The organism is Mycolicibacterium wolinskyi str. Jessa 2025 (assembly GCF_049241375.1).
In the GTDB taxonomy this organism is placed as follows: domain Bacteria; phylum Actinomycetota; class Actinomycetes; order Mycobacteriales; family Mycobacteriaceae; genus Mycobacterium; species Mycobacterium wolinskyi.
This window is the reverse complement of record NZ_CP185960.1, coordinates 788192-845862: the sequence shown is the minus strand read 5'-3', so window position 1 is coordinate 845862 and position 57671 is coordinate 788192. Positions and strand designations below refer to the sequence as shown.

Genomic DNA, 57671 nt, shown 5'->3' with positions numbered 1-57671 from the left:
CTTTCGCACATCGGCGGCCGCGCCGTTGGCTCCGTGCATCACCACGACGAGGGGTGCCCCGGGCCGGGCCGTCGTGGGGTGGTAGATGATGGCCGTGCGTTCGCCGTCGGCTCCGCGAACGGTTGCCGTACGTTCTGTCGGATCGGGGCCGCGGCAGCCGGCAGACGTGGCGGCGATGAGCAGGATGAGAAGCGCCACCAGCGCTCGGGATGTTCGTCGGCCCTGGCGGGTGGGCAGCGCCGATTGCGTCGTCTCCACTAGGCAGGAGCCTCCGTCCGGTTGAGCGGTGATGTTTGCTCGGAAGCTAGCTAGATTCTTACATACCCGACGCGTGCGCGTCGTCGTGAACGCCGCGAATGATGCCCGAGATCTCGTCGATGTCGGCGGCGCTCAGACCGGTGTGCACCGGTAGGCAAATTCCTTGCGAATACAACTTTTCAGCGTTCGGAAGCGGCCCGTCGGCGTACTGCTTGAGCGCCGGCTGCATGTGCAGCGGATAGAAGAAGCCACGGGTCTGGATCCCGGCCGCCTCGAGTGCGGTCACCACGGCGTCGCGATGTTCGCTGAGAAGCGCGAACCGGAACGGGAGGTGATCGGAACCGGGTTGAATCCGCATCTGCCTGATGCCCTCGACACCGCGCAGATTCTCCACATATCGGGCATGGTTGCGTCGTTTGGCGGCGGCGATGTCGGGCAACTTGCGAAGCTGGGACAGCCCGACGGCACACTGCAGATCGGTCACCCGGAAATTCATGCCGAGTGCGTCGTGCTTGAAGGTACCGCTGTTGAGCCGTCCCTGATTCCGGAGGAGGCGAAGACGTTCGTAGAGTTCGGAGTTGCCGGTCAGCACCACTCCGCCTTCCCCGGTGGTGATGGTCTTGTCCGCGAAGAACGAGATGGCTCCGACGTCACCCCAGGTGCCCGCCGCGCGCCCGTTGAAGTTCACCCCGTACGCCTGCGCCGCGTCTTCGATCACCTTGATCCCGTGCTGCTCAGCCACATCCTGTATGTCGTCCAGAGCCGCGGTGTGACCGTAGACGTGCACCGGCATCACCGCCACGGTTCGATCGGTGATCTGCTCCGCGAGTGCATCGACGGTGAGATTGAAGGTCTCGGGGTCGACGTCGGCGAAGACCGGGCGGAGCCCCGCGAACACCGCGGCCGACGCCGACGCGTAGAACGTGAACGCCGGAATGATGATCTCGCCGTCTCGCGGCAGATCGAGCGCCAGCAACGCGAGGAACAGCGCGAGGGTACCGTTGGGCGCGAGCACGGCGTGCGGCGCACCGGTTTCCTGTTTGATCGCCTCGAGAAACGAGGCAGCACACGGACCTTCGGTGAGCCAGTTACGTTTGATTACGTCTGTGACACCAGTCAACTCGTCATCGTCGATGAAGGGTTGCACCTGGGTGATTCGCCACTCCACTCGCTCCCCCTTACCAGGCAGAACGCCCGCACCGCTGCTACCCGGTTTTCTGGACGTTACCTGAAAAAACGCTGGGTGCCAGGGGAAGTGACCGTAAAGCGGTCAGAGACCGGCGAACCGCTCCTTCACCGCCTCGGCGGTCAAGCCGTAGTCGGCGAGTGAGTACGTGTGTTTCGGCGCGCGTGGGCCCTTCTTGCTGGCGGCGTTCACGGCTTCGACAGCTGCACGCGCCCCGTCGGTATAGGGCAACCCGAAGTGCCGGTACACGTTCTCGACGGTGCCCACCGGATCGGCGATGAACTCCGAGTAGTCGACATCGAGGAACTGCGCCGGATCACGCTTGGCACGTTCAGTATTGAACAGTTCCAATCCGCGCGACCAGGTGTCGAGCGCATCCGCACCGATCTGGGCGCCCACGAAGCTGTTCGACCAGCCGGCGGTGGTGTGCTGGGACAGTGAGCACATCGACGCCATGATCGTCTCGGCCGGTCGGTGGCATTGGATCACCAGGGCATCGGGATAGGTCGCGAACACCGCGTCGAGCGCGAACAGGTGGCTGGGGTTTTTCAGGATCCACCGTTTGCCGGGGTCGTTGAGCCCGATCAGCTGCAGGTTGCGACGGTGACGCTGATACGGCTTGGTCCAGTCCTGCTGGGCCAGCCAACGGGCGTAGGTGGGCAGATGCGCCAGAGTTTCATAGGAGACCGAGTGCAGGGATTGGCGTAGCAGCTGCCAGCATTCCTCGACCTCGTCGGCGGTCATGAAGTGCAGGCCGGTGTAGTCGGGGTTCTCGTCGTGGTGCCGCGAGAACTGGGCATCGAGCTGTTGATACACCGGATTCGAGGACCAGGTCTCCCGGGGTGGGCGCGGTTGCGGGAACTCGGCCAGCCACATCTCCAGGCCCTGGTGCTGCGGATCGGCGGTCAGCAGTCGATGCAGCACGGTCGTTCCGGTGCGGGGCAAACCCGTTACGAAGATCGGCTTTTCGATCGTGACGTCGGCATGCTGCGGATACTGCTTCCACGCCGCCTCGGACACCAACCGTGCCACCAGCGCGTTACGCACGAAGAACCGCTGCATCTTGCTGCCGAGTTCGGTGAGGTCGGCGTCGCGCTGATACGACTCGAGCAGCACGCCGAGCGCCTCACGGTAGTTGTCGTCGTCGGTACCGAAATCGTCGAGACCGCAGGCTTTCGTCGCCGAGGCGTGGAGGTCCTCGACGGTGCCCACATCAGTTCGCGCTGTACTCATGCTTTGTACTCCCCGCAGTTGACGTCGAGCGCCTGGCCGGTGATGCCACTCGCCAGATCGCTGGCCATGAACAGGATGGCCGATGCCACCTCGTCCTCGGTCGGGAGCCGCTTGAGGTCCGACGCGGCAGCGGTCGCCTTGTAGATCTCCTCGACCGTGGTGCCGTACTTGCCGGCCTGATGGTTGAAGTAGCTTTCCAACGTGCCGCCCCAGATATAGCCGGGGAGAACGGAATTAACCCGGATGCCCTGCTCACCCAACTCGGTCGCCAGCGACTGCGACATGGCCAGCAGAGCCGACTTCGCCATCTTGTACGCACCGTACTTGGCCTGCGAGTGTCGCACGACCATCGAATTCACGTTCACCACCGCGCCGTTGGCCTCGGCGAGCGCCGGGGTGAAACCCTGGATCAGGCGCAGCGCACCGAAGACCGTCAACTCGATCGCGTCACGCATGTGGTCGAACGTGGTGTTGGCCAACGGTTTCATGGACGGCACCCGAAAGGCGTTGTTGATCAACACATCCACCTTGCCGTACGCCTTGAGCGACTCCTCGACGAGGTTGCCGACCTGAGCCTCGTCGGTGATGTCGGTGCCCACCGTGATCGCGCGACGGCCGAGATCGGTCACCTGCTTCGCGACTTCTTCGAGGCGTTCGACAGTGCGTGCGGCCAGGACCAGATCCGCGCCCGCCTCGGCACACCGGCGCGCGAGCGTGGTGCCGAGGGCCGGCCCGACGCCGCTGATCACCACAACTTTGCCCTGGAGCATTCCGGTCATGTCTAGCCCACCATCCTGTCGGAGATCTGCTTCTGGCGCAGGGCGATTCGTGCGCGCCAGTCTTGTTCGGAGATCTTGTTGGATTCGTAGTACGGCAACTTCGCAGCGACCTGATCGATGCCGACGACCTCGACCGTCGGCCCGTCGGCCTCGGTCAGTTCCCGAGACAGCCGTTGCCACCGGAACTGCAGGTAGCCCTTGGAGTGGCCGAGGGTTTCACACCAGTTCGTCACGCCGGGATTCGCGTCGGATACCACGATGCGGATCTTGCCGTCCGGATCCGCTTGTGCCTGAGTACCGTTCAGCGACGTCTGGTGGTTGATGTAGTCCAGCGAGATGTACCAGAGGCTGCCGAGTTGGAAGCCGAGATATGGCGCGTCGGTGACCGGCAGCGTGATGATCATGGCCTGGCCGGGTTTGAGGTCGAAGTGGCCGACGGACGAGTACTGCGTGGCCAGGCCGCCCGGGGTCAGGCGCGGCGACACCATGGTGTTGACGGGCAGGTTGTTGTAGAACCACTGCGGGAACTGCAGCCAGGTCTTGACCCGCTGTACCAGTTGCTTTCCCGCGACGGCATACCGCTTTTCGATCAGTTCCCGGGTCAACGGCGCAGGGGCAGTACCCGCGGTGTCGGTCCGGGCGATCGCGAACGTGCCGCGGCGGGCGGACCAGTCGTTGTAGACCTCGCGGATGACGAGCTGCGACGGGACTTCCGGCGTGAACCGCCACTCGAAAGTGCCGTCGGCCGCGATGTCGAGCTTGCGGTCGTCGAACGCCGTCTCGCTGTCCGGCACCACCTCGTCGGTGTACTCGCCCCCGAGCAGTTGGAAGCTCACATCGGTGGTGGTGCCCCGTGTGCCGGTGACCACGTACTCGTGGCCCGGTTGCACCCGCGTGCCGAAGTACAGGGTGTCGGGGTTGTCCAGCGCCATCTTGGTGAACGGGCCGGTGCCGCTGTGCAAGAACGGATGGTCGCGGTCGTAGTCGAACGCCACATGCGTGCATGCCGCGATACAGCCGGCAAGGTACTGCAGCCCCTCCAGCAGGTCTGCCTCGGACTCGATGAACGGTGCCTCGGCCACCAGGCGCTCGGCTTCGGCGATGGCGTCGGTCAACGGCTGTGAATACATCGGCTTCCAATCCCGTTCGGTCCAATATTGGACCAACGTGGTAGAGTTTCCGAAAACTGACACTAGAACGGGTTCTAATTTGAGTCAATCCGATGCGATGGCGGCTGCCGAACCGGCCGGACGTGCGTCCCCACCCACCGCACGCGTCGTCGCGATCCTCGACTTCCTCGCGCGCCACCCGCACGACCGGTTCGGCCTGTCCGAACTCGCGCGCCGGGTGGGCCTGAGCAAGCCGACCTGCTTGGGCATTCTCACGACGCTGACCGATAGCGGATACCTGGTGCGCGAGGCCGGCGAGAATGGCAGAGACAAGTCGTATCGCCTTGGTCCGGCACTGATTTCGCTCGGCCATGTCGCTCAGGAGTCGATGCGGGTGAATCCCGCGGGCCGGGCCGAGCTGCGCAAGATATCCGCGGCGTTCGACACCACCGCTGCCATATCGGCGGTGGTCGACGACCGGATCACGGTGCTCGAGCTGGTCGGCCCGCCGGGCAGTGACGTCGGCGTGCGCATCGGGCAGAGTTACCCGTTCGCGCCGCCCGTCGGCCTGATGTTCGTGCTGTGGGACGAGGCGGCCCTGCGGTCCTGGCTGGCCAAAGCGCCGACGGTGCCGTTGCGCACCGAATCCGAACGTCTGGCCCAGGTGGTGGCCGAGTGCCGCACTGCCGGCTATCTGGTCGAGCGACTGACGCCGGCGGGTCAGCGCCTGTACGGCCTGATGGCAGGTATGTCGAGCACGCTGCCCGACGAGTTGCAGGTTCTGCTGCGGGAGTTGATCTCCGACATCGGTGAACGCGTCTACCTCCGAAGCGAGGCGCAGACCCGCGGGCGCCATGACGTAAGCGTCATCTCTGCACCGGTTTACGACCATCACCACCGCCAGGTGATGGTGGTGTCACTGCATATCGGCCGGGCTCTCACCGATACCGAGATCACCCAGCGCGCACGGGGTGTGGTGGCCTGCGCCGACTCCCTCACCGCCCAGTTGCGCGGGTCGAAGCCGAGTCCGGCTTGATGGCGTCCAAACGTGCCGTATCAGCCCGCAGACCGGCCGAAGAAATCGAGGATCGCCGAGTTCACCGCTTCCGGCCGCTCCAGGAAACCGAGATGTCCGGCGTCGGCGATTTCGCGGTACTGCCCGTTGGGTAGTGCCGCTGCCACCTCCGCGCCGAGATGTGGGGGCATGACGATGTCGTCGGCGAATCCGATGACCAGTACCGGGGTTTTGATCGACCGGTAGGCCGGCAGTCGGTCGCCCTGCGGGGCGACGTCGTACTGCGCGCGCATCCCCGGGGTCGACTTTGTCGGCCACATGGTGAACGTGTCGATCCAATCGCCGGACAGTCGGTCGTCATTCAGGGTCTTCGGTGAAAAGTTCTCCAGCAGACGGAGTTTCGCCTCATACGTGGGCGGGAGTCGCACCTCGGAACGAACCAGGTCCTCTTCGGCCCGGCGAAAGAACTCGCGGGTGCGATCGTGGCGCCCCCTCGTGGCCAGCAGCGCAGCCTGGGTCACCAGTTCGGGCCGGGCCAGCATCAACTCTTGTGCGATGAACGATCCCATCGAGACGGCAACGATCCGAACCGGCGCGCCCACCACGCGCTCGATGAGTTCAGCGGTGTCGGCCACCATGGTCTCGGTGGTGAAACCGTCGCAGTGCGCCGTCGCGCCGACCCCTCTGTTGTCGAAGGTGATGACTCGATAACCGACGGACCGAAATGCGGGTACCTGATGCAACGCCCACGTGCGGCCCACACCGCCTTGGCCGGCGATGAACAGTACCGGGTCTCCGCTGCCCTGATCTTCATAAGCCAACTCAAGAATTGCCGTATCCTCCACGCGCTCAGGGTATCTGGCGACAGACATCACACATCGGGAAACAGCCGATACTAAGCGTCCAAGCGGGCGAACTCACCTTCCCGGTACTTCTCGACGCACGCCGATCGCCTGACCTTGCCACTCGTGGTGATCGGAATCGAACCCTGCGACACCAGTACCAGATCCGCGACACTCAGACCGTGTGAGCTCGAAATCGCCGAGGTGACTTCGCGTTTCACTACGGTGAGCTTGTCCGCTATCTCCTGGTGGCTCTCGCCGCGTTTCCTGGCTTCCACGATGACCACCAGTTGTTCGGTGCCGCGGTCCGGAATCGCAATCGCCGCACAGCGTCCGTGGGTGATCTCTTGAATGGTCGCTTCGATGTCATCCGGTGAGTGGTTACGCCCGTAGACGATCAGCAGGTCCTTGATGCGGCCGATGATGAACAACTCGTCATCGAACAAGAAGCCGGAGTCCCCGGTCCGCAGCCACGGCCCTTCGGGCGTTCCGTCGGAGGGTTCGACAATCTTCGCGCCGAACGTCTTTTCGGTCTGATCCGGTTTGTTCCAGTAACCGGCAGCGACGTTCTCGCCGTAAACCCATATCTCGCCGACGGTTCCCGCCGGGCACTGGATGCCCGTGTCGGGATCGACGATACGGACCGTCGGCGCGGTGGGCACGCCGTAGCTCACCAGTGCCGTACCGGCCTTGCCCTCAGCCGGTTCCGCCGTACCCATGGTCAGCTTCGTGGAATCGAAGCGCACGATGGACGGTGGATGACCCACGGTGCTCGTCGCCACGTAGATCGTTGCTTCGGCGAGACCGTAGGACGGTCGGATCACCGACTCCCTCAGATTGAACGCGGAGAAGCGCTGGGTGAAGCGCTGCAGTGTTGCCGGATGCACCCGCTCGCTACCGGTGGCGACGACGAGGACATCGCCGAGGTCGAGCCCGGCCATGTCGTCGTCGGAAGTCTTGCGTACCGCGAGCTCGAACGCGAAGTTCGGTCCTGCCGTATACGCCTTGGGGTGACTGGCGGTCAATTGCATCCAGCGTGCCGGCCGCTGCAGGAACGCGACCGGGCTCATCAACACGGCGGGGATGCCCAACAGTATCGGCGCACATATCCCCAGGTAGAGGCCCATGTCGTGGTAGAACGGCAGCCACGACACCACCGTGGCACCCGGCGGTGGAACGTTTCCGTTGTCCGCGAAGAAGCCCGCCGCCCACTGCTCGAAATTGGTGATGATATTGCGGTGCGACATCATCACACCGGCGGGTGAACGGGTGGAACCGGACGTGTACTGCAGATAGGCGAGGTCCGGGATCTCGTCGGCTCCGCCGGACCCGAGCGGTCCATCGAGATCGAGCAGGTCGACCTCGACGACCGTGGGTGTCGACCCGTCCGGGTGCGGCCGCACGTACTCGGTGAGTGTTTGGGCGGCCGTCGAGGTGGTGAGAACAACCGAGGGCAGAGCGTCGCTCATCACCGACGCGACCCGCTCGTCGCTGACCCCGCCCAACGGTACCGACAGCGGCACCGCGAGCATGCCGGCCTGCATCGAACCCAGGAACGCGACGATGTACTCCAGTCCCTGGGGCGCCAGGATCACCGCCCGATCGCCCACCGAGCCGAGGCCTTCCAGGTGCCGTGCCAGGTTGACTGTGCGTCTGAACAGCTGCATCCACGTCAGGGATTCGACGGCGTCGCCGTTCCAATCTCTTTCGTAGTCAATAAAAGTGAAGGCCGTGTCATTGGGCTGCAGGCTGGCACGCTCGCGCAGAACGGACAGCACAGAGGTGTCGCTCACGAGCATCACGGTACCGTGCGGTCGCCGTTGCCCTCCGGGAAATCGTCAAGCTGCCGATCACCGACTTCCACACGTTCGTCACCAGCTTTGCTGTGCGCCTTACGAACTGAAGTTCTGGGCAGTCGGCGGCACCGGGGCGAGGTCACAGCGAGTTGCCCTGGACCGTCCGGACCAGACGATCCGCGATCAGGCCGGCGAATCGGGTGGGGTCTTCGGGTACATCACCTTCAGCGAGAAGTGCGGTCCCGTACAGCAACTCCGCAGTTTCGTCGAGGGACGAATCGTCGTCTGTACGGTTTTCCAGCGCTTGCTGCAGTCGCTGGATCAGTGGGTGTTTCGGGTTGAGCTCCAGGATCCGTTTCCCGATCGGGACGGTCTGCCCCGAGGCCCGATACATGCGTGCGAGAGCCGGAGTGATCCCGAAGTCGTCGGTGATGAGGCATGCCGGTGAATCGGTCAGGCGGGTGGACAATCGCACGTCCTTGACCTGTTCTGCCAACGCCTCCTTGAGCCAGGCCAACAGGTCCGCGAGATCGCGTTCCTGCTCCTCGCGTTCCTGTCCGCGCGCCGCCTTGTCGTCATCGGAGCCGAGATCCACCTCGCCTTTGGCGACCGATTGCAGCGGTTTGCCATCGAACTCGGGCACCGAGCCAACCCAGATCTCGTCAACCGGATCGGTCAGGAGCAGCACTTCGTATCCTTTGGCCTTGAACGCCTCGAGGTGCGGCGACTTCAGCAGGAGGTCACGCGACGGTCCGGTGGCGTAGAAGATCTGTTCCTGCCCTTCCTTCATTCGCCCGACGTACTCCGTCAGCGTCGTTGCTTCCTCGTCACCATGCGTCGAGGCGAACGATGCGATCTGCAGCAGGGTTTCCTGATTGTCGGGATCCGACAACAAGCCTTCCTTGAGCACCGCCCCGAACTGCGTCCACAACGTGCGGTAGTCGTCCGGCCGCTCGGATTGCAGGTGCTTGATCGTCGACAGCACCTTCTTGGTGAGGCGGCGCCGGATCGCGGCGACTTGCCGGTCTTGCTGCAGGATCTCGCGTGAGACGTTGAGCGACATGTCCTGCGCGTCGACGACACCCTTGACGAATCGCAGGTACCGCGGCAGGAGTTGGTCACATTCGGCCATGACGAAAACGCGCTTGACGTACAGCTGAACGCCCGCGCCGACGTCTCGACTGAACAGGTCGAACGGCGCGCGCTGCGGGATGAACAGCAGCGCCTGATATTCGATGGCGCCCTCGGCCTGCATCGCGATGACCTCGAGCGGGTCGTCCCACGCGTGCGCGACGTGCTTGTAGAACTCCCGGTATTCCTCTTCTGAGACTTCGGCTTTCGGTCGGGCCCACAGAGCCTTCATCGAGTTGAGCGTCTGTGTCTCGACCGTGACGCCTTCGACGTCACCGTCTTGGGCGGGCGGGGTCCGGCGCTCGACCTGCATGCGGATCGGCCAGGCGATGAAATCCGAGTACTTCTTGACCAGCTCCCGGATCTTCCACTCCGAGGTGTAGTCGTGGAGCTCATCCTCGGCGTCTTCTGGCTTGAGGTGCAACGTGATCGACGTTCCCTGCGGTGCATCGGCAACCGTTTCCACGGTGTAGGTGCCATCGCCGTTCGATGCCCAACGGGTGGCGGAGGTTTCACCCGCCTTGCGTGTCAGCAACTCGACGGTATCGGCCACCATGAAAGTCGAATAGAAACCGATGCCGAACTGGCCGATCAGTTCCTCCGAGGCCGCGGCGTTCTTGGCTTCGCGCAGTTGACGACGCACCTCGGCGGTGCCCGATTTGGCCAGAGTGCCGATCAAGTCGATGACCTCGTCCCGGGTCATGCCGATGCCGTTGTCACGAACGACCAGCGTGCGGGCGTCCGCGTCTGCCGCGATCTCGATGTGGAGGTCCGAGATGTCGGAATCCAGATCTTTGTTTCTCAACGCTTCGAGCCTGAGCTTGTCGAGTGCATCGGAGGCGTTCGAGATCAGCTCACGAAGAAAAGAGTCCTTGTTGGAGTACACCGAATGGACCATCAAATCCAGCAGTTGGCGTGCCTCCGCCTGAAACTCCAGTTGCTCGACGTGTGCAGTCATGTCGTCCCGTTCGATCCGAGGTTTCCAAAAGCAGACGGGCCGGAATAATACCCAACCGTTCGCGACGTCAGAGAGTTGCGATACATATTTACGCAGGTGTTGGCAACCGTCGCGATGACCAATCAAGATCGAAGTCTACGGACTCTACACGAACGGAATCGACGCCCGGACCAATGAAAAGTGGCAACATCTGCACTCAGTGTTCACCAGAGTGCGTGGCACGCGTCGACTCACCTTGGTAGGCGGTACCCGTAGGCGCCCTGTATATCTGGAGATGCAGTGGTAAAGCCCCGAGGACACCGGAAGTCAGCGACTCGAGCGGTAGGCAAACACGAATAAATTCACATCGCGCTGTTGCGCGAAGTGGATTACACGGAACTTGAGACAACTTACTCGTGCACAATTAACGTTTCCTGCAACGCCTCTTGCGCTGCTTGCCAATGATCTTGATGGGGGGTCACATGGCGCAGGATGTCCAGCATGCCTGCGGTTTCACGACCGCACCAATCGGGAGGGGAATATGACGACAATCGGGAGCACCAATCGTTTTCTGTCGGAGTCGGAATCGACCGTTTCCGCACCATTCGACGGTACGCAGGGGGTTACTCCGATTGCTGTGATTGGCATGGCGTGTCGACTTCCGGGCGATATCGACTCCCCAGAGCGCCTGTGGGAAGCGCTGGTTCGCGGCGACGACCTCGTCACGGAGATTCCGGCTGACCGCTGGGACGCAGGCGACTACTACGATCCCGAGCCGGGAGTGCCCGGCCGGTCGGTTTCGAAGTGGGGTGCGTTCCTCGACGATGTCGCGGGTTTCGACGCGGAGTTCTTCGGGATGGGCGAGCGTGAAGCCACCCTGAGCGACCCGCAGCACCGACTGCTCCTGGAGACCTCCTGGGAGGCGATGGAACATGCCGGTCTGACCCGCGAGGCGTTGGCCGGTTCGGCGACCGGCGTCTTCATGGGATTGACCCACAACGACTATCAGCTGCTCGCGGCCGACGCCGGTGCCGTGGAGAAGCCGTATGGATTCATTGCCAACAGCTTCAGCTTGGCGTCCGGGCGGATCGCTTACGCCCTGGGGCTGCACGGCCCCGCACTCACGGTGGACACCGCGTGTTCTTCGGGCTTGACCGCCGTGCACCTGGCGTGCCGCAGTCTGCACGAACGTGAATCCGATCGCGCCCTCGCCGGCGGCGTCACGGTCGCCCTGGATCCACGCAAGTGGGCAGCGGGGTCCGCCGAGGGCATGTTGTCACCGACCGGACGTTGCCATGCCTTCGACGCCTCGGCGGACGGGTTCGTCGCAGGCGAGGGTTGCGCGGTCGTGATGCTCAAACGGTTCGAAGACGCGCAACGAGACGGCGACCGGATACTCGCCGTCATCCGCGGGACCGCCTCGAACCAGGACGGCCGCACCGTGAACATTGCGACGCCGTCGCACCGCGCTCAGGTCGCCGCCTATCGCGACGCGCTGACTGCCGCCGGCGTCGACCCCGACAGCGTTGGCATGGTCGAGGCGCACGGAACCGGGACTCCGACCGGCGATCCCATCGAATATGCCAGCCTCGCCGAGGTTTACGGCCGTGGCGGTCCATGCGCGCTGGTGTCGTCGAAGACCAACTTCGGACACACCCAGTCGGCCTCAGGTGCCATCGGGCTGGTCAAGGCGGTACTGGCGCTTCAGGCCGGCGTCGTCCCGCAGAATCTGCACTTCGAGCGGCTGCCCGAGCAGATGGCCGAGATCGACACCAAACTGTTTGTGCCCCAAGAGAACATCGACTGGCCGACCAACGGCAATGCGCCCCGACGGGCCGCGGTGTCCTCGTACGGTGTGTCGGGAACCAACGTGCATGCCGTTCTGGAGCAGGCCCCGCGCCACACTGCGACCGCGGCGCAGGAAGACCGACCCGAATCCCCGGCGCCGTTGCTGTTTCCGCTGTCGTCCACGTCGGCCGACGAACTGCGCCGCACCGCAGGACGACTGGCGAACTGGTTGAGCACCCGCGAAGACGTAACCCTGCGAGATCTGGGATACACGCTGGCACGTCGGCGCGCCCACCGTCCGGTACGCACGGCCGTCATCGCGAGCAACATGTCAGAGCTGCTCGACGCACTGCGTGAGGTGGCCGAGGGCGACACGCCCTATCAGCCGGCAGTCGGCCGCGACGAGAGCGGCCCGGTGTGGGTGTTCTCCGGACAGGGCTCGCAGTGGGCGGGCATGGGCTCCCAACTGTTGGAGACCGAACCGGTGTTCGCCGCCACTGTCGCACAAGCCGAGTCGGTGATCGCCGAGGAGTCGGGCTTCTCGGTAACCGAGGCGATGACCGGGGCGCAGACGGTGACCGGACAAGAGCAGGTGCAACCGACGCTGTTCACCATGCAGGTCGCGATGGCCGCCACATTGCAGTCGTATGGTGTCCGACCGGCCGCCGTGATCGGCCACTCCCTCGGTGAAGCGGCAGCCGCTGTCGTCGCGGGTGCGCTGTCGCTGGAAGACGGCGCACGCGTGGTGTGCCGGCGTTCTCGGTTGATGTCCAAAGTCGCAGGCACCGGCGCCACCGCATCGGTGGAATTGCCTGCCCAACAGGTGCTTTCCGAGCTCATGGCGCGTGGGATCAAGGATGTCGTGGTAGCCGTCGTGGCCTCACCGGAGTCCACGGTCGTCGCGGGCGCCGCCGCGACGGTACGCGATCTGGTGGCCGCCTGGGAGGAACGGGGTGTGCTGGCTCGCGAGGTCCCGACCGACGTCGCGTTCCATTCGCCTCAAGTGGATCCGATCCTCCCCGAGCTGAAGGACTCGCTCAAAGACCTTCAGCCCATGACTCCGACGATTCCGTTCTACTCGGCCACCTCGTTCGACCCACATGAGCTGCCCGCCTTCGACGCGCGCTACTGGACGGACAACTGCCGACGCATGGTGCGGTTCGCCACGGCGGTCCAGGCCGCTCTGGAGGACGGTCACCGGGTCTTCGCCGAGCTCTCGCCGCACCCGCTGCTGGTGCGCGCGCTCGAGCAGACCGCCCGCAGCGTCGACGTGCCGCTGGCCGCTGTTGCCGGCATGCGCCGTGAGCAACCGCTACCGCACGGGCTGCGCAACTTCGTGGCCGACACACACAGCACCGGCGCTTCGGTCGACTTCTCCGTCCTCTACCCGCAGGGCGAGCTGATCGACGCTCCACTGCCCACGTGGACGCATTCGCCGCACTGGCTCAGCGGCAGCGGGCAGGATTCGTCGACCCGAGGCGCCTGCAGTGTGGTGGTCCATCCGTTGCTGGGCGAGCACGTCCGGTTGCATGAGGAGCCGGAACGCCATGTGTGGCAGGGGCAGGTCGGTACCGCCGTCCACCCGTGGCTGGGCGATCATCAGGTACGGAATGTGGCTGTGCTCCCCGGCGCGGCCTATTGCGAGATGGCGCTGGCTGCCGCGCACACCATGTTGGGTGAGGCCGTCGAAGTCCGAGACATTCGCTTCGAGAACGCGCTGCTGTTGGACGAGCAGACCACGATCGGCACTTCTGCCGAGCTGATGTCGGCCGGAGCCGCGGGCTTCACGGTGGAGTCCGCCCAGGAGGGTGAACCGGTGCGACATGCCGTGGCGACGCTGCATACCGCGCAGGCGGCGCGGCCGCCGGCCTATGACATCACCGCACTCCTGGCTGAGCATCCCGGCAGCGAGGAGGGCCACGACATCCGCGCGCGGATGGATCAGCGCGGCATGCAGTACGGTCCGGCCTTCTCCGGGCTCGGCGTCGTGCACACCGGTGACGCATGCGACACCGTGGTCGCCGAGGTTGCACTTCCCCGCCAGATCCGTTCACAGCAGGATGCCTACCGGGTTCATCCGGCACTTCTCGATGCCTGCTTCCAGTCCGTAGAAGCCCATCCGAAGGTCCGGGCCCTCGGCGAAGGAATGCTGGGCCTGCCGTTGGGCATCGGCGCACTGCGCTCCCACGGCGCGGCGCGCAATGTGCACTACTGCCTCACACGAGTGACGAAGGTCGACGCCGCCGGTGTCGAAGCCGACATCGACCTGCTCGACGACCATGGGGCCGTTCTGTTGACCGTGACAGGCCTGCAGTTGGGCACCGGTGTCTCGGAGGCCGGTCAGCAGGAGCGAGTTCTGGCAGAGCGGCTGCTCACCATTCAATGGCGGCCCCGCGATCTGGCCGAGGCCGAATACGCCGAGGGCGGTAGTTGGCTGCTGATCAGCACCACACCCACCGCCGAGGCAACGGCCACCGCCTTGACCGAATCGCTCAAAGCCCGTGGCGCGCACTGTGCCACGATGTCCTGGCCCCAGCGGGGCGAGGTCGGGCCGATCACCGAGGAGGTCGAAAGCCACCTGCGTACCGGCAGATTCAGCGGCCTCGTGGTTGTCACCGGACCGCGCAACGGGCACTCGCCGGACGAGTCACCTTCGCTGGGCCGCGAATACGTGCAGCAGGTGGTGCAAATCACCCGCAAGCTGCCCGAGATTTCCGGTGAACCGCCCCGCCTGTACATCATCACCCACGACGCCGAGGCGGTGCTTCCCGGCGACCAGCCCAACCTGGAGCAGGCGGGGCTGCGCGGTCTGATGCGCGTGGTCGGTATCGAACATCCGCACCTGCGTGCCACCCAGATCGACATCGACGAAGCCACCGAAGCCGACCGATTGGCACAACAACTGCTCGGCGGCTCCGAAGAGGACGAGACTGCCTGGCGCAACGGGCAATGGTATGTCGCGCGGCTGTCTCCCACTCCCCTGCTCCCGGAGGAGCGACGCGTCGTCGACGCCGATTTCGACCAGGCGGGTATGCGTCTGCAGATCCGGACGCCCGGCGACCTCGAATCGCTCGAACTGGATGCATGCGAACGGATTACGCCGGGGCCAGGGCAGATCGAGGTCAAGGTCAACGCCTCGAGCATCAACTTCGCCGACGTGTTGGTCGCGTTCGGCCGCTACCCCGCCTTCGACGGTCGGCTGCCGCAGCTTGGTATCGATTTCGCCGGCGTCGTCACCGCGGTCGGCCCCGACGTGACCGACCACAAGGTCGGCGACCGCGTCGGCGGCCTGTGCGCGAACGGCTGCTGGGGCACCTACATCACCGCCGAGGCCAAGCTGGCCGCACCGCTGCCCGACGACCTCGATGACGCGCACGCCGCCGCACTGACCGTCGCGACCGCCACCGCGTGGTACGGGCTCAACGACATGGCCCGCATCCAGGCCGGTGACAAGGTGCTCATCCACTCGGGCACCGGCGGGGTGGGCCAGGCGGCCATCGCCATCGCACGTGCCGCCGGCGCGGAGATCTTCGCAACCGCCGGCAGTGAACAGCGCCGACAAACATTGCGCGACATGGGTATCGAGCACGTCTACGATTCGCGCAGCACCGAGTTCGCCGATCAGATCCGCCTCGACACCGACGGCTACGGCGTCGACATCGTGCTGAACTCGGTCACGGGTGCCGCGCAGCGGGCCGGCCTGGAGTTGCTCGCATATGGCGGGCGCTTCGTGGAGATCGGCAAACGCGACATCTACGGCGACACCAAGATGGGTCTGTTCCCGTTCCGACGCAATCTGTCGTTCTACGCCGTGGACCTGGCCCTGATGTCGGTGAGCCACCCCGAACGGGTCCAGAACCTGTTGAGCACGGTGTATCGGCTCACCGCGGAGGGCGCGCTGCCGGTGCCGGAGTGCACACGGTACCCACTGGCCGACGCAGCCAATGCAATACGCGTGATGAGCGGGGCGCACCACACCGGCAAGCTGGTCCTGGACATACCGCACAGCGGCAAAGGTCGTGTCGTGGTGCCGCCGGCGCAGGTTACCGTGTTCCGCGGCGATGGCGCCTACATCATCACCGGCGGCCTGGGTGGTCTCGGATTGTTCCTCGCCGAGAAGATGGCCGCGGGCGGATGCGGCCGGATCGTGCTGACCTCGCGTTCCGAACCCACCCCCGAGGCGCTGTCGACCGTCAATCGATTGCGTGCGTTCGGCGCGGATGTGGTCGTGGAGCCCGGTGACATCGTCGAACCGGCAACCGCCCGCCGCCTGGTTGCCACCGCGACCGCCACCGGGCTTCCGGTCCGGGGTGTCCTGCATGCGGCGGCGGTGATCGAGGACGCCACGTTGCCGAACATCACCGACGAACTCTTGGAGCACGATTGGGCGCCAAAGGTCGAGGGCGCCTGGAATTTACACACGGCCACCATCGATCAGCCGCTGGACTGGTTCTGCTCGTTCTCCTCGGCGGCCGCCCTCGTGGGTTCGCCCGGCCAGGGCGCATACGCCGCGGCCAACAGCTGGCTGGACGCCTTCACCCTGTGGCGGCATGCCCAGGGCCTTCCCGCCACAGCGATCGCCTGGGGCGCCTGGGGCCAGATCGGTCGCGGCGTCGCGCTGTCCGAGGAAACCGGTGTGGAGATCGCCCCGGACGAGGGCGCCTACGCCTTCGAGGCGCTGTTGCGTTACGACCGTGCCTACACCGGATACACACCGATCACCGGCGCGCCCTGGCTGACTGCGTTCGCCGCGCACAGCCCCTTCGCCGAGGCATTCCGTTCGACCAGCCAAAATGGCTCGGGCACAGCAAAACTCCGCGCCGAATTGGATGAGTTACCTGTCGAAGAGTGGCCGGTGAGGTTGCGCAGGTTGATCGCCGATCAGGTCAACCTGATCCTGCGTCGCAGCGTCGATCCCGACCGTCCACTTGCCGAATACGGCATGGATTCGCTTGGTGCGCTGGAGTTGCGGACCCGAATCGAGGCTGAGACGGGTGTGCGGATCAGCCCCAAGGACATGACGGCGACGGTACGCGATCTGGCCGGGATGCTGTGTGACGAGTTGTTGCCGGCGAAGGCCGCCTGATGGCGCGTTTGCCGGTCACCCCACACGCCGAACGCGGTTGTTACTTGCCGGATCCCAGGACAGGCTTTCGCTCATGTGGGGCATAGTCGTCCTGTCATCGTTGATGACGGCCTTCAACCCGGTGCGCGTCGGCATCGTCCTCCTCATGGTTTCTCGCCCGCGCCCCATGCGGAACCTGTTCGTCTACTGGATCGGTTGCATCATCGTCGGTATTCCGCCAGTGGTGGGATCGCTGATGGTGCTGAACTACACCGCGGAGAGTTTGACGGGGTCGAACTCGAATCCCGTCATGCGGCACGTACAGGTGGGGTTGGGCGTCCTCGCGTTGGCCATCGCGCTCTGGGTTGCCCTGCGGCCACTGTGGCAGAAGCGCTTTGGCTCATCTGTCAAGGCCAAACGCAACAACAGGGCCACCCGGCTCAGCCGAGATGTACCTGCCGATCCGGGCGCCGAAACGCCCGTGGTGGTGTCCACCCTGCCCAGAACCGAAACCGCCGGGCAAGGCGGCAAGGATCCGTTGTTCCGGCGATTGTTGAACCGAATCCGCAGGATTTGGGAAGGCGATTCGTTGTGGGTCGCCCTGTTGATGGGATTGGGTACCGGGCCACCGGCCGACGGCATGTTCATCGTGATAACCACGATCTTTGCCGCGGGTGTCGGGCTCGGGACCCAGTTCACGGCTGGAATCGTCTATCTTCTCGGCACACTGCTCGTCATCGAACTCATTCTGGTCTGTCACGTCATCTCGCCCACGAGGACTCAGCAGATGATGCAACAACTCCATGACTGGACCCGTGCCCATTTCCGCCCTCTCATCGTGGGCCTGTTCGGAATGATCGGAACCTTCGCCGTGGTCACCGGGCTGGGCTTGCTCTAACGGCCGGCCGTATGTTCGCAATCACAGGTGAACACCCGATTTGGCCGGCGCCCGCCTGCTTGTAGGTGAGCAGGCGGGCGGAGGTGTGCTCGACAACGATCCGGTCGTGGGTCAGCCGAGTGAACGCTTGAGGTCCTCGCCGTAGTGCTTCAGCGCGTCAGCAGCCAACATCGCATAGTGGGTGCACTTGACCGGGTACGCGGCAATGGCGCCGGTGACATTGCGACGCCAGCGGCGGACCTGAGTCTTAACCGCCATCCTGGAACTCGATGTGGGCCATCTGGTATCGGTCGCTACGCGCTGACCTGCGACGAACAAGACGATATCGCCGTTGAATATGCCCGCCCGGTACCCCCGAAGGCGTCGACGGTTGGCCTCGATGTTCCGCGCCATTTGATTCACCAGCTCTTCCAATGGAAGCGGAGCGTCGAGACTGGCATTCTCATCGTTACCGACCAGGTCGGCCACGCGTCGGCTGACCATGTCCTTGGAGTGGGCCGACAGTCTCATGCCGCTGTTCGACATCAGCTCATCGAGTATCCGTCGATCGTGCGACGAACTTCGCGTCAGAAGCGGTTTCACGACCGCGCTGGCGGGGTCGAGAAGCACCAGGCGGTCCACCACACACCGGCGCCGTTGAAGCTCGATGGCGACCTCATGAGCGATGACGGCACCTACCGACCAGCCCAAGAGCTTGTAAGGGCCGTCCGGGTATGCGGCTTGGATTCTGTCCGCGTACCGCACGGCCATGCTGTGGACGGAGTCCGGTTCACCTTCGTCATCTGACTCGATCTGGTTGATTCCGACGATCGGGCAGTCCAGATAGTTTGCCAGCGTTCGATAGGACCAGCTGAATCCGAAACCGTCATGAATGCAGATCAGAGGAGTGCCGACGCCATCGTGCAGCAACTCGACAGGCGCGACCGCAGCGTCGGCGCGTGTTCCGAGTTGGCGGCTGAGGCTTTCGACTGACGGGGAGGTGAACATACTGCTCACCGGAATCCGGGTGTCGAATGCTCTATTGACCGCCGCGATCACCCGCATCGCCGACAACGAATTACCACCAAGATCGAAGAAGGAATCATCGACACTGACCTGATCCAGACCCAACACCTGGGCATAAATCCCGGCCAAAATCTCCTCAGTGGCATTCGACGGCCCACGATAACCATCACCATCGCGATACTCCGGCGCCGGCAACGCCCGCACATCCAACTTGCCATTCACCGTCAACGGCAACGACTCCACCACCACCACCGCAGCCGGCACCATATAACCCGGCAACCGCTCACCCAACAACCCACGAACCACCACCGGATCAGCACCACCAGTGATGTAACCAACAAGCCGCTTATCACCCGGCCGATCCTCCCGCGCAACCACCGCAGCCTGCTCAACACCCTCCAGCGCCGCCAGCGCTACCTGAATCTCCCCCAACTCAATCCGATAACCCCGAACCTTGACCTGCTCATCAGCCCGCCCCACATACACCAACTGACCATCAACACCCCACCGCACCAAATCCCCCGTCCGATACATCCGCACCCCCGACGCACCGAACGGACACGCCACAAACCGCGAACCCGTCAACCCCGAACGACCCACATACCCAACCGCCAAACCACCACCAGCCACATACAACTCACCCACCACACCCGGCGGAACCGGCCGCAAAAAACCATCCAACACAAACAACGCCGAACCCGGCACCGGCGAACCAATCGGCACCACACCACAACCCGCCACCAACGGCGCACTCACCGCCGTATAAACCGTCGCCTCCGTCGGCCCATACGCATTGAACATCGCCCGCCCAGGCGCCCACCTATCAACCAAATCAGCCGGACACGCCTCACCAGCCACCACCAACGCCATCGAACCCAAACCCTGCGGCGAGACCATCGCCGCCGCCGACGGCGTCTGACTCAACACATCAACACCCTCAGCCACCAACAACGCATGAAAATCCGCCGGCGAAGCCGCCACCTCCTCCGGCACCACCACCACCCTGCCCCCACCCAAAAGCGGAGCAAAAATATCCCACACCGAAACATCAAACGAATACGAATGCCACTGCGTCCACGCCCCCGCCCGCGGCAAATCCACCGGAAGCGACTCCACCAACTGCGCCACGTTGCCATGCGTCACCGCAACACCTTTGGGCACACCCGTCGTCCCCGACGTATAAATCACATAAGCGACATCATCAGCCGCCACCACCGGCAAAGCACCACTCGGCTGATCCCCCAAACGAGCATCATCAACCTCGACCACCAACAGGTCATAACCCTCCACACGAGGCCGCAACTGAGCAGTCGTCACCACCGCCACCGGCGCCGCATCCCCCAACACAAACCCAACCCGCGCATCCGGCAACGCCGGATCGATCGGCACATACGCCGCCCCCGACTTCAACACCCCCACAATCGCCACAATCGCCTCAACAGACCGCGAAAACATCACCGCAACCCGCTGACCAGGCCCCGCACCCACACCAGAAAGCAAATACGCCAACCGATCCGACGCCTCATCCAACTCCGCATACGTCATCGAACGCCGCCCACACGACACCGCCACCGCATCCGGGCACCGCAACACCTGCCCACCAAACAACACCGGAATCGACTGCGCGGCCACTTGCGGCGCAACCAAGGCACCTCGGTTGCCCCACACATCCAACCGCTCACGCTCGTCCTCAGCCAACAATCCGACCGAAGACAACCGCCGCAACGGATCAGCCGACACCGCAGCCAACACCCGCTCGAACAACCCAGCCAAGGCATCCACCGATGCAGGATCGAACACATCGGTGTCGTAATCGAAGCGCAGGCCGAGCTGGTCACCCGGGTTCGCCTGCACGGTCAAGGGATAGTGCGTGTACTCGTGGGTGACAATGTCGGTGACGTTCAAATCCTCCGCTTCGAACGATGCGGCGGTACCCAGCGGGTAGTTCTCGAAGACGAACAGGGTGTCGAACAGCACTTGGTGCCCCGTCGCGCGGTGAATCTCGCTGAGGGCCAGGTGTTGATGTTCCAGTGTGTCGCTGTAGTCCCGCTGCAACTGGCCGAGCAGGTCAACCGCGGTGGTCGCAGCGGTGGCCGTCGCGCGTACCGGAACGGTGTTGATGAGCAGGCCTATCATCGAGTCCGCTCCAGCGAGCTCTGATGACCGCCCGGCCACTGTGACGCCGAAAACGACGTCATTCCGCCCCGTCAGCGACATCAGCACCTGCGCCCACGCGGCCTGCAACACGGTGTTGAGGGTGGTGCGATGCGAACTCGCCATCCGGTCAACCGCAAGGGTGGTCGACCTCGGGATACGGAACATCGCGACGCTCCGCTTACCCGACTGCGGCCGGTTCATGGGGCTGACCAGAGTCGGGGTGTCGAAGCCTGACAACACCCGACGCCACACCGCTTTCGCGGCCTCTTGATCCTGCTCGTACAGCCAGGTGACGAATCGCCGGTAGGGCGCCGCAGCGGGCAGCCGCTGCTGGAAATAGCCGGCGAAGATCTCCCGGGTGAGGATGGGAAGCGACCAGCCATCCATCACGATGTGGTGGTTTGTGAGCACGAGCCGATGCCTGCCGTCGGCCAGCCGTATGAGAACCACTCGGAAAGCCGGCTCCTCGGCTAGTTCGCATACCGCTTCGCGTTCGGTGGCGCACAGGCGCTCGATACGGTTGTCCACATCGACGATTTCCGGCCCGAACTCGACGTAGCGCCACGCCGCGACCGGATCCGCCGGGATGACCTGTACCGGCTCGTCGAAGTCTTGACGGAACCTTGCGACCAAGTGCGGGTGTCGCCTCACAACGAGCTGTACGGCATCACGCAGGCGCTCAGGATCCAGCGGACCGTCCACGGTGAAATCAAGCTGCACCGCATAGGCGTCGTCACCCGCACCTTGCACCGTCCGCGCGTGGAAGAGTAGGCCGTGCTGCAGCGGGGTCAGCGGCAAGACGTCGGCGATCTGAGACTGACTTTCCAGTTCATCGATTTGCTGCTGCGTGAATTGCAGGGGAGCGATGTCGGACGGCGTGAGACCGCCTCCACCGTTCTGTACGTACTGGCAGATGCCCGCCAGGGCCTCGCACCACAGGGTACTGAGCTTCGTGACATCGGCCTCGTTCAAAACCGTTGGCGCCCAGATCCAGTCGGCGTGCAGCACCGGGCCGCTTTCGGTGTCGAGAGTTCCCGCGTTGAGCGCTATGGAGTGCGCCAACGGCATCGGCACCGATGAGGCCGAACTCGCGAGGGTCATCCCGTCCTCGCTTATCCGCCAAAAGTCATCGTCTATGTGGACGTCCAGCGCCGAGGTCCCCTGACGGCCGAGGTAATTGAACCCGATCACCGGATCCTGGCCGGACAGCTCGACTTCCGTGTTCACATATCGGAGCAATCCGTATGTCAAACCGTCAGGCAACGCGCGCAGCTGTTCCTTCGCCGACTTGATGATCGAACCCAACGCGTCGTCACCGGCAGTAACCTGCTCCCACGACAACTCGCCGACGGACACAACCGCGGGGTGCTTGGCGGTGAACCAGCCCACCGTACGTGACAGATCCACACCGGGATCGAGGTCCTCAACCCGACCGTGGCCTTCTACGTCGATACCGATCGGCGCGGCCCCCGTACCGAGGAACTCCGCGAACGCCAGACCGAACGCTATCAGCAGGATGTCCTGCACGCCGGCGTGAAACGCTGCGGGTACGCGCCCCAGCAACATTCGGGTCGAATCCGTGTCGAGCGACGCGACCAGGTGGCCCGCGCTCGCGAGCGTATCGACGTCTGGCGTTGGCGCCGCCAACGTTGCAGGCATCGTCGTGATACGGCGCCACGTCTCGGCTTGACCGACCACCTCGGGAGCGTAAGCGTGCTCCGCGAGCAGATCCGACCACCTGGCGAACGAAGTACCCGTGACCGGCAACATCACGGGTTGACCCGATTTGTGTTGCGCCCAAGCAATATTGATGTCCTCGAAGAGGATCCGCCAAGAGACAGCATCCACCGCGAGATGGTGGATCATCAGGATCAGCTGGTTGGTTTCAGACAGCCAGACCGCACTCAGCATGGTCCCGGCCCAAGGATCCAATCGGGACCGAGCCGCCGCGAGGGCATCGTCGGAAAGAACTCCGACGGTCGACAAGCAGTCTTGCGCGCGCACCGATCCCGCTTCGGGAACGCTCAACGACCAGTCACTGCGGTTCCCGGATAGCCGCAACCGCAACATCGCATGCCGATCGAGAAGCGCTTGCAATATCGCCACCACGTCGGGCTCGGTGACCTCGCGAGGCGCTTGAACCACTACGGCCTGGTTGAAATGATCGACTCCGTCGCCGATCTCTCGGAGCCAGTGGATGATCGGAGTCGCAGTCACCGACCCGACACCTTCGTCAACCACCCCTGTGCCGGCATCGACCATCTCGACCACCCGGGCCAGTCGCGCCACGGTCTGCTCGACGAAGATGTCACGCGGCCGAAGACGCAGTCCGACAGCGCGCGCCCGAGCTACCACCTGCATCGAGAGAATGCTGTCGCCACCGAGGTCGAAGAACGAGTCGTCGACGCCCACCTGCTCGACTCCGAGCACCTGGGCGACGATGCCCGCGAGGAGGTCCTCGACCGCATTGGTCGGAGCTCGATACTCCTCGCCGGCAACATAATCGGGTGCAGGCAGAGCTCTGGTGTCAAGCTTGCCGTTCGGGGTGAGCGGGAAGGCGTCCAAAACCATCACCGCGGCAGGAACCATGTACGGCGGCAATTTATCCACCAGTACCGACCGGATTGCGGCGGGCTGCGCGTCGCCGATCACGTACCCGACGAGCCGCTTGTCACCCGCGCGATCCTCGCGGGCGATCACGATCGCCTGATCCACCCCATCAACTTGCGTCAGGGCTGCCCGGACCTCACCGAGCTCGATCCTATATCCACGGATCTTCACCTGTTCGTCGGCACGACCGATGTATTCCAGATCCGTTCCGCGCCAACGCACCAGGTCGCCGGTGCGATACATGCGCGTTCCGTCGGAAGCAAATGGACACGCAATGAACCGCGACGCAGTCAAGGTCGGGCGACCGAGATAGCCCACCGCAACGCCTGCGCCGGCCACATACAGTTCACCGATCACACCTGTTGGCGTCGGACGGAGATACTCGTCGAGGACGAACAGTGCCGTGGTGGATACCGGCGCACCGATCGGTGCAGTTCCGGATCCGGCTACCAACGGTGCACTCATCGACGCGTAGACGGTGGCCTCCGTCGGGCCATAGGCATTGATGACCACCCGTCCAGGGGCCCACTGGTCGACCACTTCCGCGGTGCAGACCTCACCGCCGAGAAGCAACGCGACGGACTCCAGACCTTCGGTAGACAGTGCGATCGCCGCCGAGGGGGTCTGCGTCAGCACGTTGACCTGTTCCCTGACCAGAAGGTCGTGGAAGTCCTCGGGCGACCTCGTCACCGACTCGGGTACCACGACGAGGCGGCCACCGCCAAGAAGTGCAGCCCAGATCTCCCACACCGAGTAGTCGAACCCGTACGAATGGCACTGCGTCCAAACCTGTTCGGACGGCAGATGCTCAGGTGACGAGGCCACCAGATGCGCAACGTTGCGGTGAAGCACGGCGACCCCTTTGGGGACACCGGTGGTGCCGGAGGTGTAGATGATGTAGGCGATGTCGTCCGCACGCGGCACCGGCGGCGGAGTCACGGCCTGCCCGTCGAGCCGTGGATCACCGACGTCGATGATCGGCCCGACGAATTCCTCCAACCGGTGAGTCAGATCGGCTGTCGTCACCGCTGCGGACGGGGCCGCATCGGTCAGCATGAATTTCAGCCGCGCCTCGGGATGGGCAGGGTCGATAGGCAAGTACGCTGCGCCGGTTCTCAACACCGCCAGCATCGCGACGATCGCCTCGAGAGAACGGTTGAACAGCAGTGCCACACACTGTCCAGGGCCGACATTTTGGGCGACGAGGAGGTTGGCCATTCGGTTGGCCGCCTCGTCAAGTTGTCGATAGGTCATCCGGCGGTCGCCGTCCACCACGGCCACCGCCTGGGGTGCCCGGGCCACCTGTGCGTCGAACAGCTCGGGCACGGAAACCCCGACTTGCCGTGCACCGTCCAACACCGCCCGGTTACTGAGGTCGGCCATCTGCGCGTGGTCAGCGGCATCGAGCACATCGATCGACGACACACGACGATCAGGGTCGGCCGCGATCGCGGTGAGGACGTGTTGCAGCCTTTGCATCAGCTTTTCCACCGAGGCCGCGTCGAACACGTCTGTCCGGAATTCCACGGCCCCGCCGATTCCCGCCGGCTCCCCGTCTTCGCTCCAACGCTCAGATAGGTTGAGCGACAGGTCCATCCGTGCGCTCTGTGTCTCCGCCGGTAGTTGAGTGACCTCGAGATCGCCCAGGCTCAATGCATTGAGACCACCGTTCTGGCCCGCGAAGTTCTGCCAAGCCAACATCACCTGGACGAGCGGATGGTGAGCCATCGATCGGGTCGGGTTCAGCTTCTCGACCAGTACCTCGAACGGGACATCCTGGTGTTCGTAGGCAGCCAGGCTGCGCTGGCGCACCTGGCTCAACAGCTCGGCGACGGTCGGATCACCACTGAGATCAAGCCTCAGGACCAACGTGTTGACGAAGAAGCCAACGAGGTCGTCGAGAGCCGGATCGCTCCGCCCCGCGATCGGGAAGCCGACGGCCACATCCGGAGTGGAGCTCAAGCGGGACAACAGAACCGCCAATGCCGCCTGCATCACCATGAACGTCGTGGCCTGATGCTGCCGCGCGACCTCGCGCACCTGTTGCTGCAGCGGCGCAGGCCATTCGACCAGCACGTTCGCGCCGTGCTGATCAGCGATCGGGGGATACGGGCGATCGGTTGGGAGTTGCAGCCGCTCCGGCATTCCGGACAGCGCTGCTTCCCAATAGGCCAGCTGAGCAGCGATCTGGCTGGCGGTGTCGTCGAGCTCACCGAGCTGATGCCGCTGCCACAGCGTGTAATCCACGTACTGCACGGGCAGTGGCGACCATGTCGGCGTCGCTCCCTGAGCCCGTTGCTGGTACGCGACACCCAAATCCGTCACCAACGGGGCGATCGACCGGCCGTCCGCGGCGATATGGTGCACCACGCCCACCAAGACGTGCTCGTCCTCGGTAACGCGGAACAGCGTTGTGCGCACCGGAATCTCGGTTGCCAGGTCGAACGCATGGCCTGCCGCAGCACCGATCGCCTCACGCAAATCCGACTCGGTCCAGCCGTCGGCACTGACCACCTGCCAATCCGGCTCGGCCTGGCCGACGGGAACCACATGCTGCCGAGGGATACCGTCCACGGCCGGGAACAATGTGCGCAGAGTCTCATGTCGCGCAACGACATCCGCGAACGCCGAACGCAGCGCCTCGGTGTCGAGCTGCCCGGTCAAGCGCAGCGCCACCACCATGTTGTACACCGGTGACGGGCCCTGGAGCTGATCCAAAACCCACAGTCGCTTCTGAGCGAACGACAGCGGGACCACATCCGGTCGCGTGTCGGCCGGCTTCAACGGCTCGAGTCCTCGGTTTACGCCGTCTATGCGCGCGACCAGGCCGGCCACCGACGGCGCCTCGAAGAGATCGCGCACGCTGAGGTTGACGTCGAGCGCCTTGTTGACAGCGGCGATCAACCGCATGGCCGAAAGCGAATCGCCGCCCAGCTCGAAGAACGAATCGTCGACTCCGATCCGCTCCGTGCCCAGGATCTGGGCATAAGCGCCCGCCACGAGTTCCTCCAGCGCGTTGGCCGGAGGCCGGTACCGGTCACGGTCGCCGTATTCGGGCTCCGGCAGACTCTTTCTGTCGAGTTTGCCGTTGGGCGTCAAGGGAACAGAGTCCAGGACGACGATCGCCGCCGGCACCATGTAGGACGGCAGACGTTCGGCCAATGCAGCGCGCAATTCGGCTGGGTTCACGCTACCGGTGACATAACCGACCAACCGCGTGTCACCAGGAGAATCCTCACGGGCGATCACGATCGCTTGGTCGACTCGTTCCAGATCGGCGAGCGCACTCTGGACATCGCCAAGCTCGACGCGGAATCCGCGAATCTTGACCTGCTCGTCAGAGCGGCCGAGATACTGCAGCTGGCCGTCGGTCCCCCACCGCACCAGATCGCCGGTGCGATACATCCGCTCGCCCGTGCCCTCAAACGGACACGCCACAAACCGGGACGCGGTCAGGGGACCACGTCCGAAATAACCTGCGGCCACTCCCCGGCCAGCCACGTACAACTCACCGATGACGCCGGGAGGAACCGGCCGCAGGAAACGATCCAGCACAAAGAACGCCGCCCCAGGCACCGGCGAACCGATCGGCACAACAACCGATCCCGATGTCAACGGTGTGCTGAAGGACGTGTACCAGGTTTCGGTCGGACCGTAACCGTTGATCATCAATCGGCCGGGTGCCCACCGATCGGCGACCTCCACCGGGCAGGCTTCCCCCGCCACCACTACCGCAACCGACTCCAATCCGTCTGTCGGGAGCAAGCGCAACGCCGAGGGCGTCTGATTGAGAACGTCAACACGCTCACGGCGGATCAAGGCGTGGAAGTCCTCCGGCGCATGGGCGACCGATTCGGGGACGACCACCAGCCGCCCGCCACTGAGCAGCGCGCCGAAGATCTCCCACACCGAGACGTCGAAGGCCAAGGAGTGCCACTGGGTCCACACTCCTCCGGGGCGCACACCGATTTCGACCGACTCAAGCAGTTGAGTCACATTTCGATGCGGCACTGCCACACCTTTGGGGACGCCCGTGGTCCCGGAGGTGTAGATGATGTACGCGAGATCGTCCGGCTCCGGCGCAGGCAATGGCGTTGCGGGCTGGGTTCGGACGCGCGGGTCGTCGATGCGGATGACCGTTGCATCCGAACTTGCCAGCCGATCCGCCAGTTGGGCCGTGGTGATGACCGCGACCGGGGCAGAATCACCGAGGATGACCTCGACGCGGCTGTCGGGGTGTGCGGGGTCGAGTGGCACATATGCTGCACCGGTTTTGAGCACGGCGAGGATCGCCACGACGGCATCGTCCGAGCGGTTCATCAACAGCGCGACCCGGCGTCCCGGGCAGGCGCCGTGGCCGACGAGCAGATGCGCCAATCGATTCGACGCTTCGTCCAACTCCCGGTAGGTCGTCGAGCGCTGCTCGAAGGACATCGCCACCGCTTCGGGGCACCGCGCTGCCCGTTGAGCAAATGACGCCGGAATCGAGGGCGTGTGCGGTTCCGGTGCGGTCAGTACCGCGAGGTTTCCGAGGCCCTCGAGGTGCGCATGCTCTTCTGCGGTGACCACATCGATTCCCGAGATCCGCTGCGCCGGATCAGCTGTCACCGACGCCAGGATTCGTTCGAGGCGTGTTACCAGTTGTTCGATGGTGGTGGGGTCGAACACGTCGGTGCGGAACTCGACTGCGCCGCTGATGCCGGCGGGTGTGCCGTCGTCGGTCCAGCGTTCGTTGAGTGAGAACGTCAGATCCATGCGTGCGGTTTGGGTGTCGGCGTGCAGCGGGCTGACCTCGACATCGCCCAGCGTCACATCGCTGTCCACACCCCGGCCGGCGAAGTTCTGCCAGGCCAACAACACCTGCACCAACGGATGGCGAGACATCGACCGACCCACATTGAGCCGATCCACCAACACCTCAAACGGCACATCCTGATGATCAAACGCCGCCAAACTCCGCGCACGCACCTGGCCCAACAACTCCACAAACGTCGGATCACCCGACAAATCAGCACGAAGAACCAACGTGTTGACGAAAAAACCCACCAACTCATCAAGCGCGGGATCATTACGGCCAGCGATCGGAAACCCAACCGCCACATCATCGCTGGCACTCAACTTGCCCAACAACACCGCCAACGCCGCCTGCACCACCATGAACGTGGTCGCACCCTGCTCGCGGGCCACCTCAACCACCCGCCGCGCCAGTTCAGCCGGCCACTGCACCTCCACCGTGGCACCACGATGATCGGCCACCAACGGATAGGGCCGATCAGTCGGCAACTCCAACTGCTCAGGCAACCCCGCCAACGCATCACGCCAAAACGCCAACTGCACACCAATACGACTCGCAGCATCATCCAAATCACCCAGCTGCGCACGCTGCCACAACGTGTAATCCACATACTGCACCGGCAACGGCGACCACCCCGGCACCCCACCAGACACCCGAGCCCGATACGCCCGAGCCAAATCAGCCACCAACGGCGTCACCGACCACCCATCAGCCGCAATATGATGCACCACCCCCACCAACACAAACTCCGTGTCAGACAACGCAAACAGCCTGGCCCGCAACGGAATCTCACGCGTCAAATCAAACGCGTAACGCGCCGACTCGCCAACCGCCCGCTCCAACCGCTCAGCCGACCAGCCCGACGCATCAACCAGCTCCCACCCCACCTCAGCCACATCAGCGCCCAACACCACCTGCTGCGCCACACCATCAGCCGCCACAAACAACGTCCGCAGACTCTCATGACGCGCCACCACATCACCCAGCGCCGACCTCAACGCCCCCACATCAAGCCGACCCCGCAACCGCAACCCAATCGCCATGTTGTACACCGGCGACGGACCATGCAACTGCTCCAAAAACCACAACCGACTCTGCGCAAACGACAACGGCACCACCGCAGGCCGCTCCACAGCAACCAACGGCCCCAAACCACCGGCCCCATCCCCCACACGACACGCCAACTGCGCCACCGACGGCGACTCAAACAACGCCCGAACCGAAACCCCCACACCCAACGCCGAATTCACCGCCGCGATCACCCGCATCGCCGACAACGAATTACCACCGAGTTCGAAGAAGGAGTCATCGACACTGACCTGATCCAGACCCAACACCTGGGCATAAATCCCGGCCAAAATCTCCTCAGTGGCATTCGACGGCCCACGATAACCATCACCATCGCGATACTCCGGCGCCGGCAACGCCCGCACATCCAACTTGCCATTCACCGTCAACGGCAACGACTCCACCACCACCACCGCAGCCGGCACCATATAACCCGGCAACCGCTCACCCAACAACCCACGAACCACCACCGGATCAGCACCACCAGTGATGTAACCAACAAGCCGCTTATCACCCGGCCGATCCTCCCGCGCAACCACCGCAGCCTGCTCAACACCCTCCAGCGCCGCCAGCGCTACCTGAATCTCCCCCAACTCAATCCGATAACCCCGAACCTTGACCTGCTCATCAGCCCGCCCCACATACACCAACTGACCATCAACACCCCACCGCACCAAATCCCCCGTCCGATACATCCGCACCCCCGACGCACCGAACGGACACGCCACAAACCGCGAACCCGTCAACCCCGAACGACCCACATACCCAACCGCCAAACCACCACCAGCCACATACAACTCACCCACCACACCCGGCGGAACCGGCCGCAAAAAACCATCCAACACAAACAACGCCGAACCCGGCACCGGCGAACCAATCGGCACCACACCACAACCCGCCACCAACGGCGCACTCACCGCCGTATAAACCGTCGCCTCCGTCGGCCCATACGCATTGAACATCGCCCGCCCAGGCGCCCACCTATCAACCAAATCAGCCGGACACGCCTCACCAGCCACCACCAACGCCATCGAACCCAAACCCTGCGGCGAGACCATCGCCGCCGCCGACGGCGTCTGACTCAACACATCAACACCCTCAGCCACCAACAACGCATGAAAATCCGCCGGCGAAGCCGCCACCTCCTCCGGCACCACCACCACCCTGCCCCCACCCAAAAGCGGAGCAAAAATATCCCACACCGAAACATCAAACGAATACGAATGCCACTGCGTCCACGCCCCCGCCCGCGGCAAATCCACCGGAAGCGACTCCACCAACTGCGCCACGTTGCCATGCGTCACCGCAACACCTTTGGGCACACCCGTCGTCCCCGACGTATAAATCACATAAGCGACATCATCAGCCGCCACCACCGGCAAAGCACCACTCGGCTGATCCCCCAAACGAGCATCATCAACCTCGACCACCAACAGGTCATAACCCTCCACACGAGGCCGCAACTGAGCAGTCGTCACCACCGCCACCGGCGCCGCATCCCCCAACACAAACCCAACCCGCGCATCCGGCAACGCCGGATCAATCGGCACATACGCCGCCCCCGACTTCAACACCCCCACAATCGCCACAATCGCCTCAACAGACCGCGAAAACAACACCGCAACCCGCTGACCAGGCCCCGCACCCACACCAGAAAGCAAATACGCCAACCGATCCGACGCCTCATCCAACTCCGCATACGTCATCGAACGCCGCCCACACGACACCGCCACCGCATCCGGGCACCGCAACACCTGCCCACCAAACAACACCGGAATCGAGGACGAGCCCGGTGCGGGTGCGGTCAGAACCCCGATGTTTCCGTGGTCGTCGAGGTGAGCATGTTCATCGGCGGTGACCACATCGATGTGCGAGATCCGCTGCGCCGGTTCATCTGCCACCGTCGCCAACACCTGCTCCAGGCGTGCCACCAACCGCTCGATCGTGGCCGCATCGAACACATCGGTACGGAACTCCACCGCACCACCGATCCCAGCAGGCTGACCATCCGCCGTCCAACGCTCACCAAGCGAAAACGACAGATCCATCCGCGCGGTGTGAGTCTGCACCGGCAGCGGGCTCACCTTCACATCACCCAACGACAGGCCGCCAGCAACACCCCCCGCACCCTGACCGTCAAAGTTCTGCCACGCCAACAACACCTGCACGATCGGATGCCGAGACATGGACCTGGCCGGATTGAGCCGATCCACCAACACCTCGAACGGCACATCCTGATGATCAAACGCCGCCAAACTCCGCGCCCGCACCTGACCCAACAACTCAACAAACGTCGGATCACCCGACAAATCAGCACGAAGAACCAACGTATTGACGAAGAAACCCACCAGGTCATGTAAAGCCGGATCGCGCCGGCCGGCGATGGAATACCCCACGGCCACATCGGGTGTCGCGGCAATCTTCGACAAGAGAACGGTGAGCGCGGCTTGGACGACCATGAAGCTGGTTACATTGTGCGCCCGGGCAACCGCGGCCACCCGCTGCTGCAGTTCGACCGGCCAGTCCACCGCCACACTGGCCCCGCGATAATCCGCCACCAACGGATACGGCCGATCAGTCGGCAACTCCAACTGCTCAGGCAACCCCGCCAACGCATCACGCCAAAACGCCAACTGCACACCAATACGACTCGCAGCATCATCCAAATCACCCAGCTGCGCACGCTGCCACAACGTGTAATCCACATACTGCACCGGCAACGGCTTCCATCGGGGTTCGCGCCGATGCTGATGTGCCGCATACGCTTCGGCCAGATCGCTCACGAATGGGGCGATCGACCACCCGTCTGCGGCAATGTGGTGCACGACTGTCACCAGTACATGGTCATCGTCGCTGATACGGAAAAGCGTTGCGTGGATCGGTATCTCGTAGGTCAGGTCGAACGTGTGCCGGGCCGACGCATCGATTTCTTCTTCGAGGCGGCTCTGTGGCCAGTTACTCGCATCCACCACCTCCCAGCCGAAGTTCGCCTGGTCGGCCGGCACAACGACCTGCCGGGGTGACCCATCGATTGCGGGGAGTACGGTGCGCAGGATCTCGTGCCGGCTCACCACCTCGTGAAGCGCCGCGGCAAGAGCCGCCGCATCGAGTTCACCGTGCAAAGACAACGCAACCGGCATGTTGTAGACCGGCGACGGGCCCTGCAGCTGCTCCAAGAACCACAACCGATTCTGCGCGAACGACAACGGAACCACCGCAGGCCGCTCAACCGCGACCAATGGTCCGAAACCGTCGGCCCCTTCCCCGACACGACCAGCCAACTGCGCGACCGTCGGCGACTCGAACAACGCCCGTACCGGTAGTCCACCGTCCAACTCGCGGTTCACGGCGGCAACCGCTCGCATGGCGAGGATGCTGTCGCCGCCCAGGTCGAAGAACGAGTCGTCGACCCCGATCTGGCCGACGCCGAGAACCTGCGCGAAGATACCCGCGAGGAGATCCTCTACCGCGTTGCTCGGCGCCCGGTACCCGGCACCAGCCGCGTAATCCGGTGCTGGAAGGGCTCGAGTGTCGAGCTTGCCGTTGACCGTCAACGGCAGAGATTCCAGCGACAGCACCGCCGCGGGGACCATGTAGGCCGGTAAGTGTTCGGCCAACGCTGACCGCGCGCCGACGGGATCAGCGGTGCCGGTGATGTAACCGACAAGCCGCTTGTCACCCGGGCGGTCCTCACGGGCAATCACCGCCGCCTGATCAACACCATCCAGCGCGGCCAAAGCTGCCTGTATCTCGCCCAATTCGACACGATAGCCACGGATCTTGACCTGCTCGTCGGCACGACCCAGATACTGCAGCTGACCATCGTCGTTCCACCGAACCAGATCACCGGTGCGGTACATCCGCACACCCGAGCCCCCGAACGGACACGCCACGAACCGCGAACCCGTCAGGCCCGGCCGGCCGATGTAGCCCACGCCCACCCCGTGGCCGGCCACATACAACTCGCCGATCACCCCGGGAGCCACCGGACGTAACCCGTTGTCTAGCACGAAGAGTGCAGCTCCTGGCACCGGTGAGCCAATTGGCGGCGTACCCATCCGCGCCGTCAACGGCTTGCTGATGGACACGCACATGGTCGTCTCGGTTGGTCCGTAAGCGTTGATCATCGTGCGCCCAGGCGCCCATCGGTCCACAACCTCGGCAGTACATGCCTCACCGGCCATCACCAAAGCGAGCGAATCCAGACCCTCGTGCGACAGCACCGCAGCCGCCGACGGCGTGTGGGTGAGTACACTCACCCCCTGATCGACCAGTACGTCATGAAAATCATCGGGAGAGTTCGTCACCTGCTCCGACACCACGACGATTCGACCACCATCGAGAAGCGGCGCGAAGATCTCCCATGCTGATACGTCGAAAGACAACGAATGGCACAGCGCCCACGTACCGGCCCGAGGCAACCCGGCGTTCAACGACCCCAAGAGCTGCGTCACGTTGCGATGCGTTATCGCAACACCTTTGGGAACTCCCGTCGTACCCGAGGTATAGATGATGTAGGCAACATCGTCCGCGTCTGGCGGCTGCAGGGAGGCTGAGCCGTTCTCGGCGGCAGAATCCGTGACATCGACGATCGGGAGGCTCCGCCCGTCGAGCCGAGGCCTCAGGTCGGAGTTGGTGACCACGACTACCGGTGCCGCATCGTCCAGCACGAACCCGATACGTGCGTCTGGATGGGCTGGGTCGATCGGCAGATAAGCCGCCCCGGTCTTCAGCACACCGAGAATTGCCACGACCGCCTCGACGGAGCGATTCAGCAGAACAGCCACGCAGTGACCCGGACGCGCGCCCTGCGTCGCCAGTCGACGAGCCATGTCGTCGGCGGCCTCGTCCAGTTGCGCGTAGGTAATCGATCCGCCGTCGAACGACACCGCGACGGAGTCCGGTGACGACGCCACGTGACGCGCGAACAAGGCCGGGATCGACTCGCCCTCAGGAGTCGGTTCGGCCAACAGCTTCTTGTTCGCCCACTCGTCGAGCTGAGCGTGTTCGTCTTCGTCGAAGAGGTCGATCGACAGCAGCCGCTTGGCATCAACGGTCATGATTGGCTCTCCTGATCGGCAGTCATTGCGGCCAGCACACGTTGAAGTCGGCGCATCAACGTCTGGATGCGGGCCGGACTGAACACGTCGGTGTCGTACTCGACGCGCACGTCGAGTTCAGCTCCCGGATGCACCTGCACAGTCAGCGGATAGTGGTTGTACTCACGACCGGAGATGTCGCTGACCGCCAAGCCACCTGCGTTCAACTCCGCGCCGATTTCGATCGGGTAGTTCTGGTACACGATAAGGGTGTCGAACAGCTCGTCATGCCCTGTGGCCCGGTGTATTTCACGCAGAGCCAGGTGTTGGTGCTCGAGCGTGTCACCATGCGACTTCTGCAGCTGCTCCAGCAGATCGGTGACCGTGGTTTCGGGCGTGATGGTGGCCCGTACCGGCACCGTGTTGATGACGAGACCGATGATGGACCCGGAATCCTCGACCTCTGCGGGACGCCCAGACACCGTGACACCGAACGCGACATCGTTCTGTCCGGTCAACGAGGTGAGGAGAAGCGCCCACGCACACTGCAACACCGTGTTCATGGTGGTGCGCTGTGAGCGCGCGAGATTCTCGAGTGCCGACGTGGTCTCCTTGGAGATCGGGAATCGTTCCACGCCACGCGGCCCCGTCTCGGATCGATTCGGCGGGCTCACCAGTGTGGGTGTCGAGAAGCCGGCAAAGGTTGTGCGCCACGCCTCGCGCGCGGCATCTATGTCTCGCGCGGCCAACCACGACACATAGTCGCGGTACGAACCGGGCGCGGGCAGGTCCGCACCAAAGTAGCTCGCGAAGATCTCACGCATCAGAACGGACATCGACCATCCGTCGATCACGATGTGATGGAAGGTGACAACGCACCGATGCTGGTCGTCTGCGGTGCGGATGAGGACGATGCGGAACGCGGGCTCATCGAGGAAATCGCCAACGGCCAATCGTTCGTCCGAGCTGATTTTCCGTATCTCGTCGTCGATATCGGGTGCATTCGCGTCGAGTTCGACGTACCTCCAGACAGCGGCCGGGTCGGACAGGATCACCTGCACCGGCTCGTCGAACTCCTGGCAGAATCGGGCGACCAAGTTGGGATGGCGGGTCACGACGTTCTGCACCGCGGCCCGCAACCGCGTTATGTCGAGCTGCCCCGACACGGTGAATTCGACTTGGACGGAATACAGCTCACTCGAGATCCCGGCACGCCGGGTGGCACTCGAATGGAAGAGCAGTCCCTGCTGGAGCGGCGTCAGAGGCAGGATGTCTGCGACGTTGTAGCGGCCGGCCAGTTCGTCGATGTCCTTCTGGCTGAGTCGAGCTGGGGCGATATCCGACGGCGTGAGACCGCCACCGCCTCGGCGCACATACGAGCAGATGCCGGCCAAGGCGGCCAACCACAACTGGCTGAGCTGGTTGACTTGGTCTTCATCGAGGATCGACGGTGCCCAAGTCCAATCAGCGCGCAGCGTGGGGCCGGCTTCGGTATCCATGGTCACGGCGTTCAGCTCGACCGCATGAGTGAGCGGCATGGGCAGCTGCGCTGCGGCGCCGATCGCCGACATGCCCGATACGCTGATTCGCCACAGCTCCTCGGGCAGGCCGGCCGCGGCGGCACCCAGACGCCCGAGATAGTTGAACCCGATCGTCGGCTCTGAGCCGGTCAGTTCGACAGCGGAGTTCAGGTAACGGAGCAACCCGTAGGTGAGCCCATGGGGCTGGGTTCTCAGCTGCTCTTTCGCGCTCTTGACGATCGAACCGACAACAGGATCACCGTCTTCCAGTAGCGGCCAAGATATTTCATCGATTCTCAACGCCACCGGATACTTTGTCGTGAACCAACCCACGGTGCGAGACAGATCGGCGTCGGTGGCGATCTCCTCGTGCCGCCCGTGGCCCTCCACGTCGATGCCGATTGCGGCATCGGTCACGCCGAAGAATTCGGCTAGCGCCATCCCGAACGCGATGAGTAGAACGTCCTGGACACCAGCGTGGAATGCGGTGGGCACGTCACCCAGTAGCAATCGAGTTGTCTCGACATCCAGCGCGGCCGACAGCCGGCCCGCGCTTGCGAAGGTGTCGACGCCGGGGCGCACCGCCGGCAGGATCGAGGCGCTGTTCAGCACCTGCCGCCAGTCATCGGCTTGGTCGACCACCTGCGGGGCATACGCCTGCTTGGCCAGCATGTCGGCCCATCGCGCATACGATGTACCGGTCCTGGGTAGAGCGATCGGCTGCCCGTTGTGGCGCTGAGCCCATGCGATGTTGAGGTCTTCCAACAGGATTCGCCAGGACACACCGTCGACGGCCAGGTGGTGGATCATCAGCACCAACTGTCTGGTCGACCGCACCCACAGCGCGCTGAGCATCGTGCCTGCGGTTGGAGCCAACCGTGTCGTGGCCGCCACCACCGCATCATCGGACAACGCGTCGACAGACCGAAGACAATCGGAGGCCCGTACCGAACCGGGTTCGAGCACGGTCAGAGACCAAGTCTCCGAATCACTTTCGTCGACGCGCAGCCGCAACGCGGCGTGATGGTCGAGCAACGACTGCAGCACCACGACGGCGTCGGCCTCCGTTGCCGCAGCGGGGGCCTCGATCACCAGTGCCTGGTTGAATTGATCCGTATCGCCCACGGTTTGCAGCCATCTGATGATCGGCGTGGCCGGCAGCGGCCCTACGCCCTCGTCGCCTCGGCCCTCGATACCGATGTCGCTGACCTCGACCACCCTGGCCAATCGCGCCACCGTCTGCTCGACGAACACGTCCCTTGGGCGGCAATCCAGTCCGGCAGCCCGCGCGGCGGTGACAACCTGCATCGACAGGATGCTGTCTCCCCCGAGTTCGAAGAACGAGTCGTCGACGCCGACACGCTCCAATCCCAAGACCTGGCCGTAGATGCCGGCAAGAATCTCCTCGACCGCATTGGCGGGCCGTTGGTAGCCGCCGCGGTCCTGATACTCAGGTGCAGGCAGCGCCCGTTTGTCGAGTTTCCCGTTGACTGTCAGCGGTATCGCTTCGAGCACCACCACCGCTGTCGGCACCATGTACGCCGGCAAGCGCTCGGCCAGCGCCGCCCGTGCAGCGGCCGGATCGACTTGCCCCGTGACGTACCCAACGATCCGCTTGTCGCCGGAACGGTCCTCGCGGACGACGACGGCGGCTTGGTCCACACCGTCCACAGCGGACAACGCGGACTGCACCTCGCCCAGTTCGATGCGGTACCCGCGAATCTTGACCTGCTCGTCCGCGCGGCCCAGATACTGCAGCTGACCGTCGGTGCCCCACCGCACCAGGTCGCCGGTGCGGTACATCCGGTCTCCGTAGCCGTCGAACGGACAGGCCACGAACCGAGTCGCGGTGAGCGCCGACCGCCGCACGTATCCGTAGCTCACTCCGCGCCCGGCCACGTACAACTCGCCGACCACCCCGGCGGGCACCGGCCGCAGCCAGTTGTCCAAGACGAACAATGCCGTGCCCGGTACGGGTGAACCGATCGGCACGACACCGGACCCTGGCCGCAACGGCGCGCTGATCGTGGCGTAGACCGTCGTCTCGGTCGGCCCGTAGCCGTTGATCATCACTCGACCCGGAGCCCAGCGGTCCACAACTTCAGCCGGGCAGGCCTCCGCGGCGACCATCAAGGCTGTGGAGTCCAAGCCATCCGGCGACAGCATTGCCACCGCAGAAGGGGTCTGGCTCAGCACCGTGACCCGCTCTGCCAGCAGCAGCGCGTGGAACTCGTCGGGCGACTGCATCACCGATTCGGGTACGACGACAAGCCGCCCGCCATGCAGCAACGCACCCCATATCTCCCACACCGTGTAGTCGAACGCATAGGAGGCACATTGCGTCCACACCTGATCAGGTGACAGGTCGAACTCGACATCCATGGAGTCGAAAAGCCGAGTCACGTTGCGGTGGGTGACCGCAACGCCTTTGGGCTTACCCGTGGTGCCGGAGGTGTAGATGATGTGCGCGACGTCGTCGGGTGCCGGTCCGGGCACCGCGGTACTCGGCTGGCTGCCGACACTGGGATCTTGCACGGTGAGCACCGTCAACCGGTGGTTGGCGAACTTCTCGGCCAACTCGGCCGTCGTGATCGCCGTAACCGGAGCAGCGTCGGCGATCATGAAATCGATACGCGCCGACGGCACCGCAGGATCGATCGGCAGATAGGCTGCGCCGCTCTTGAGCACGGCAAGGATGGCGACGATGGCCTCGGCGGACCGCGGGAACATCACTGCCACGCACTCGCCGGCACGGGCCCCGGTGGCCACCAGCCGATTCGCGAGCCGGTTCGCATGTTCGTCGAGCTCGCGATATGTCCACGTTTCATCACCCTTGGACAACGCAACGGCATTCGGGGTTCGAGCGACTTGGGCGCCGAACAGCTCGGGCACCGACATCGGGTTCTCCGGTTGCGACAGGACCGCGCGGTTACCCCACGCCGCGAGCTGTGCGTGCTCGCCGTCGACGAGTAGGTCGAGCGACAGCAGTTTCCGCTCCGGGTCGGCTGTCATGCCGAGCAACGTTCGCTCGAAACGAGCGAACAACGTTGCGATCTCATTGCTGCTGAACGCATCTGCGTCGTACTCGATACGGAAACTCAGTTGCTCACCCGGCACAGCCTGCATGCTCAACGGGTAGTGGTTCTGTTCGCGCGCGGTGAAGGCGGTGACGGCCAATCCGTCCTCACCCGAGAGCTCACCGATGTCGATGGGATAGTTCTCGAAAACGAAGAGTGTGTCGAACAGTTGATCGTGGCCCGCGGCACGGTGGATCTCGCTCAGTGCCAGGTGCTGATGGTCGAGTGTGTCGTTGGTGAAGCGCTGCATCTGGTCGAGCAAGCTCGCGGTGGTGGTGGACGCCGTCATCCTCGCTCGCACCGGCACCGTGTTGATCAGTAGTCCAACCATCGATTCGGCTCCGACCAGATCAGCGGGGCGACCGGATACCGCTGTGCCGAAGACGACATCGTGCTGACCAGTGAGCACGCTGAGCAACTGTGCCCACGCGGCCTGTAGCACGGTGTTGACAGTGGTGTGTTGTGACCGCGCGAGTTCTCCTATCGCAGTCGAGATTTCAGTCGGCAACTGATAGGACTGGTAGCCGCGCTGCCCCGGATGCGAATTCCCTGACGTACCAATCAGTGTGGGTGCGGACAAGTCTGTGAACGCTTCGCGCCAAGCCGAACTCGCCGCATCGACGTCGCGTTCGGTCAGCCACTGCACGAATCGTCGGTACGGCGTGGCGGCGGGTAGACGGTGCCGGTAGTAGCTGGCGAAAATTTCCTGTAGCAGGATCGGTGTCGACCATCCGTCGAGCAGGATGTGGTGATTGGTCAGCACGAAACGGTGCTCATCCGCGGCCGTTCTGATCAAGGCGGCACGAAACACCGGTTGATCCGCCAGTTTGCGTACTGCAGCACGTTCATCTGCACACACTCGGGCGATCAGTTCATCCACGTCGTCCGCGATGCCCGCCTCGATGTACTGCCATGGCACCGACGGGTCAGCCGGCAGCAACTGAACCGGCTCGTCGAACTCGTCTGAGAACAGGGCCACCAGGTGCGGGTGACGACGGACCACCGCGAACGTGGCGTCACGCAGCCGATCGACGTCAAGTGGTCCGGACACAGTGATGTCCAGCTGCACCGCGTAGACGTCGTCCGTCTCATCGGCGGTGTGCGTGTGGAACATGAGTCCGCGCTGCAGAGGTGTCAGCGGCAGGATGTCGACGACCGGATGCCGACCCGTCAGTATGTCGACCTGCTGCTGACCGAGCCTGGTGGACGGGATGTCTGACGGCGTCAATCCCCCGCCACCGGCCTGGACGTGGGCGCAGATACCGGTCAACGCCTCGAACCACAGCTGACCTATCCGGTCGATCGCTTCGTGTCCGAGCGCCGATGTGGCCCATGTCCACGTCGCGTGCAGTCGCGGCTCACCGCCGTCGCCATTCAGAATTCCGGCATTCATCTCAACGGTGTGAGGCAGCGGTGTCGACACCGCAGTTGCCTCAGCCGTCAGAGCCACTCCGTCGGGATGCGGGCGCCACAGCTCATCGGACAACTCGGCAGTCCCGCCGAGCCGGCCGAGATAGTTGAACACGATGGACGATTCGGGTCCGGAGATGTCGACGTCGGGGTTCAGATACCGCAGTAGTCCGTAGCTGAGTGCGTCGGGCTGGGCGCGGAGCTGTTCTTTCAATTCCTTGACGACACGGCCGATTTCGGCATCGCCCGCTGCGACCTGCGGCCACGCCGGGTTCTCGACTTGGAGTGCCACCGGGTACTTCGCGGTGAACCAACCGACGGTACGAGACAGATCCGCATCGACGGCCAACCCCTCATCGCGCCCATGGTTTTCCACATCGACACGAATCGGCCCGCGAATGCCACCGAGGTACTCCGCCCACGCCATTCCGAAGGCAATCAGCAGGATGTCTTGGACGCCGGCACGGAATGCGGTCGGTACCTCGCCGAGCAGCAAAGCCGTGGTCTGCGGGTCCAGAGTCATCGACCGCTGTCCCGCTGTGGCGTAAGTATCTACGTCGGACTGCGGCGGCGGCAGCACTGCAGGAAGCTTGGCTATCTGCCGCCACGCGTCGGCATTGGACACGACCGCTGGATCGGTCGCATGGTCACGCAGCAACGTCGCCCACGAGGCGAAGGATGTGCCGGCCGCTGGAACCGCTATCGGCTGTCCCGCCCGATGCTGGAGCCAGGCAGTGTTCAGATCTTCGATCAGGATCCGCCAGGAGACCCCATCGACCGCCATGTGATGGATGATCACCGCCAACTGGCCGGTCTTGTTGCCCCACACCGCCGCGAGCATCGACCCTGCTGCTGGATTCAGCCGCGAACGCGCCTCCGCCAGAGAATCACCTGATACCTCGTCGACGGTCAGCATGCGGTCACGGGCAAGGACTGAGCCCGGCTCGGTGACCCGCAGCCTCGGCTTCTCGTCGCCGTCATCGTCGACACGCAGGCGCAGCATGCCGTGCCGGTCAAGCAAAGCCTGAAGCAGGATGACCGCGTCTTCCTCGGTCGCGGTGGACGGTGCCTGCAACACCATGGTCTGGTTGAAATGATCAATGGGACCATTGATGTCCCAAAGCCATTCGATTATCGGTGTGGGCACAATCGGCCCGACGCCGTCATCCGTCCGGCCCTCCGCTGCACTTTCGTGCCTGACCACGCGAGCCAGCCGGGACACCGACTGCTCGATGAACACATCGCGCGGTTGACACACCAGACCCGCGGCGCGTGCCCTGGCCACCAACTGCATGGAAAGGATGCTGTCTCCGCCGAGTTCGAAGAAGGAGTCATCGACACTGACCTGATCCAGACCCAGCACCTGGGCATAAATCCCGGCCAAAATCTCCTCAGTGGCATTCGACGGCCCACGATAACCATCACCATCGCGATACTCCGGCGCCGGCAACGCCCGCACATCCAACTTGCCGTTCACCGTCAACGGCAACGACTCCACCACCACCACCGCAGCCGGCACCATATAACCCGGCAACCGCTCCCCCAACAACCCACGAACCACCACCGGATCAGCACCACCAGTGATGTAACCAACAAGCCGCTTATCGCCCGGCCGATCCTCCCGCGCAACCACCGCAGCCTGCTCAACACCCTCCAGCGCCGCCAGCGCTACCTGAATCTCCCCCAACTCAATCCGATAACCCCGAACCTTGACCTGCTCATCAGCCCGCCCCACATACACCAACTGACCATCAACACCCCACCGCACCAAATCCCCCGTCCGATACATCCGCACCCCCGACGCACCGAACGGACACGCCACAAACCGCGAACCCGTCAACCCCGAACGACCCACATACCCAACCGCCAAACCACCACCAGCCACATACAACTCACCCACCACACCCGGCGGAACCGGCCGCAAGTGACGATCGAGCACAAAGAAACTCAAGTGCCCCAACGGCACCCCGATCGGGCTTACGCTGCGCTCGCAATCGGACGCGACGACCTCACGAAACGACGCATGCACCGTGGTCTCGGTGATGCCATACATGTTGATCATCCGCGGCAACCCCGAATGCCGCTCCAACCAAGGACGAATACGCTGGGGCTCAAGAGCTTCCCCACCAAAGATCACCGTCTGCAACTTCAGCCGCTGCCCCAGCTCCGGCGACAGCTCCTCGGCAGTCTGCAACGCATAGAACGCCGAAGGCGTCTGACTCAACACATCCACCTGCTCGGCAACCAGAACCGCGAGGAACTCCTCGGGCGACCGCGTCACCGACTCCGGCACGATCACCAACCGGCCACCGCCAAGCAACGGCCCCCAGATCTCCCACACCGAATAGTCAAACGCCAACGAATGCGCCAGCGTCCACACCTGCCCAGCCGAATCCACATCCGCACCAAGCGTTTCCAGCAGCTCAACCACATTACGGTGCGGCACCGCAACACCTTTGGGAACCCCCGTCGTCCCCGACGTGTAAATCACATAAGCGATGTCATCGGCCGCCGGCACCGGCAAAGCACCACTCGGCTGATCCCCCAAACGAGCATCATCAACCTCGACCACCAACAGGTCATAACCCTCCACACGAGGCCGCAACTGAGCAGTCGTCACCACCGCCACCGGCGCCGCATCCCCCAACACAAACCCAACCCGCGCGTCAGGATGCGCCGGATCGATCGGCACATACGCCGCACCCGTCTTCAGCACCCCCAAAATCGCCACAATCGCCTCAACAGACCGCGAAAACAACACCGCAACACGGCGTCCCGGGCCGGCGCCGTGGCCGACGAGCAGATGCGCCAACCGATTCGACGCCTCGTCCAACTCCCGATACGTAACCGAACGCCCATCCGAAACCAACGCCACCGCATCCGGGCACCGCGCCACCTGCCCACCAAACAACACCGGAATCGACTTCGCCGCCACCTCCGACATAATCGGGGCATTCCGGTTGCCCCACGCATCCAACCGCTCACGCTCGTCCTCGGACAGCAACTCCACCGATGACAACCGCCGCAGAGGATCGGCCGTGACTGCCACCAGGATTCGTTCGAGGCGTGTTACCAGTTGTTCGATGGTGGTGGGGTCGAACACGTCGGTGCGGAACTCGACTGCGCCGCTGATGCCGGCGGGTGTGCCGTCGTCGGTCCAGCGTTCGTTGAGTGAGAACGTCAGATCCATGCGTGCGGTTTGGGTGTCGGCGTGCAGCGGGCTGACCTCGACATCGCCCAGCGTCACATCGCTGTCCACACCCCGGCCGGCGAAGTTCTGCCAGGCCAACAACACCTGCACCAACGGATGGCGAGACATCGACCGACCCACATTGAGCCGATCCACCAACACCTCAAACGGCACATCCTGATGATCAAACGCCGCCAAACTCCGCGCACGCACCTGGCCCAACAACTCCACAAACGTCGGATCACCCGACAAATCAGCACGAAGAACCAACGTGTTGACGAAAAAACCCACCAACTCATCAAGCGCGGGATCATTACGGCCAGCGATCGGAAACCCAACCGCCACATCATCGCTGGCACTCAACTTGCCCAACAACACCGCCAACGCCGCCTGCACCACCATGAACGTGGTCGCACCCTGCTCGCGGGCCACCTCAACCACCCGCCGCGCCAGTTCAGCCGGCCAGTCCACCTCCACCGTGGCACCACGATGATCGGCCACCAACGGATAGGGCCGATCAGTCGGCAACTCCAACTGCTCAGGCAACCCCGCCAACGCATCACGCCAAAACGCCAACTGCACACCAATACGACTCGCAGCATCATCCAAATCACCCAGCTGCGCACGCTGCCACAACGTGTAATCCACATACTGCACCGGCAACGGCGACCACCCCGGCACCCCACCAGACACCCGAGCCCGATACGCCCGAGCCAAATCAGCCACCAACGGCGTCACCGACCACCCATCAGCCGCAATATGATGCACCACCCCCACCAACACAAACTCCGTGTCAGACAACGCAAACAGCCTGGCCCGCAACGGAATCTCACGCGTCAAATCAAACGCGTAACGCGCCGACTCGCCAACCGCCCGCTCCAACCGCTCAGCCGACCAGCCCGACGCATCAACCAGCTCCCACCCCACCTCAGCCACATCAGCGCCCAACACCACCTGCTGCGCCACACCATCAGCCGCCACAAACAACGTCCGCAGACTCTCATGACGCGCCACCACATCACCCAGCGCCGACCTCAACGCCCCCACATCAAGCCGACCCCGCAACCGCAACCCAATCGCCATGTTGTACACCGGCGACGGACCATGCAACTGCTCCAAAAACCACAACCGACTCTGCGCAAACGACAACGGCACCACCGCAGGCCGCTCCACAGCAACCAACGGCCCCAAACCACCGGCCCCATCCCCCACACGACACGCCAACTGCGCCACCGACGGCGACTCAAACAACGCCCGAACCGAAACCCCCACACCCAACGCCGAATTCACCGCCGCGATCACCCGCATCGCCGACAACGAATTACCACCGAGTTCGAAGAAGGAGTCATCGACACTGACCTGATCCAGACCCAACACCTGGGCATAAATCCCGGCCAAAATCTCCTCAGTGGCATTCGACGGCCCACGATAACCATCACCATCGCGATACTCCGGCGCCGGCAACGCCCGCACATCCAACTTGCCATTCACCGTCAACGGCAACGACTCCACCACCACCACCGCAGCCGGCACCATATAACCCGGCAACCGCTCCCCCAACAACCCACGAACCACCACCGGATCAGCACCACCAGTGATGTAACCAACAAGCCGCTTATCGCCCGGCCGATCCTCCCGCGCAACCACCGCAGCCTGCTCAACACCCTCCAGCGCCGCCAGCGCTACCTGAATCTCCCCCAACTCAATCCGATAACCCCGAACCTTGACCTGCTCATCAGCCCGCCCCACATACACCAACTGACCATCAACACCCCACCGCACCAAATCCCCCGTCCGATACATCCGCACCCCCGACGCACCGAACGGACACGCCACAAACCGCGAACCCGTCAACCCCGAACGACCCACATACCCAACCGCCAAACCACCACCAGCCACATACAACTCACCCACCACACCCGGCGGAACCGGCCGCAAGTGACGATCGAGCACAAAGAAACTCAAGTGCCCCAACGGCACCCCGATCGGGCTTACGCTGCGCTCGCAATCGGACGCGACGACCTCACGAAACGACGCATGCACCGTGGTCTCGGTGATGCCATACATGTTGATCATCCGCGGCAACCCCGAATGCCGCTCCAACCAAGGACGAATACGCTGGGGCTCAAGAGCTTCCCCACCAAAGATCACCGTCTGCAACTTCAGCCGCTGCCCCAGCTCCGGCGACAGCTCCTCGGCAGTCTGCAACGCATAGAACGCCGAAGGCGTCTGACTCAACACATCCACCTGCTCGGCAACCAGAACCGCGAGGAACTCCTCGGGCGACCGCGTCACCGACTCCGGCACGATCACCAACCGGCCACCGCCAAGCAACGGCCCCCAGATCTCCCACACCGAATAGTCAAACGCCAACGAATGCGCCAGCGTCCACACCTGCCCAGCCGAATCCACATCCGCACCAAGCGTTTCCAGCAGCTCAACCACATTACGGTGCGGCACCGCAACACCTTTGGGAACCCCCGTCGTCCCCGACGTGTAAATCACATAAGCGATGTCATCGGCCGCCGGCACCGGCAAAGCACCACTCGGCTGATCCCCCAAACGAGCATCATCAACCTCGACCACCAACAGGTCATAACCCTCCACACGAGGCCGCAACTGAGCAGTCGTCACCACCGCCACCGGCGCCGCATCCCCCAACACAAACCCAACCCGCGCGTCAGGATGCGCCGGATCGATCGGCACATACGCCGCACCCGTCTTCAGCACCCCCAAAATCGCCACAATCGCCTCAACAGACCGCGAAAACAACACCGCAACACGGCGTCCCGGGCCGGCGCCGTGGCCGACGAGCAGATGCGCCAACCGATTCGACGCCTCGTCCAACTCCCGATACGTAACCGAACGCCCATCCGAAACCAACGCCACCGCATCCGGGCACCGCGCCACCTGCCCACCAAACAACACCGGAATCGAGGACAAGCTCGGTGCGGGTGCGGTCAGAACCCCGACGTTTCCGTGGCCATTGAGGTGAGCGTGCTCTTCTGCGGTGACCACATCGATGTGCGAGATCCGCTGCGCCGGTTCAGCTGTCACCATCGAGAGGACTCGTTCCAGGCGTGCCACCAACCGCTCGATCGTGGCCGCATCGAACACATCGGTACGGAACTCCACCGCACCACCGATCCCAGCAGGCTGACCATCCGCCGTCCAACGCTCACCAAGCGAAAACGACAAATCCATCCGCGCGGTGTGAGTCTGCACCGGCAGCGGGCTCACCTCCACATCACCCAACGACAGGCCGCCAGCAACACCCCCCGCACCCTGACCGTCAAAGTTCTGCCAGGCCAACAACACCTGCACCAACGGATGGCGAGACATCGACCGACCCACATTGAGCCGATCCACCAACACCTCAAACGGCACATCCTGATGATCGAACGCCGCCAAACTCCGCGCCCGCACCTGGCCCAACAGCTCCACAAACGTCGGATCACCCGACAAATCAGCACGAAGAACCAACGTGTTGACGAAAAAACCCACCAACTCATCAAGCGCGGGATCATTACGGCCAGCGATCGAGAAGCCCAGCGCCACATCACTGGTGGCACTCAGTTTCGACAGCAACACCCCGAGGGCAGCTTCGACGACCATGAACGTGGTCGCGCGGTGCTCGCGGGCAATCTCGCGGATACTCCGCTGTAGGTCAGCCGGCCAGTCCACCTCCACCGTGGCACCACGATAATCCGCCACCAACGGATACGGCCGATCAGTCGGCAACTCCAACTGCTCAGGCAACCCCGCCAACGCATCACGCCAAAACGCCAACTGCACACCAATACGACTCGCAGCATCATCCAAATCACCCAGCTGCGCACGCTGCCACAACGTGTAATCCACATACTGCACCGGCAACGGCGACCACCCCGGCACCCCACCAGACACCCGAGCCCGATACGCCCGAGCCAAATCAGCCACCAACGGCGTCACCGACCACCCATCAGCCGCAATATGATGCACCACCCCCACCAACACAAACTCTTGTTCGCCAAGTTGCAGAAGCGTTGCGAACAAGGGTGTTTCGGTGGTCAGGTCGAACTCGTGGCCGGCGGCTTCATCGCTGGCACGGTCAATTTCGGCAGCCGTCCAGCCGGTTGCATCGATTGACTGCCAACCGAATTCGGCGGCGTCAGGCGGCAAGACCAACTGTTGCGGAACACCATCGGTCGCCACGTACAGCGTCCGCAGACTCTCGTGACGCGCCACGACATCGCCCAGCGCGGATTTCAACGCCTCGACATCGAGCCGACCCCGCAACCGCAACGCAACCGCCATGTTGTACACCGGCGACGGACCATGCAACTGCTCCAAAAACCACAACCGACTCTGCGCAAACGACAACGGCACCACCGCAGGCCGCTCAACCGGAACCAACGGCTCCATTCCATCGGTGATCTCGCCGATTCGGGGAGCGAGCTGCGCCACCGTCGGGCTCTCGAACAGTGTCCGGACCGGTACCTGCACGTTGAGGGCCTCACTGAGCGTGGCGGCCAGCCGCATCGCGATCAGCGAGTCACCACCGAGGTCGAAGAAAGACTGGTCGACCCCGACGCGCTCCAATCCCAACACCTGAGCGAAAACTCCGGCCAGCAGATCCTCGGTCGGAGTCGTCGGAGCCCGGTATTCGTCGTCCCGGTATTCGGGTGCCGGCAGTGCCCGCTTGTCCAGTTTGCCGTTGACCGTCACCGGCAGTGAATCAAGCACCACCACCGCAGCCGGCACCATGTAACCCGGCAAGCGCTCAGCCAACAACCCGCGAGCCGCAACCGGATCGACGGTTCCCGTGACATACCCCACCAGCCGAAGATCACCCGGCCGGTCCTCACGAGTGATGACCGCAGCCTGGGCCACACCATCCAGTGCTGCGAGGGCTACCTGGATCTCACCCAGCTCGATGCGGTGACCCCGAACCTTGACCTGCTCGTCCGAACGCCCCAGATACACCAACTGACCATCGTCGTCCCACCGCACCAGGTCGCCCGTGCGATACATCCGCATTCCTGGTTCACCGAACGGGCACGCCAGGAACCGCGACGCGGTCAAGCCGGCCCGGCCCATGTAGCCGACGCCGACGTTGTGTCCCGCCACATACAGGTCACCCACCACACCCGGGGGTACCGGACGCAACCAACCGTCCAAGACGAACAAGGCCGACCCCGGCAGTGGCTTGCCGATCGGCACCGTGTCTGCCCCGGGCCGTAATCGCTCACTCGTCGATACCCACATCGTGGTCTCGGTCGGTCCGTACTCGTTGATCACCGCGCGCACCGACGCCCACCGATCCACGAGGTCGGGCGGGCAGGCCTCCCCACCGACGAGCAGGGTCACCGACTCCAGGCCGTCAGGCGACAACATCCCCGCCGCGGACGGCGTCTGGCTCAACACGCTGACCTTCTCGTCGATCAGCAGGGTGCGCAGATCCTCGGGTGACCGCGCGACCGATTCCGGGACCACCACCAGCTGAGCACCATTGAGCAGCGCGGCATAGATCTCCCAGCCCGAGATGTCGAAGCTGTAGGAATGCCACTGCGACCACACCTGTCCCGAGCCGACCGGCACCTCTGTCTCGTCCAGCCTGCCCATCATCTGTGTGACGTTGTGATGCGTGATGGCAACGCCTTTGGGACGACCGGTGGTCCCCGAGGTGTAGATGACATACGCAACATCGTCAGCCGACGCAACCGCGAGCGGTGTCGAAGGGTAGGCGGCGATCTCCGGGTCGTCGACGAAAACGATCGACTGGCCTCGGCCCGCCAAGCGCTCCGAAAGCGTGGCATTGGTGATCACCGCGATCGGCGCGGCGTCATCGAGCATGAAGTCGATACGCGCGTCGGGGTGCGCGGGGTCGATCGGGACGTACGCCGCACCAGTCTTCAGTACCGCCAGCATCGACACGATCGCGTCGGCTGAACGGTTGAACAGCAGCCCCACTCGCTGCCCGGCGCGGGCACCGGACTCAACGAGCTTGTGTGCCAACCGGTTCGACGTTTCATCGAGCTGCCGATAGCTGACCGAGCGCCCATCGAAACGAATCGCGGTCGCGTCGGGCGTGGCCGCCACCCACGTCGCAAACCTGGCGGGGATCGACGCCGTCGGCGTAAGCGGCGCAGCCAAAGCCGGCCGGTTGCCCATCGAGTCGAGCCTGGAAAGATCACCGGGTTCGAGCGCATCGATCGCTGACAACTGCTGCTGCGGATCAGTGGCCATCTGCGCCAGGATTCGACCCAGCGCGGACGCGATGTCGCCGACATCCAGGCCGGCGAATGGCTGCGCGGCACCCGCCGTACTCAACAACAGGTCGTCTCCGACGGTGGAGAAGATGAGCCCGAACCCGCCTAACGGTCCGACGTTCGTAAACGACGCCGTCGCGGTGGCACCCCCGAAAGAGAACGCCGGCGTCGACGGCAGGATGTTCACCCCTACCCGGCCCGCCGACCGATCCAACCCGCGCGGTCGCTGTTTGCGCTCCAAGGCATGCACCGGAAACCGCTGGTGCTGAACCACTTCCTTGATCCGCGTGTCAACATGTCCGCAGAAGTCCGCGACGGTCATTGTCGGTGCGACGTCCAGCACCAAGGGCACAACCCCGGCGAACATTCCTGGAAGCGTCTTGGACTCGGGCCGGACTCGCCTGCTCACCGGGAAGTCCAGCACCACCTGCGAAGCCTGCGCCGTCCACTGGCGCACCAGAAGAGCGCAAGCCGCGGTGAGAACGGACGACCGCGGCGCGCCCAGCCGCTCCGCAAGCCAGTCGCAGCGATTGACCGCGACGGGATCCAGAGGCAGCGGCGCCGAGGGCTCGTCCGCTCCGGCGTCCGCCGCCGCACTCGACGACCGCCAGTCAGAGTTATTGTCCGCGGGGAGATTTCGTAACCAGTAGGCCTCGTCTTCGCGATAGTCGTCTGAGTTCTGGTATTCCGTCTCGATATCGACGAGGTCTTGCAGCGATCCGAACAGAGGACTCGGCACGGGCGCCCCCGAGACGACCGCGGTGTACACCGACGCGATCCGCTGGCCGGCCAAGGCCAGCGCAAACCCGTCGATGACGATGTGGTGGCAGGCCGCGAACAGGTAGAACTCGTCTGCTTGGGTTTGCAGCACCGCGAGTCTGAACAGCGGGTCGGAGAGTGACATCGGCGCACGCTGAATCGACGAGACTATCCGGCGCACTTCACTCGACGCGTCGTCAGAACTGGTCAGATCATGAAACGCGAGATCGATGTCCGGGTCGTCGACTACCCGCTGCGCGACCTCCCCGTCGATCTCCTCGATGGTTGCTCTGCCAGGTTCGATCTCGCCGACGACTCGTCTGACGGCCCACTCCAGCGCGCCGAGATCCACCGCGCCGTCGATCTTCATCAGAAGACCGAGCTGCCACTCGTCGCCTGAGCCGGCCGCCTGTTGGGCCAGCCAAACGTCCAGTTGCGCACGTGTCAGCGGAAGCGGACGGCTACTCGGCACCGTTTCCGTCTTCAAAGAACACCCCCGGTTCCTTTCAATTCAGGTATCGATCCGAGTCAGCGCTCGCGCGCGAGCCGATCACGCAGGCTCTTCGGACGTATGTCCGGCCAGTTCTTCTCGATGTAGTCCAGACAGGCCGCTCGATCGGCCTCTCCGAATACCACCCGCCAACCCGCAGGTACGTCCGAGAACGTCGGCCACAAGCTGTGCTGCTCCTCGTCGTTGATCAGCACGTAGAAGGTGCCGTTGTCATCGTCGAACGGATTAATGCTCACCTTGTTCTCCAAGATCAAATCGATGGGCGGTAAATCGGTTCGAACTCTACTGAAGACCGAGGGCGTCGGCGGGCTTTCGACGAAGTGCTCGGCGAACTGCCAACTCATCATTGGGTGGCCTGCAGTTACGCGGTTCTTGGTGCCGAAACCTCGTCAGAAATGAATGCACGTCGCGCCCTCCAGACTGCATTTTTACGTTGGTGTAACTGGCAACTCGGGCTTCCATGTAGAGAATCGATCGACCCGCACTGTCGCATTGTCTGGGCCTATCTAGCAAAGTGTTCAGATCAGCTATAAATTTACTGGCAAACACGTAAACCCCATACCGGACAGCTTTGGCGTTTTCACATGAATTAGTCTGGCTTTGTTTCCGAGCCCGTTGAGCCGAGTGCGCACGACGACACACCGCTGGCCGCAAACAGCGTTCCGCGGAGGGCACCGTCGGCAAAGCTGCGCCGGGCGAACGGGTGAGCTGCCAGAGGGCAGCGCCGATGAGCAGACTGCCGCCGAGGAACTCAAGTTGCGGCGAAAGCCGAACGCCCGCTCAATGAAGCTCCCGGCCGAGGCCGAGTGGTCCATACGTGACGGCCGACGAAAAATGCTGGGCCGCAAGGCTTAGCGATGTTGATATCGGCTGCGGAGCCGGTCTGCTGAGCACCACGCCCACAGCGCGGCTGACAGATCGATATCGCTGGCCTGCGTCAGGTTATGCGGCTCTCACGCGGCATCAAGATCAGATACCGGGGCCACTGCCTTCCTCAGAAGTTGCTACAGGAGCTGAAAACGTTCTCGATCGTTGGCAACAACGCCGCGTTTGCCGGATTGGCGCGAATCTTCGCCGCCATCGGCTGACGTTGAGCCGGCGATGAGTCGATGAACTGACGCAGACCCGCCTGTTGCTGCGGCGATTGGATAAATGCCGCAGCTGCCGGCCCCTGGGCGTTGGCGGCAGCTATTACCTGTTCGTAGCTACAGGTCGTGTCGACTATCGGGTCAGCGGCAGCCAGCCCCGCCCCCGCAGTCAGCGACAATGCAAGGCCGCCGACGGCGGCTGCGGCTCCTGTAGTCAGAATCCATCTCATCACGCCAGATCCTTTCGACGATTTCAGTACCGACTTGGATCCCCCGATAAACGCGACTCTAAACCGCTCGTTTAAGGGGCGACAAGCATTTGGCGCCATTGCCATAAACTGTTCAGCTTTCGAGTCGGCGATATCCGCTGGATATAACTGACGACCGGGTCAGGACTGCCTTGGAATCTCCGCTGTCGGAGCATCATCGTCGTCGGGACGCTGGTCCGTGCCGAGCAGTGCGCGCACCAGCGGGCGGGGACCATACGGCCGGAGCAGGACGCTCGCCGGCCGTGGCCGCACCCGCTGCGGCCACCAGAACCACCGGCCCAGCAGCGCAGCGATGGACGGCGTCATGAACGAGCGGACGATCATGGTGTCGAACAACAGTCCCAACCCGATGGTGGTGCCGATCTGACCGATGATTTGCAGATCGCTGACCGCCATCGACGCCATGGTGGCGGCGAACACCAGACCGGCAGTGGTCACGACTTTGCCGGTGCCTCCCATCGCCCGGATGATGCCGGTCTGGATGCCCGCCCCCAATTCCTCTTTCAGACGCGATACCAAGAGCAGGTTGTAATCGGATCCGACCGCCAACAGAATGATCACCGACATCGCCAGCACCATCCAATGCAGATGGATTCCCAGGATGTACTGCCAGACCAAAACGGCCAATCCGAACGATGCGCCCAACGAGAGCACGACTGTTCCGACGATCACCAGAGCGGCAACCAAACTCCGCGTGATTATGAGCATGATGACGAAGACCAAACAGATTGCTGCGATGCCGGCAATCAACAGGTCGGTGGTCGAGCCGTCTCGCCAATCCTTCGCGGTTGACGCGGTCCCGGCGAGATAAATCTTCGCTCCCGACAGCGGTGTGCCTTTGAGGGCCTCCTCGGCCGCGAGCCTGACCTTTTCGATCCGAGCAATTCCTTCCGGCGTCGCGGGATCGCCGTTGTGCGAGATGATGAACCGGGCCGACTTGCCGTCCGGGGATATGAACGATGCCATGGCCCGTTTGAAATCCGGATTGTCGAAGACCTCCGGAGGCAGGAAGAAGGAGTCGTCGTTCTTCGCGGCGTCGAAGGCCTGCCCCATGGCGCTGACTTGGGCAGTCTGGTCCTCCAGCTGGGTCGCCATTCCCGACATCGTCGAGTAGTTTTTCAACGTCATCGTCTGGATGGTCTTCATCACCGCGATTGCCTTCGGAAATTCGGCGATCAACTGCGGGACTATCGCGTCGAGCTGTTCCATGTCATTGACAAGCTTCGACAACTTTTCGGTTAGTACATCCATTCCGTCGAGCGTGTCGTATATCGATCTGAGGGCCCAGCACAGGGGTATGGAATAGCAGTGCGGTTCCCAGTACAGGTAATTGCGTATGGGTTTGAAGAAATCGTCGAATGCTTGGATATGTTCCAGTAGCTGTAAGGAAATGTCTTCGATTTCCTTCGTGGTGCCGAGCATTCGATGGGTGATCCCGTACAGCTGCTTCATCAAGTTCAGCTGGTTTTCCATCAGCTGGATCATGACGCCCATGTCCTGAGCCTGCTTCAACATGTCCTTGTTGCGTTCGTCCTGCAGCTTGCGCGATTGCACCTGAGCGGCGCTCTGCAGGCTGATCAGAAACGGGATGGACGTCTTGGCAATCGGCGAGCCTTCCGGCCGGGTGATCCCTTGTACTCGAGAGATCCCCTGAACCTTGAAAACGGCCTTGGCCAGCTTGTTCAGCGTGATGAAATCCGTGGGATTCCGCAGATCACGTTCTGTTTCGATCATCAGGATGTCGGGCGTCAACCGCGCCTGCGAGAAGTGCCTCTCGGCGGCCAGGAAACCCTGATTGGCCGGGATGTCCGCCGAGATGTAGGCACGGTCGTTGTAGCTCGTCTCGTATCCCGGCAACGCGAACAGGCCGACGAAGGCAGCCGCGAGGGACGCGGCGAGGATCGGCGCGGGCCACCGGGCGATCGCGGTGCCGATTCCACGCCACCGACGAGATTTGAGTCTGCGCTTGGGATCCAACAGTCTGATGCTGCTGGCTAGGACTATTCCCGCAGGTACCAATGTCACGGCGGCGGCAACCGCCACCAACATGCCTATGGCACAAGGGATTCCCATCGTCTGGAAATAGGGCAACCGCGTGAAGCTGAGGCAGAAGATGGCGCCGGCGATCGTCAGGCCAGATGCCAGCACGACCGGCACCGTGCTTTGGTAGGTGCGGTAATACGCAGACTCTCGGTCCTGCCCGGCTTGACGCTCTTCCTGATATCGACCGAAGAAGAAGATGCCGTAGTCGGTTCCTGCCGCGATAGCAAGGAATACCAACATATTGACTGCGAAAGTCGACAGCAGAAAGACCTCATGGGCGCCGAGGAAGGCGACGACACCACGGGCGGCACCCACTTCAAAGCCCACCATCACCAGCAGCAGGATCACGGTGATGACCGAACGGTAGACGATGAGCAGCATCGTGAAGATGATCGCGAGCGTCGCGATCGTGATCTTCACGATCGACTCGTTACCGCTGTGCTGCATGTCCGACGCCAGTGGCGCGGCCCCCGTCACGAAAACTCTGACACCTTCGGGCGGCCCGGACCGATCCACGAGATCGCGTACGGCAGCGACGGATTCATCGCCTGATGGCGTGCCCTGGTTGCCCACGAGGTTGATCTGGACATAGGCGGCCTTGCCGTCGGGACTCTGCACGCTCGACGAGGTGAGCCGGTCTCCCCAGAGGTCCTGCACATGGGTGACGTGTTCGGAGTCTTTTCGCAGCGCATCGACCAGTCCCGCGTAGTACGCGCGGGCATTGTCACCGAGCGCCGTGTCACCCTCCAGGACGATCATCGCGGAGCTGTCCGAATCGGACTCTTCGAACGCCTGCCCCATACGCAGCATGGCTTTGGTCGACGGTGCGTCCGCAGGCATCAGCGACACCGAATTCCGCTCCGCGACGTGCTCGAGCGCCGGAATTGCCGACCGCCAGTCCCAATTGACCGAGGACAGCGTGGTGAAGACGATCAGGGCAAGCCACGCCACGACGATGATCGGCGAGGTCCTGCGTATCGTCTTGGCGACGAAGGGCGGCCGAGTGTTGTCGGTGCTCATACGGCCCGGCTTAGTCATCACGCAGTATCAATGCACGTACAAGTGGACGCGGCCCCACCGGGCGCAACATGGTGCTGGCGGGACGCGGACGCACCTGGCGCGGCCACCAGAACCAGCGGCCGAGCAGGGCGGCGATGGATGGTGTCATGAAGGCACGCACCACAAGCGTGTCGAACAGCAGACCCAGGGCAATCGTCGTACCGACCTGGCCGATCGTGAGCAGGTCGCTGACGATCATCGACCCCATGGTGGCCGCGAACACCAGGCCCGCGGCCGTCACCACCTTGCCGGTACCGCCCATCGCGCGAATGATGCCCGTTTTGATGCCTGCGCCCACCTCTTCCTTCATTCTCGACACCAACAAGAGGTTGTAGTCGGAACCCACTGCGAGCAGGACGATTACGGACATCGCCAACACGACCCAGTTGATCTGGATGCCGAGAATGTACTGCCACAACAGGACCGACAGACCGAAGGACGCTCCCAGCGACAGCGCCACCGTGCCGACGATGACCAAGGCCGCGATGAAGCTTCGCGTCATGATCACCATGATGAGGAAGATCAGGCACAACGCCGAGACGCCGGCAATCAGCAGATCGATTTTCGCTCCGTCGATCAGATCCTTCACCTGTGCGGCCGTACCCGCGATGTACAGATTCGATGTCTTCGAGCGGAGTTCCCTTCAACGCCTCCTCGGCCGCGGTTCTGATCGGCTCGACGAGAGCCGTGCCCTCTGGTGTTGCCGGATCGCCCTTCTGCGAGATCAGCAGACGTGCTGCCCTGCCGTCCGGCGACATGAAGATTTCCATCACGCGTTTGAAATCCTCATTTTGCAAGGCATCTGGCGATAGATAGAAGGAGTCGTCGTTGTTGGATGCGTCGAACGCCTTTCCCATGGCGGTCGCGTTCTCGTTCGCATCTTGAGCCTGGGTGATGATGCCGCTCATGGTGCTGTGCATCGTCAGCATCATGGTGCGCGTGCTCTGCATATTGGCGATCATCGCCGGGAACTGCTCGAGAAGCTGGGGCATCAGTACGTCGAGTTGATCGAGATCATCGGTGAGATCTGCCATCTTGAGGGTCACCTGATCGATCCCGTCGATGGACTCGAAAACGCCTCTGATCGCCCAGCACACCGGGATGTTGAAGCAGTGCGGTTCCCAGTAGAAGTAGTTGCGGATCGGTCTGAAGAAATCATCGAAATCCGCTATGTGATCCCGGATTTCCTTCGTCGCGTCTTCCACCTCGTGGGTGGTGACCACGAGGCGATGCGTGGTGTCGACCATTTGCCGCATCAGGCCGTACATCCGCTCCATCACGTTGATCATGGTGGTCAACTGGTCGGCCTGATCCAACAGATCTTCCATCCGCTGCTGTTGGAACGGCATGCTCAGCTTGTTACTCGCGTTGCTCATGCTCAACATGAAGGGGATCGACGAGTGCGCGATCTGTGTCCCTTCAGGCCGCGTCACGGACTGCACGTTCGCGACCCCGGGCACGGCGAACACCGCCTTGGCCAATCTGTTGAGCACCAACAGGTCCGCCGGATTCCGCATGTCGTGGTCCGACTCCACCATCAGCAGATCGGGCGAGCTCATCGACGATTCCGGGAAATGCCGAGAGGCCGCGGCGAACCCCTGGTTGGCCGGAATGTCCTGCGGGAGGTACCTCTGGTCGTTGTAGCTCGGGTTGTAACCGGGCAGCGTCAGTAGCCCGATGAGCGAAATCGTCATCGTGGCAACGAGAATCGGGCCCGGCCAACGGACTATCGCGGTACCGATTCGCCGCCATCGCCGGGTGACGACCAGCCGCTTGGGATCGA

General features: G+C 63.4%; 16 protein-coding genes and 2 pseudogenes (2 of these 18 running past the window's edge). 3 read left to right on the top strand and 15 right to left on the bottom strand.

What is annotated here, in order from left to right:
• The 5 genes from ACOI2T_RS04140 to ACOI2T_RS04120 form a co-directional block, all read right to left on the bottom strand.
• On the bottom strand, positions 1-258 hold the beginning of the coding sequence (locus ACOI2T_RS04140) for a CE1 family esterase (protein WP_409503961.1). Its footprint begins 675 nt before the window's first position; 258 of the gene's 933 nt are visible here — the first part of the coding sequence; its start codon is at positions 256-258; its stop codon lies beyond the left edge, outside the window.
• Between the two features lie 58 nt (positions 259-316).
• On the bottom strand, positions 317-1426 hold the full coding sequence (locus tag ACOI2T_RS04135) for a DegT/DnrJ/EryC1/StrS family aminotransferase (protein ID WP_409503962.1): 1110 nt from the start codon (positions 1424-1426) through the stop codon (positions 317-319).
• A 102-nt stretch (positions 1427-1528) separates the two neighbouring features.
• A complete protein-coding gene (locus tag ACOI2T_RS04130; RefSeq protein ID WP_409503963.1) occupies positions 1529-2677 on the bottom strand; it encodes a sulfotransferase family protein in 1149 nt (382 codons plus the stop codon).
• The gene (locus ACOI2T_RS04125; RefSeq protein WP_067846867.1) at positions 2674-3456 is read right to left on the bottom strand and encodes an SDR family oxidoreductase; all 783 of its coding nucleotides are present in this window, start codon (positions 3454-3456) and stop codon (positions 2674-2676) included. Before ACOI2T_RS04125 ends, ACOI2T_RS04130 begins: the two co-directional genes overlap by 4 nt.
• A gap of 2 nt (positions 3457-3458) precedes the next feature.
• Positions 3459-4586, bottom strand: coding sequence for a hypothetical protein (locus tag ACOI2T_RS04120; protein ID WP_409503964.1), 1128 nt, complete (start codon positions 4584-4586; stop codon positions 3459-3461).
• A gap of 97 nt (positions 4587-4683) precedes the next feature.
• On the opposite strand from ACOI2T_RS04120, the gene ACOI2T_RS04115 reads away from it, so the two are divergent.
• A complete protein-coding gene (locus ACOI2T_RS04115) occupies positions 4684-5601 on the top strand; it encodes an IclR family transcriptional regulator (RefSeq protein WP_409503976.1) in 918 nt (305 codons plus the stop codon).
• Positions 5602-5621: 20 nt separating this feature from the next.
• On the opposite strand, the gene ACOI2T_RS04110 is transcribed toward ACOI2T_RS04115, so the two are convergent.
• The 3 genes from ACOI2T_RS04110 to htpG form a co-directional block, all read right to left on the bottom strand.
• A complete protein-coding gene (locus ACOI2T_RS04110; protein WP_409503965.1) occupies positions 5622-6425 on the bottom strand; it encodes an alpha/beta fold hydrolase in 804 nt (267 codons plus the stop codon).
• Between the two features lie 50 nt (positions 6426-6475).
• Entirely contained in the window at positions 6476-8221 is a 1746-nt protein-coding gene (locus ACOI2T_RS04105) for an AMP-binding protein (RefSeq protein ID WP_409503966.1), read from the bottom strand.
• 136 nt (positions 8222-8357) lie between these two features.
• The gene (gene htpG / locus ACOI2T_RS04100) at positions 8358-10307 is read right to left on the bottom strand and encodes a molecular chaperone HtpG (protein WP_409503977.1); all 1950 of its coding nucleotides are present in this window, start codon (positions 10305-10307) and stop codon (positions 8358-8360) included.
• Positions 10308-10827: 520 nt separating this feature from the next.
• Here htpG and pks2 point away from each other — a divergent pair.
• Both pks2 and ACOI2T_RS04090 read left to right on the top strand, forming a co-directional pair.
• Positions 10828-17160 carry a sulfolipid-1 biosynthesis phthioceranic/hydroxyphthioceranic acid synthase gene (gene pks2, locus ACOI2T_RS04095; RefSeq protein WP_409503967.1) on the top strand — a complete coding sequence of 2111 codons (6333 nt, stop codon included), beginning with the start codon at positions 10828-10830 and terminating at the stop codon, positions 17158-17160.
• Positions 17161-17233: 73 nt separating this feature from the next.
• Positions 17234-18037 (top strand): GAP family protein, encoded by an 804-nt coding sequence (locus ACOI2T_RS04090; protein WP_409503968.1) that lies wholly within the window; start codon positions 17234-17236, stop codon positions 18035-18037.
• A gap of 111 nt (positions 18038-18148) precedes the next feature.
• Here ACOI2T_RS04090 and ACOI2T_RS04085 read toward each other — a convergent pair whose 3' ends face one another.
• From ACOI2T_RS04085 to ACOI2T_RS04060, 7 genes and pseudogenes are all read right to left on the bottom strand, one after another.
• Entirely contained in the window at positions 18149-34732 is a 16584-nt protein-coding gene (locus tag ACOI2T_RS04085; protein ID WP_421875882.1) for a non-ribosomal peptide synthase/polyketide synthase, read from the bottom strand.
• The gene (locus ACOI2T_RS04080) at positions 34729-50346 is read right to left on the bottom strand and encodes a non-ribosomal peptide synthetase (RefSeq protein ID WP_479681029.1); all 15618 of its coding nucleotides are present in this window, start codon (positions 50344-50346) and stop codon (positions 34729-34731) included. Before ACOI2T_RS04080 ends, ACOI2T_RS04085 begins: the two co-directional genes overlap by 4 nt.
• 93 nt (positions 50347-50439) lie before the next feature.
• Positions 50440-51390, bottom strand: a pseudogene (locus tag ACOI2T_RS36410) (condensation domain-containing protein); the annotation flags it as partial.
• 56 nt (positions 51391-51446) lie between these two features.
• Entirely contained in the window at positions 51447-51665 is a 219-nt protein-coding gene (locus tag ACOI2T_RS04075) for an MbtH family protein (protein WP_067858605.1), read from the bottom strand.
• Positions 51666-52423: 758 nt separating this feature from the next.
• On the bottom strand, positions 52424-52747 hold the full coding sequence (locus ACOI2T_RS04070; protein WP_084357012.1) for a hemophore-related protein: 324 nt from the start codon (positions 52745-52747) through the stop codon (positions 52424-52426).
• Between the two features lie 159 nt (positions 52748-52906).
• A complete protein-coding gene (locus ACOI2T_RS04065) occupies positions 52907-55849 on the bottom strand; it encodes an MMPL/RND family transporter (protein ID WP_409502732.1) in 2943 nt (980 codons plus the stop codon).
• A gap of 10 nt (positions 55850-55859) precedes the next feature.
• A pseudogene (locus tag ACOI2T_RS04060) lies at positions 55860-57671 on the bottom strand (MMPL/RND family transporter) (it continues 1075 nt past the right edge of the window).

What these genes read in the sequence shown, in the direction of transcription:
- ACOI2T_RS04130 (WP_409503963.1), bottom strand. Translation starts at nt 2,677, where the DNA reads ATGAGTACAGCGCGAACTGATGTGGGCACCGTCGAGGACCTCCACGCC.
- ACOI2T_RS04125 (WP_067846867.1), bottom strand. Translation starts at nt 3,456, where the DNA reads ATGACCGGAATGCTCCAGGGCAAAGTTGTGGTGATCAGCGGCGTCGGG.
- ACOI2T_RS04120 (WP_409503964.1), bottom strand. Translation starts at nt 4,586, where the DNA reads ATGTATTCACAGCCGTTGACCGACGCCATCGCCGAAGCCGAGCGCCTG.
- ACOI2T_RS04115 (WP_409503976.1), top strand. Translation starts at nt 4,684, where the DNA reads ATGGCGGCTGCCGAACCGGCCGGACGTGCGTCCCCACCCACCGCACGC.
- ACOI2T_RS04105 (WP_409503966.1), bottom strand. Translation starts at nt 8,221, where the DNA reads ATGCTCGTGAGCGACACCTCTGTGCTGTCCGTTCTGCGCGAGCGTGCC.
- htpG (WP_409503977.1), bottom strand. Translation starts at nt 10,307, where the DNA reads ATGACTGCACACGTCGAGCAACTGGAGTTTCAGGCGGAGGCACGCCAA.
- pks2 (WP_409503967.1), top strand. Translation starts at nt 10,828, where the DNA reads ATGACGACAATCGGGAGCACCAATCGTTTTCTGTCGGAGTCGGAATCG.
- ACOI2T_RS04090 (WP_409503968.1), top strand. Translation starts at nt 17,234, where the DNA reads ATGTGGGGCATAGTCGTCCTGTCATCGTTGATGACGGCCTTCAACCCG.
- ACOI2T_RS04085 (WP_421875882.1), bottom strand. Translation starts at nt 34,732, where the DNA reads ATGACCGTTGATGCCAAGCGGCTGCTGTCGATCGACCTCTTCGACGAA.
- ACOI2T_RS04070 (WP_084357012.1), bottom strand. Translation starts at nt 52,747, where the DNA reads ATGAGATGGATTCTGACTACAGGAGCCGCAGCCGCCGTCGGCGGCCTT.
- ACOI2T_RS04065 (WP_409502732.1), bottom strand. Translation starts at nt 55,849, where the DNA reads ATGAGCACCGACAACACTCGGCCGCCCTTCGTCGCCAAGACGATACGC.